The organism is Pedobacter sp. N36a (assembly GCF_014472395.1).
Classification (GTDB): Bacteria; Bacteroidota; Bacteroidia; order Sphingobacteriales; family Sphingobacteriaceae; genus Pedobacter.
Genome location: NZ_JACSZW010000001.1, coordinates 115,119 through 172,789 on the forward strand (window position 1 = coordinate 115,119; position 57,671 = coordinate 172,789).

59 protein-coding genes, 1 other RNA gene and 1 pseudogene (2 of these 61 cut by a window edge) are annotated in these 57,671 nt (G+C 41.1%); 15 read left to right on the top strand and 46 right to left on the bottom strand.

Annotated features, from left to right (window positions below; genetic code table 11):
- The 5 genes in view from H9X96_RS00570 to H9X96_RS00590 are tightly spaced (at most 16 nt apart) and all read right to left on the bottom strand, a layout consistent with a single transcriptional unit that may run on beyond the window.
- On the bottom strand, positions 1-1,303 hold the beginning of the coding sequence (locus tag H9X96_RS00570) for a BamA/TamA family outer membrane protein (protein ID WP_187664410.1). Its footprint begins 1,313 nt before the window's first position; the window shows 1,303 of its 2,616 coding nt (coding positions 1-1,303); the start codon lies at positions 1,301-1,303; its stop codon lies off the left edge, out of view.
- Between the two features lie 7 nt (positions 1,304-1,310).
- Positions 1,311-3,671, bottom strand: a complete 2,361-nt coding sequence (locus H9X96_RS00575) for a GAF domain-containing protein (protein ID WP_187664411.1) — start codon at positions 3,669-3,671, stop codon at positions 1,311-1,313.
- A 13-nt stretch (positions 3,672-3,684) separates the two neighbouring features.
- Positions 3,685-4,554, bottom strand: coding sequence for an SdiA-regulated domain-containing protein (locus H9X96_RS00580; protein ID WP_187664412.1), 870 nt, complete (start codon positions 4,552-4,554; stop codon positions 3,685-3,687).
- 16 nt (positions 4,555-4,570) lie between these two features.
- Positions 4,571-6,565, bottom strand: coding sequence for a polyphosphate kinase 1 (gene ppk1 / locus H9X96_RS00585; protein WP_187664413.1), 1,995 nt, complete (start codon positions 6,563-6,565; stop codon positions 4,571-4,573).
- A gap of 6 nt (positions 6,566-6,571) precedes the next feature.
- Positions 6,572-7,810: a Pycsar system effector family protein gene (locus tag H9X96_RS00590; RefSeq protein WP_187664414.1), complete on the bottom strand. Its 1,239-nt coding sequence runs from the start codon at positions 7,808-7,810 to the stop codon at positions 6,572-6,574.
- 209 nt (positions 7,811-8,019) lie between these two features.
- On the opposite strand from H9X96_RS00590, the gene H9X96_RS00595 reads away from it, so the two are divergent.
- The 9 genes from H9X96_RS00595 (at position 8,020) to H9X96_RS00635 (ending at position 16,720) form a co-directional block, all read left to right on the top strand.
- Entirely contained in the window at positions 8,020-10,419 is a 2,400-nt protein-coding gene (locus tag H9X96_RS00595) for a heavy metal translocating P-type ATPase metal-binding domain-containing protein (protein ID WP_187664415.1), read from the top strand.
- Complete coding sequence (ccoS, locus tag H9X96_RS00600) at positions 10,416-10,601, top strand: cbb3-type cytochrome oxidase assembly protein CcoS (RefSeq protein WP_187664416.1); 186 nt, start codon at positions 10,416-10,418, stop codon at positions 10,599-10,601. Before H9X96_RS00595 ends, ccoS begins: the two co-directional genes overlap by 4 nt.
- Positions 10,602-10,677: 76 nt before the next feature.
- Complete coding sequence (ccoN, locus tag H9X96_RS00605; protein WP_187664417.1) at positions 10,678-12,789, top strand: cytochrome-c oxidase, cbb3-type subunit I; 2,112 nt, start codon at positions 10,678-10,680, stop codon at positions 12,787-12,789.
- Positions 12,790-12,805: 16 nt separating this feature from the next.
- The gene (locus H9X96_RS00610; protein ID WP_182959486.1) at positions 12,806-12,973 is read left to right on the top strand and encodes a hypothetical protein; all 168 of its coding nucleotides are present in this window, start codon (positions 12,806-12,808) and stop codon (positions 12,971-12,973) included.
- Entirely contained in the window at positions 12,970-13,764 is a 795-nt protein-coding gene (locus H9X96_RS00615) for a cbb3-type cytochrome c oxidase N-terminal domain-containing protein (RefSeq protein WP_187664418.1), read from the top strand. Before H9X96_RS00610 ends, H9X96_RS00615 begins: the two co-directional genes overlap by 4 nt.
- 1 nt (position 13,765) lies before the next feature.
- The gene (gene ccoG, locus H9X96_RS00620; RefSeq protein WP_187664419.1) at positions 13,766-15,166 is read left to right on the top strand and encodes a cytochrome c oxidase accessory protein CcoG; all 1,401 of its coding nucleotides are present in this window, start codon (positions 13,766-13,768) and stop codon (positions 15,164-15,166) included.
- Between the two features lie 4 nt (positions 15,167-15,170).
- Positions 15,171-15,602, top strand: a complete 432-nt coding sequence (locus tag H9X96_RS00625; RefSeq protein ID WP_187664420.1) for a FixH family protein — start codon at positions 15,171-15,173, stop codon at positions 15,600-15,602.
- Between the two features lie 20 nt (positions 15,603-15,622).
- Complete coding sequence (locus H9X96_RS00630) at positions 15,623-16,285, top strand: sulfite exporter TauE/SafE family protein (protein ID WP_255430939.1); 663 nt, start codon at positions 15,623-15,625, stop codon at positions 16,283-16,285.
- A gap of 30 nt (positions 16,286-16,315) precedes the next feature.
- Complete coding sequence (locus H9X96_RS00635; protein WP_222943807.1) at positions 16,316-16,720, top strand: group III truncated hemoglobin; 405 nt, start codon at positions 16,316-16,318, stop codon at positions 16,718-16,720.
- A 66-nt stretch (positions 16,721-16,786) separates the two neighbouring features.
- Here H9X96_RS00635 and hemN read toward each other — a convergent pair whose 3' ends face one another.
- The 4 genes from hemN to H9X96_RS00655 all read right to left on the bottom strand — a co-directional run bounded on the left by hemN (position 16,787) and on the right by H9X96_RS00655 (position 20,952).
- A complete protein-coding gene (gene hemN, locus H9X96_RS00640) occupies positions 16,787-18,145 on the bottom strand; it encodes an oxygen-independent coproporphyrinogen III oxidase (RefSeq protein ID WP_187664422.1) in 1,359 nt (452 codons plus the stop codon).
- A 1-nt stretch (position 18,146) separates the two neighbouring features.
- On the bottom strand, positions 18,147-18,617 hold the full coding sequence (locus H9X96_RS00645) for a lactate dehydrogenase (RefSeq protein ID WP_187664423.1): 471 nt from the start codon (positions 18,615-18,617) through the stop codon (positions 18,147-18,149).
- Positions 18,618-18,701: 84 nt separating this feature from the next.
- Positions 18,702-19,760 carry a response regulator gene (locus H9X96_RS00650; protein WP_187664424.1) on the bottom strand — a complete coding sequence of 353 codons (1,059 nt, stop codon included), beginning with the start codon at positions 19,758-19,760 and terminating at the stop codon, positions 18,702-18,704.
- A gap of 7 nt (positions 19,761-19,767) precedes the next feature.
- Positions 19,768-20,952, bottom strand: a complete 1,185-nt coding sequence (locus H9X96_RS00655; protein ID WP_187664425.1) for a PAS domain-containing sensor histidine kinase — start codon at positions 20,950-20,952, stop codon at positions 19,768-19,770.
- Between the two features lie 136 nt (positions 20,953-21,088).
- Here H9X96_RS00655 and H9X96_RS00660 point away from each other — a divergent pair, with 136 nt between their 5' ends.
- Both H9X96_RS00660 and H9X96_RS00665 read left to right on the top strand, forming a co-directional pair.
- The gene (locus H9X96_RS00660; RefSeq protein WP_187664426.1) at positions 21,089-22,858 is read left to right on the top strand and encodes a hypothetical protein; all 1,770 of its coding nucleotides are present in this window, start codon (positions 21,089-21,091) and stop codon (positions 22,856-22,858) included.
- Positions 22,859-23,006: 148 nt separating this feature from the next.
- Entirely contained in the window at positions 23,007-23,201 is a 195-nt protein-coding gene (locus H9X96_RS00665; protein WP_062549506.1) for a hypothetical protein, read from the top strand.
- A gap of 185 nt (positions 23,202-23,386) precedes the next feature.
- Here H9X96_RS00665 and H9X96_RS00670 read toward each other — a convergent pair whose 3' ends face one another.
- The 35 genes and pseudogenes from H9X96_RS00670 to H9X96_RS00830 form a co-directional block, all read right to left on the bottom strand.
- Positions 23,387-24,688, bottom strand: coding sequence for a family 20 glycosylhydrolase (locus tag H9X96_RS00670; protein WP_187664427.1), 1,302 nt, complete (start codon positions 24,686-24,688; stop codon positions 23,387-23,389).
- Positions 24,675-25,901: a family 20 glycosylhydrolase gene (locus H9X96_RS00675; protein WP_187664428.1), complete on the bottom strand. Its 1,227-nt coding sequence runs from the start codon at positions 25,899-25,901 to the stop codon at positions 24,675-24,677. Before H9X96_RS00675 ends, H9X96_RS00670 begins: the two co-directional genes overlap by 14 nt.
- 93 nt (positions 25,902-25,994) lie before the next feature.
- Complete coding sequence (locus H9X96_RS00680) at positions 25,995-27,056, bottom strand: acyltransferase family protein (RefSeq protein ID WP_255430940.1); 1,062 nt, start codon at positions 27,054-27,056, stop codon at positions 25,995-25,997.
- 276 nt (positions 27,057-27,332) lie between these two features.
- Positions 27,333-27,506: a hypothetical protein gene (locus H9X96_RS00685; protein ID WP_187664430.1), complete on the bottom strand. Its 174-nt coding sequence runs from the start codon at positions 27,504-27,506 to the stop codon at positions 27,333-27,335.
- A gap of 6 nt (positions 27,507-27,512) precedes the next feature.
- Entirely contained in the window at positions 27,513-27,803 is a 291-nt protein-coding gene (locus H9X96_RS00690; protein WP_187664431.1) for a hypothetical protein, read from the bottom strand.
- Positions 27,804-27,814: 11 nt separating this feature from the next.
- Positions 27,815-28,270 (bottom strand): hypothetical protein, encoded by a 456-nt coding sequence (locus tag H9X96_RS00695; protein ID WP_370576688.1) that lies wholly within the window; start codon positions 28,268-28,270, stop codon positions 27,815-27,817.
- A gap of 100 nt (positions 28,271-28,370) precedes the next feature.
- The gene (locus tag H9X96_RS00700) at positions 28,371-28,724 is read right to left on the bottom strand and encodes a hypothetical protein (RefSeq protein ID WP_187664432.1); all 354 of its coding nucleotides are present in this window, start codon (positions 28,722-28,724) and stop codon (positions 28,371-28,373) included.
- A 96-nt stretch (positions 28,725-28,820) separates the two neighbouring features.
- Entirely contained in the window at positions 28,821-30,365 is a 1,545-nt protein-coding gene (locus H9X96_RS00705) for a TonB-dependent receptor plug domain-containing protein (RefSeq protein WP_187664433.1), read from the bottom strand.
- A gap of 171 nt (positions 30,366-30,536) precedes the next feature.
- Positions 30,537-30,794, bottom strand: a complete 258-nt coding sequence (locus tag H9X96_RS22775; protein ID WP_255430976.1) for a FecR domain-containing protein — start codon at positions 30,792-30,794, stop codon at positions 30,537-30,539.
- A gap of 165 nt (positions 30,795-30,959) precedes the next feature.
- Positions 30,960-31,094, bottom strand: a pseudogene (locus H9X96_RS22780) (anti-sigma factor); the annotation flags it as partial.
- Positions 31,095-31,126: 32 nt separating this feature from the next.
- Entirely contained in the window at positions 31,127-31,582 is a 456-nt protein-coding gene (locus H9X96_RS00715; RefSeq protein WP_187664435.1) for an anti-sigma factor, read from the bottom strand.
- Positions 31,583-31,649: 67 nt separating this feature from the next.
- Positions 31,650-31,853: a sigma factor-like helix-turn-helix DNA-binding protein gene (locus H9X96_RS00720; protein ID WP_187664436.1), complete on the bottom strand. Its 204-nt coding sequence runs from the start codon at positions 31,851-31,853 to the stop codon at positions 31,650-31,652.
- Complete coding sequence (locus H9X96_RS00725) at positions 31,828-32,226, bottom strand: RNA polymerase sigma factor (RefSeq protein WP_187664437.1); 399 nt, start codon at positions 32,224-32,226, stop codon at positions 31,828-31,830. Before H9X96_RS00725 ends, H9X96_RS00720 begins: the two co-directional genes overlap by 26 nt.
- 128 nt (positions 32,227-32,354) lie before the next feature.
- The gene (locus tag H9X96_RS00730; protein WP_187664438.1) at positions 32,355-33,281 is read right to left on the bottom strand and encodes a transporter; all 927 of its coding nucleotides are present in this window, start codon (positions 33,279-33,281) and stop codon (positions 32,355-32,357) included.
- Positions 33,282-33,294: 13 nt separating this feature from the next.
- Positions 33,295-34,338 carry a cytochrome-c peroxidase gene (locus tag H9X96_RS00735; protein WP_187664439.1) on the bottom strand — a complete coding sequence of 348 codons (1,044 nt, stop codon included), beginning with the start codon at positions 34,336-34,338 and terminating at the stop codon, positions 33,295-33,297.
- Positions 34,339-34,344: 6 nt separating this feature from the next.
- The gene (locus H9X96_RS00740; protein ID WP_187664440.1) at positions 34,345-35,196 is read right to left on the bottom strand and encodes an MbnP family protein; all 852 of its coding nucleotides are present in this window, start codon (positions 35,194-35,196) and stop codon (positions 34,345-34,347) included.
- Between the two features lie 9 nt (positions 35,197-35,205).
- Positions 35,206-36,309: a cytochrome-c peroxidase gene (locus H9X96_RS00745; RefSeq protein WP_187664441.1), complete on the bottom strand. Its 1,104-nt coding sequence runs from the start codon at positions 36,307-36,309 to the stop codon at positions 35,206-35,208.
- A 6-nt stretch (positions 36,310-36,315) separates the two neighbouring features.
- Complete coding sequence (locus tag H9X96_RS00750) at positions 36,316-37,116, bottom strand: MbnP family protein (protein WP_187664442.1); 801 nt, start codon at positions 37,114-37,116, stop codon at positions 36,316-36,318.
- A gap of 126 nt (positions 37,117-37,242) precedes the next feature.
- The gene (locus H9X96_RS00755) at positions 37,243-37,632 is read right to left on the bottom strand and encodes a hypothetical protein (protein ID WP_187664443.1); all 390 of its coding nucleotides are present in this window, start codon (positions 37,630-37,632) and stop codon (positions 37,243-37,245) included.
- 4 nt (positions 37,633-37,636) lie between these two features.
- Positions 37,637-38,275, bottom strand: a complete 639-nt coding sequence (locus H9X96_RS00760; RefSeq protein ID WP_187664444.1) for an SCO family protein — start codon at positions 38,273-38,275, stop codon at positions 37,637-37,639.
- Complete coding sequence (locus H9X96_RS00765) at positions 38,275-38,709, bottom strand: hypothetical protein (protein WP_187664445.1); 435 nt, start codon at positions 38,707-38,709, stop codon at positions 38,275-38,277. The genes H9X96_RS00760 and H9X96_RS00765 overlap by 1 nt, the downstream gene beginning before the upstream one ends.
- A 127-nt stretch (positions 38,710-38,836) precedes the next feature.
- Entirely contained in the window at positions 38,837-39,211 is a 375-nt protein-coding gene (locus H9X96_RS00770; RefSeq protein ID WP_187664446.1) for a hypothetical protein, read from the bottom strand.
- A gap of 82 nt (positions 39,212-39,293) precedes the next feature.
- Positions 39,294-39,716 (bottom strand): acyl-CoA thioesterase, encoded by a 423-nt coding sequence (locus tag H9X96_RS00775; RefSeq protein ID WP_222943808.1) that lies wholly within the window; start codon positions 39,714-39,716, stop codon positions 39,294-39,296.
- Positions 39,717-39,752: 36 nt separating this feature from the next.
- A complete protein-coding gene (locus tag H9X96_RS00780; protein ID WP_187664447.1) occupies positions 39,753-40,757 on the bottom strand; it encodes a beta-ketoacyl-ACP synthase III in 1,005 nt (334 codons plus the stop codon).
- Positions 40,758-41,204: 447 nt separating this feature from the next.
- On the bottom strand, positions 41,205-42,959 hold the full coding sequence (locus H9X96_RS00785) for an ATP-binding protein (protein WP_187664448.1): 1,755 nt from the start codon (positions 42,957-42,959) through the stop codon (positions 41,205-41,207).
- A 94-nt stretch (positions 42,960-43,053) separates the two neighbouring features.
- Complete coding sequence (locus tag H9X96_RS00790; protein ID WP_187664449.1) at positions 43,054-44,181, bottom strand: sensor protein KdpD; 1,128 nt, start codon at positions 44,179-44,181, stop codon at positions 43,054-43,056.
- Positions 44,182-44,187: 6 nt separating this feature from the next.
- Entirely contained in the window at positions 44,188-44,310 is a 123-nt protein-coding gene (locus H9X96_RS22785) for a hypothetical protein (protein WP_255430941.1), read from the bottom strand.
- Between the two features lie 124 nt (positions 44,311-44,434).
- On the bottom strand, positions 44,435-45,505 hold the full coding sequence (locus H9X96_RS00795; RefSeq protein WP_187664450.1) for a porin: 1,071 nt from the start codon (positions 45,503-45,505) through the stop codon (positions 44,435-44,437).
- A gap of 175 nt (positions 45,506-45,680) precedes the next feature.
- Complete coding sequence (locus H9X96_RS00800) at positions 45,681-46,247, bottom strand: K(+)-transporting ATPase subunit C (protein ID WP_187664451.1); 567 nt, start codon at positions 46,245-46,247, stop codon at positions 45,681-45,683.
- Between the two features lie 46 nt (positions 46,248-46,293).
- Positions 46,294-48,327: a potassium-transporting ATPase subunit KdpB gene (kdpB, locus tag H9X96_RS00805; protein WP_187664452.1), complete on the bottom strand. Its 2,034-nt coding sequence runs from the start codon at positions 48,325-48,327 to the stop codon at positions 46,294-46,296.
- A gap of 92 nt (positions 48,328-48,419) precedes the next feature.
- Positions 48,420-50,138 carry a potassium-transporting ATPase subunit KdpA gene (gene kdpA, locus H9X96_RS00810; protein WP_187664453.1) on the bottom strand — a complete coding sequence of 573 codons (1,719 nt, stop codon included), beginning with the start codon at positions 50,136-50,138 and terminating at the stop codon, positions 48,420-48,422.
- 9 nt (positions 50,139-50,147) lie between these two features.
- The gene (gene kdpF / locus H9X96_RS00815) at positions 50,148-50,225 is read right to left on the bottom strand and encodes a K(+)-transporting ATPase subunit F (protein WP_082461871.1); all 78 of its coding nucleotides are present in this window, start codon (positions 50,223-50,225) and stop codon (positions 50,148-50,150) included.
- 269 nt (positions 50,226-50,494) lie between these two features.
- Complete coding sequence (locus tag H9X96_RS00820; RefSeq protein ID WP_187664454.1) at positions 50,495-51,826, bottom strand: sigma-54 dependent transcriptional regulator; 1,332 nt, start codon at positions 51,824-51,826, stop codon at positions 50,495-50,497.
- A gap of 10 nt (positions 51,827-51,836) precedes the next feature.
- A complete protein-coding gene (locus H9X96_RS00825) occupies positions 51,837-52,991 on the bottom strand; it encodes a M20/M25/M40 family metallo-hydrolase (RefSeq protein ID WP_370576690.1) in 1,155 nt (384 codons plus the stop codon).
- An 8-nt stretch (positions 52,992-52,999) separates the two neighbouring features.
- The gene (locus H9X96_RS00830; protein ID WP_187664455.1) at positions 53,000-53,617 is read right to left on the bottom strand and encodes a GNAT family N-acetyltransferase; all 618 of its coding nucleotides are present in this window, start codon (positions 53,615-53,617) and stop codon (positions 53,000-53,002) included.
- Between the two features lie 195 nt (positions 53,618-53,812).
- On the opposite strand from H9X96_RS00830, the gene H9X96_RS00835 reads away from it, so the two are divergent.
- Both H9X96_RS00835 and H9X96_RS00840 read left to right on the top strand, forming a co-directional pair.
- Entirely contained in the window at positions 53,813-54,466 is a 654-nt protein-coding gene (locus H9X96_RS00835) for an SCO family protein (RefSeq protein WP_187664456.1), read from the top strand.
- A 2-nt stretch (positions 54,467-54,468) separates the two neighbouring features.
- The gene (locus tag H9X96_RS00840; RefSeq protein ID WP_062549530.1) at positions 54,469-54,891 is read left to right on the top strand and encodes a cytochrome c; all 423 of its coding nucleotides are present in this window, start codon (positions 54,469-54,471) and stop codon (positions 54,889-54,891) included.
- Between the two features lie 123 nt (positions 54,892-55,014).
- Here the strand turns inward: H9X96_RS00840 and H9X96_RS00845 are convergent, their stop codons facing one another.
- Together H9X96_RS00845 and H9X96_RS00850 are read right to left on the bottom strand one after the other, a co-directional pair.
- Positions 55,015-55,104 carry an SHOCT domain-containing protein gene (locus tag H9X96_RS00845; RefSeq protein ID WP_187664457.1) on the bottom strand — a complete coding sequence of 30 codons (90 nt, stop codon included), beginning with the start codon at positions 55,102-55,104 and terminating at the stop codon, positions 55,015-55,017.
- Positions 55,076-55,489 (bottom strand): hypothetical protein, encoded by a 414-nt coding sequence (locus H9X96_RS00850; protein ID WP_187664458.1) that lies wholly within the window; start codon positions 55,487-55,489, stop codon positions 55,076-55,078. The genes H9X96_RS00845 and H9X96_RS00850 overlap by 29 nt, the downstream gene beginning before the upstream one ends.
- Positions 55,490-55,919: 430 nt before the next feature.
- On the opposite strand from H9X96_RS00850, the gene rnpB reads away from it, so the two are divergent.
- Together rnpB and H9X96_RS00860 are read left to right on the top strand one after the other, a co-directional pair.
- An RNA gene (gene rnpB / locus H9X96_RS00855) (RNase P RNA component class A) lies at positions 55,920-56,295 on the top strand.
- Positions 56,296-56,467: 172 nt separating this feature from the next.
- Positions 56,468-57,671 carry the 5' portion of a sigma-54 dependent transcriptional regulator gene (locus H9X96_RS00860; protein WP_187664459.1) on the top strand. 203 nt of this gene lie beyond the right edge of the window, so only the first 1,204 of its 1,407 coding nucleotides appear in the window; its start codon is at positions 56,468-56,470; its stop codon lies beyond the right edge, outside the window.

The following is a 57,671-nucleotide window of genomic DNA, read 5'->3' on the forward strand; positions in this document are numbered from 1 at the left end:
CTTTTCCACCTAGTCCGAATAACCGGATTTCTTTCGTCACCAGCGGATCGAAAGTACGGTTAAAAAAACGGCGGCCTTTAGTTCCATCTTTCTTGGTATTGAAGATATGAACACGAACTTTCCCATCTTCCTGTTGCTTTACATCGAAATACTCTGTCTTATCGGAAGCAGCAATATCTACATTAATCGATAGAAAACGGTAGTAACGTAATGCTAGTTCTTCCAGTTGATTCCTTCTGGAGGTAAAGTTGGTAATCAGCTCCTCACCGCATTGTTTGAAAATAGGATCGGGCATTTCCCTGAAAGCTTTCGTGATCAAATCATCTGTCATTTTCTGCTGTACCAGCTTTGCAGCTTCCTTCCAATCGGCTTCGTTCAGTTCATTTAAAAAATACCGATCGAAATACCTTTCATTAAAGTTCCAGTATTCCACTTCTCTGATGGTCGGAGAATAAGGCTGTAAATGTGTTTTAAGCCATTGGTGATTCAAGATCCATGGGAAAACACCGGATGTTTTATAGAACACCTTGTCACGATCGCGAGGTACTGGCGTGTAAGTTGTTCCGTCTGGGGTTTTATCACCAGCCCAGCGCCAATTGTCTTCATGCCTATCCCAATCGCCCAGCAGGAAGTCCAGCAAACGTGCTCTTAGCGTCAGTTTCTGGTCTGCTTTGGTATCATTATCTTTTTGGATTTTCTTTTGCACCTTCTCTGTATTGTCGGTTTTCTCCTCTGAAGGGGATCTTTCTTCGAATATATAGGCTGCATTGGCAAATTCTTTACGATACTCACCCAGTCCTGGATCATCCCCAACATAGACCATCTCCGGTTTTGCATGCGGTAATTCCAGTGCAGCGGCCAATGGCGGCACAATTAAAGCTGCAAAAGGATGGTTAGTAGAGACTTGATCCTGAGTAATGTCTTTGGCGATGGTCGCCCTTAGATTTTCTGGCAAACTCCGGTCTGCATACTTTTGTACCGTCCTCAGCACCCATTCTTTTCCCGTAGGATCAACCAAACGCAAGGAACGGGTTTGCATACCGCCACCAAGTTTTATAATTTTTAGCCCACCTTTTTCTTTTTGAAGATCCATGATCCTTAAGGTAACCGGTGTTGCCCATAACTTTCGGTAGCTCTCTCCAAGCCAGAAGCGGTGAAACCTACTTACTTTATCGTATTCAGGGGCGATGGCCACTGTAATAGCGTCTGTTTTAAATGTTTGTTGTGCGAACCCCACAACAGGGATGGCTCCAAGCGCCATATTCATAATTAGTGCCGCTTGCAGCTCTTTTTTAAAACGCATATTGAATTTATTTAAGCGTTACTCCTATTCTGAGGGCTTTTAACCCTTCCACTCCTTGCAATTCTTCAATTTCCAGGTATTCCAGGTCATCATTCAAGATACCAATACCCTGAAGCGTTTTGATATATCCTACATATTCTTTGGATTCCCAGCTGTTAAAATACACAATTGCGATCTTTCCTGGCTGGGTAATCCGCTCTGAGGTGTCCTTTACATGGGCTTTATCAATGCGTTTTTTCACCATCTGATAGCGAATATTATAGCTACCTTCGACATCAAAACGCTGCTCATCAATCCTGAAACTAATATCGATCACCTTCTCATAGACAAAAATCAACTGGGTAGTCTCTAATGGTAAAGAAAAATAAGGCGCTAAACTATAACTAGTTTGTGCCACTTCTGCCAGAACTTTCAACTGTTTCAGGCGAAATTCATGAAGAATTTCTTCTGTAAAGTCAGTGTTTGGTGCGATAGATCGGCCCAGGTAGATGTCAAATTCAACCCCATCTGTACGGAACTTTTCGAAATAACAAGGGTAAATTTCCTGTATCTCTTTATTAAATACATCTAAATGCCTGGTGACTGCCAGATTAATCATTTGAAGGCTCTTTTCATACCTATCGCGATGTTCATAGCTCTTTCCATCCACTGCCGTCCACTCAAAATACTCATCTACAATCGGTTTTAGCTCCGGATGAGTTTCTTTTAAATGTACCAAAGCCGAAGGAATCTGCCTTTGCAGGTAGTCTTCAGTTTTGAGGATTTCACGATCTGTCAGATCTTCAAACCGGGATTTACTCCAGATTTCATACTTTTTAGGGAGCTCATCATCCAGCGATTCACAGACTTTCTTTCTAATGGTATCCAGGGTTTTCTGCAGCATTTCAAAATGCACATATAAATCCTTTCGGACTGCCATATTTCGCAGGATGCTGGAATTCCTGATGTCTACTGCACCATAAAAAGGATGTACATTCTTAAAGTATACCTGTTCTACTGGTAGATTTCGTCTTTTTCCGCCAGATTGCAGGTAATGATAAGCTGCTTCATTGAAACGCCATTGTACGGAAGGCTGTAAGGCCGTGAATTTATCAGTCACGATTTCCGCGATTTCCTGATTGAAATCGGTGATGATATTTTGATATAATTGTGCCAATAAAGGAAACGCAAGGTCTATTTTAGTGAGCGCATTGCCATTAAAATGACTGGCTTCCTTAGTATAAAGTTCCAGACAGCCCACCAATCTTGCGTTGTAGTACAATGGAAATAGTCCGTAAGACTTGATTCCCTTTTCCCATAACAAGCTAAGCATCGGATATTTTTCTTGTTCTTCCAGTGTAATTTCAGGAAAAATCAGTGTTCTTGGCTGTTTCAGATAGTCCTGGATCAGATCAAACTCGTCTTCATCTTTCCATCCTGCATCTTCAGCCAGTTTGATCAGGATACTCTGAAAGCCAGACTTTTCATTGATCAACAGCTTATTATTTAACTTCAAATACGGCAGCATCCCAAATTCCAGGTGATCAGAACCAGCCAATGCTTTTAAAGCCTTACCAATCTCCTGACCATAATTTACATTTTTAGATTCGTGATGATCTATCATGACATTCTTGATAGATTCCAGGGCATATTCCCCTGTTACATCCGTTAAGGTGACAATAGAAATCCCTTCAATGGTAAAAATATCCGGCGGAATCAGTTTGGTTAGAATATCAAGGGTATTATTTTCATCCTGAATATAATCCTTTACGATATTCAGGTCGTACTCCGGCAACTCCGTGTTTGCAGTGATGTTCAGAAACCTCGTATCTACATTTAAGCGGTAATATTTAGTCAGCTTTGTTTTCGGATCTACAATAGAATTCACCGTAAACTCCGTTGCTGTTAAGGAGAAATTATAAAAACGATGCAGTACCATATTATAAAAGGCAGACAGTACACTTTTCTGCATTTCCATAGAAGAAGGCAGCGACAGGTCGGCTTTCAAGGTACAGGTAGTGGGTTCCAGCAGCACATTATAAAACGCATTTGTCCCATAATGGAAACAAGGCGTCATTGGGGTACTAATCGCCCAAAAATGTTCTTTCTCTTCATTAATGATGGGCGACAAAGCGGTATAGATCAATTCAAACAAGGTATTGTACTTCCGGACATTCTCCATTGGGATCGGGTCTTTCAGTTCTGGATATTGTTTAAATTGTTCAAGTATGTAGCGGTAGAAGTTAATTTTCGCGGTTTTTTCGGTATTTGCTTTCTCTTCCACGAAAGATATAAAAGGCTGCAAAGACAGTCTAATTTCAGCACCCAATGGAGGCCGTTCTCTTAAGCCAGTAATACTATTATTCAAATCCAGCGTGATAGCTTGCATTTTTCGTATTTTATTATTTTACTTTTTTAAACTTAAGGATATTCCCATTGGTCAGTTCATCCCCTTCATTAGAGATGTACAAGTTCATATCATTATCAAAAGCTATGCCTTCCGGCTGATTATAGATCGAAGAATTCAAACGGTGTACCTGTTTTACTTTCCAGTTTTCATCTGCAATAACTAATAACTTGTTGGCAGAAGCCAATATATACCATTCCTTAGTTTTCGGATTTTTGGTCAGTGCCGAAGGACTTAGACTTGCTTTTAACTTTGGATTGAGCTTTTTTAGCTGCTCCAGATCAATACTGAAAGTACTTTCTGGAATTAGGCTATCTAGTTTAAAATCATAGTTTAAGACATAACCAGTTGATGTTTTCTTTTTCTTATCCACCGGACATGATTTACATAAAACGTATACTTTATTAGTCTCTGGATCTGCATACAAACTTTCGTACTCCCCTTTAGGAACTAATTTCTTACTTACTTTCACCTGTTCTGCCTTTTCTTTTACCCTTTCCGAGAAAGGAAAGGAATAAAGGTGTCCATTACTCTTTAAGACGAATACTTTTTCATTGAAAATGGCAACATCCTCATAGTCTCCTTTACTGCCGAAACTCACATTTTTCTGTTGTTTTACCCCCCATTTTTGTCGGAAGACACTGCCTTCTTCATCTTGAATAGAATATACGGTATCTGGTTGCCCTTTATAAAATGCAATACCTGAGATCTCCAGCAAGCTTTCGGGCATGTTAAATTTCTCTGGATGCTCCAGGTCATAACCAGCAGGACTGCTAAACTTTGAAGACACAGGCTTACAGGCATAAAACGCCACTAATGCCACAACGGGCATCATATATAATAATTTAGTATAGATTTTCTTCATAAAACAGGTCCATTTGTTAGTTATTCAACACTTGTAACAATTGATAAATAGCTTCCTGAGAGCGTATTGCAGGCGAACCATTGATTTCTTCATTTTCCAATTCAGGCGTAATATTTACTGCCTGAACATTATCTTGAAGCTGCAAGGTAATAATTTCTTGGATGAGACGTTTCAAATCAAGGTCAAATAAAGGAAAGCAAACCTCAATTCTACTATAGATATTGCGGTTCATCCAGTCTGCAGAGCCCAAATACACCTCTTGCTGGCCATTATTTTCAAAGATAAAAATCCGCCCGTGTTCCAGAAAACGGTCTACGATCCTTCTTACGCTAATATTTTCACTGAGTCCTTTTTTGCCTGGCACCAGACAGCAGATTCCCCGGATGATGAGCTGTATTTTCACCCCTGCCTGTGAGGCTTCATATAATTTAGCAATCAGCACCTGTTCTTCCAGGTTGTTCAATTTGAGGATAATACCAGCAGGTAAACCTTGCTGAGCATGCTCGATTTCCCGTTGAATCAATCCCAAAAAGGCTTGATGCAAGTTAAACTGTGCGACTAGCAAATGCTTAAATTCCACTGGTTCTTCCAATACTGCTGTCTTGTCTTTCCTGCTTAAAAAGTCGAATAAAGATTCTAATTCCCGCAGCATTGGCTGATGGGCAGTCAGTAAAATATGGTCGGTGTAAAACTTAGCAGTACTTTCATTCAGATTTCCTGTGGCCAGTAGCCCCAGATATTGATTTTCTCCATTGATCGTTCTTTTTACCAGTGCCACTTTCGCATGGACTTTAAGATCGATGCTGCTATAGATAATTTTCACCCCTGCTGCTTTCATTTGCTTAGCCCATTTGATGTTATTTGCTTCATCAAATCTCGCTTTCAGCTCTACCAGCACCACTACTTTTTTACCGTTTTTCGCGGCAGTCATCAAGGCGTTTACAATTCTTGAATTTCGCGCCACCCTATATAAGGTAACATAAATTTCTGTGACATTGACATCATTTGAAGCTTCGTTGAAGAAACGCAATACGGCATCATAGTTCTGATAAGGTACATTTACCAGGATATCTTTGCGAAAAACATGGTCAAATAACGTTTCTTTCTGTGCAATTTTCACTGCTGTTGAAGCTGGCCATTTTGGATATCCAAAAAGCTTTTCATCTAAAGGGAAAGCACTAAGGTCTTTCAGGTTATGATAGGCACCTCCCAGCACTACTGCTGCTTTTTGCAGATTTAGTGCATAAATCATCCGGTACAGGTTTCTTAATGGAAGTCCAGGCTCAAAAAGAAAGCGGGTAGCAAAGCCAAAGTCGCGGGTTTCGAGTTGTTTTTCTAAAGCAATAGTGATGTCTTCAGAATAGTCCTGTCCTATTTTTAAAGCTGCATTACGGGTAATTTTCAGGTTAAAAGCGCCATGAATTTGATCATTAGGGAATAAATAGGCTAAGTTATATTTAATGATGTCTTCCAAAAAGACGATATACTGTGCGCCCTCTACTGGAATGGCATATAAACGCTGTAAGTCTTCTGAAGGAATGCTGATCAGTTCCATACGCTCCTCAGCATCAGCATTCCTCAAAATCACCACCTGGTAAAGCTTGTTATTTTCGGCAAAGAAATCTGCCAATCCATGGTCAATACATTCAGAATGAATATAAGCAAGGACTTCATTAAAAAAAAGCTCGGTTACCTTTTCAGAAATAGCTGCTGGAATTGGCTTATTATACAACCAATACACCTTTTGGGCTTCCAATGCCGGTAAAATCTGCGCTGCGATAATTTCACCATAGCGCTGCTGCTGCTGGTCTATCTTTGCCTTAGCCAGCTCATAATCCCACATCATGACTGGCATCCTCACCCTATAAAACTCATCAAGATTAGAGGAATATATGGATAGAAAGCGGATTCTTTCCAATATAGGGACCGCTGCCCTGCCTGCTTCCACGAGCACGCGTTCATTGAAACTTAGCCAGCTTAAATCCCGGTTAAAATAAATAGCAGACTCCATAACAGGTTATAAGGTCACTAAAACTGAAGCCGTAATAAAGGCCAGTACAGCTGCGATAATTCCAAACATAAACACATTGTAGGCAATTCGCAGCAGGCGGTATTTACGGCCTAAAACTACTCCCTGAGCATATAAATCCCGGATTAAGCTACCATACAGAAATTCACGGTCGTCCATCATTTTTAGCATTCCACCTTCATAATCCGGCAGCGACATTCTATAGAAGTTACCAAAAAACAACAGGTTCACACGTTTCTGCGCAATATCTTCAGGAGTGAAAACTCCTTTAGGGATAGATGGGCGTGTTGCCAAAATTGAGAATACCATGGTCACCACACAAATGATCAGCAGAATCAATGTAGGAATAATTAAATGAGGATTATCTTCCAGTTTCCTGAGCAGGATACTCAGTATAACTGATAAAATAATAGAATTGGTAGAAATCATGATGTGCGCCTTGTTATCGGCCATATCACTCAACCTCTGGTGGTTTCCAGAAGTGATCCTGAACATGGTTTCAATCCCTTTATCGGGGCGATCACTCTTTTTCTTCTTTTCTTTTTTTATCTCCAATGGGTTGTTTTTTTCTGTTATCAGCGGGGCATTTCCAGTGTTTAACACCATAGAGCTATCCGTTGTTTTATGATCTGCTGCTTCTGCTTTGTTTTCGAGCTCTTCCAGGTTTTCCGCCTTTTTCGCATTCAGCAGGTGCTGACAATACGTAGTATGGTAATGGTGATTTTTAAACAGCTGTATTGTTTTTATTCTCCATTCATCTTTATCCAATGCTCTGTCACAGAATGCTTCTGCTTCCTTACGCATCAATTTATTTCTTTCTTTAAAAGAGTTACTTCCCAAATGGTACAAATCGGCATCACAAACAATCTGTTCCAGCAGTCCATTGGGCTGCTGAGGCATTTTGGTGGCCATAATACAATTCACAATCTTTATACTGATCTCCTCACTAAGTCCTTTTTCTTTTAGAAATTCAGCGGCAAGACCTGCTCCACTAGCCTCATGATGCGCACAATCAAAGAAATATCCAATATCATGAAACCAACTGGCAGCAGTGACAATAAAGAAATCCTGATCTGAAAGCTGATAATGATTGGCAATTTTGATGGCATTTTCTACTACTTGTTCAGTATGATTTAAGTTGTGGTAGATCAATCTGGAGTCGGTTTTTGCCTGAAATATGCTGGCAACATGCAATCTTAACTGATCTAATATTTCCCTATAATTCATGAAGTATACTTTTGTTTTTCAATAATAAAACAATTTGTCCTATTTGTGGTTGAAGATATAAATATGAGAGTTTTAATTCTCATATTTAATAGAAAGTTTAAAAGATGTCATTGCGCAGGTTTTTCTGATTTATATCAGGGCCGAAAGTGATGAGCGTCATATTTATACTTGGTGGGAAGGTTGAACTTTGAAAACATCAATTTGCCCCTATGATCATACAAAAAAACATAGCCGAGGACACCCAGTGTTATCATTGCGGTGATGATCTTCCAAAAACGCCTTATCTCATGGATAGCAAATCTTTCTGCTGTCTGGGTTGTAAAGGTGTCTATCAATTGCTTTCTAATCATAACCTGGGTAACTACTACGCGTACAACGATGTACCTGGACAAACACAAAAAAACAAACAAGCTCATTTTGAATACCTGGACGAAGCAGCGATTGCTGCAAAATTGGTAGACTATACGGATGAGAAGACCAGCGTAATCACGCTTTACATCCCAGCCATTCATTGCAGTTCCTGTATCTGGCTCCTCGAACATTTGCATCAGATCAATACTGCTATCATTCAATCGAGGATTGATTTCTTAAAGAAACAGGTGGTCATCAGCTTCAAAAATCAGGAATTATCTTTGCGTAAGCTGATAGAAATCCTAGCTTCCATAGGTTATGAGCCGCTCATCAGCTTACAGGATGTGGTCAAGAAACAACAGTCAGACCATTCCGAGGGGCAGCTGATCCGAAAAATTGCGGTAGCTGGTTTCTGCTTTGGCAATGTGATGCTATTGAGTTTTCCGGATTATTTCGGATTGAGTGACCTGGAGCAGGAATTCAAAACGTTTTTCGGCTGGTTAAACCTGGCATTTGCCATTCCTGTAGTATTCTATAGTGGCAGGGATTATTTTACCTCTGCCTGGACCAACCTTAGAAATGGAATTCTAAACCTTGACTTTCCACTGGCTTTAGGAATTGCAGTGATGTTTATACGCTCTATAGTAGAGATTGTGGGCAATACAGGAGCTGGTTTTGTGGACACCCTATGCGGGCTCGTTTTCTTCCTGCTGATCGGAAAGTGGATGCAGCACCATACCTATCACCACCTTTCCTTTGAAAGAGATTACCGTTCTTATTTTCCGGTTGCAGTTACCCTGATCGACGAGGAGAAAGAAAGACCAATCCCTTTGAATGAATTAAAAGTAGGCAATAGGATCCTGATCCGCAGCAATGAAATTATTCCCGCAGATGCCATCCTGTTAAAAGGGGAAGCAGAAATGGACTTTAGCTTTGTGACCGGCGAATCTTTACCGGTAAACAAAGTACTGGGAGAAGTCGTTTATGCAGGTGGAAGACAATTAAAAGGTGCCATAGAATTGGAAGTCGTTAAACCGGTTTCACAAAGTTACTTGACTCAATTGTGGAACAACGAGGCCTTTTTTGGAGAGAAAACCATGATCAGGACCTTTGCCGACCGCGCCAGCAAGTACTTTAGCATTGTATTGCTGAGTATCGCCATCGGCGCTGCAGCTTACTGGATGTTACACGATGATCCCACGAAAGCAGTCGCTTCTTTTACTGCGGTGCTGATTATCGCCTGCCCTTGTGCCTTGGCCCTAAGCTCTCCTTTTACCCTCTCTGCGGTCTTAAGCATATTCGATAAGAATAAGTTCTACCTTAAAAATACAGCGGTTGTTGAAGAATTGGCGCGCATTAATACGTTTGTGTTCGACAAGACCGGCACCATCACCAATCCTGAAAACACTGGTTTCACCTTTGAAGGAGACATTGCCGAAGAAGAAAAGCAATGGGTAAATGACCTCGCCAGGAACTCTGGTCACCCTTTGAGCAGGGAACTGGTGAAGTGGTTGAACAGGCCTTATAAATATACTGCGGTTAAATACATGGAAAAGGTAGGCCGTGGAATTTCAGGCATGGTCAATGGCCAGGAGTTGAAACTGGGCAGTGCTTCTTTCCTTGGTTTGAACAACAATACGCCCTCACAAGGTGCCGTCGTTCATATTATTATCAACAACAGGTACCTTGGCTTCTTCTGTTCTACGCAGCAATGGCGGAATGGATTTAAAGACCTGATCTTCAAGCTGGGTAAAGACGCGGATCTACACTTATTGTCTGGTGATCAGGATCAGGACAAGCAAACGCTGATTCCTTTCTTCCCAAGGGCACAGCAGATGCGTTTCGCTCAAAGCCCTCAGAACAAGCTGGATTACATTCGAAACCTGCAATATTCAGGAAGAAAAGTGCTCATGTTTGGTGATGGACTGAATGATGCAGGTGCTTTGAAACAAAGTGACCTGGGTATTGCGGTGACTGATAACATCAATAATTTCTCACCAGGCTGTGATGCCATTCTGGATGGTGCGAGTTTTCAAAAGATACCTATGTTTATCAAACAGGCTAAAGATGCGGTAAAGGTGATCCATATCAGCTTTGCCATTTCTTTAACTTATAACGCAATAGGCCTGTACTTTGCGGTTCAAGGCATGCTCTCACCACTTATTGCAGCGGTATTGATGCCCATTAGCACCATCACTATTATTCTGTTCACCAGCATTGCAGTCCGACTGTATGCTAAAAAAAATCAGCTATTATGAACATCCTCTACCTCCTGATCGGCTTTAGTATTTTATTGGCACTGATCTTCCTTGCCGCTTTTTTCTGGGCGAGCAAGACCGGCCAGAATGACGATACCTATACCCCTGCCGTCAGAATTCTCTTTGATGATGATGTTCAACAGAAAAATGAGGAGATAAAAAGTGATGAAGATCACGCATAGCCACAATTGATGTCATTCTATACCTAAACATCCCGACCTAATTTTACACCCATAAACAAGCAATCCAAATTTTAACATGACTGAAAAATTTTACTACGACAACAAGATCGTCAGGAACTTCGCAGTAGCCACCATTATATGGGGCATCATCGGAATGACGGTCGGATTGCTCATTGCCATGCAGCTCTTCAAACCTGCATTAAATATGGGCTCCCAGTACACGACTTTCGGCCGTATCAGGCCATTACACACCAATGCAGTAATCTTTGCCTTCGTAGGGAATGCGATCTTTATGGGTGTTTATTACTCTTTGCAGAGACTCCTCAAAGCGAGGATGTTCAGCGATGTCCTCAGTAAAATACATTTCTGGGGCTGGCAGCTGATCATCATTTCGGCGGTCATCACCCTTCCTTTGGGATTCACCTCCTCCCATGAATATGCAGAGTTGGAATGGCCGATAGATATTGCCATTACCTTGATCTGGGTTGTTTTTGGGGTCAATATGTTTGGAACCATTATCAAAAGAAGAGAGAAACACATGTATGTAGCCATTTGGTTTTACATTGCTACTTTCGTAACCGTTGCGGTATTACACATCGTTAACTCCTTCCAGCTTCCGATATCAGCGTTTAAAAGTTATTATTTATACGCAGGTGTACAGGATGCGCTGGTACAGTGGTGGTATGGGCATAATGCGGTGGCTTTCTTTTTAACCACTCCTTACCTGGGAATGATGTATTATTTCCTACCTAAGATGGCAAATCGTCCAGTTTATTCTTATAAGCTGAGTATTCTCCATTTCTGGTCATTAATTTTCATTTACATCTGGGCTGGACCTCACCATTTATTATATACATCTTTACCGAGCTGGGCACAATCATTAGGGGTTGCCTTCTCAATTATGCTGATTGCCCCAAGCTGGGGAGGGATGATCAATGGATTGCTCACCCTTCGCGGCGCATGGGATAAAGTAAGGGAAGATTCCAGACTGAAGTTCATGGTAGTTGGGATTACCGCTTATGGTATGGCCACCTTTGAAGGACCAATGCTTGCTTTAAAACAGATCAACGCCATTGCCCACTATACCGACTGGATAGTAGCACACGTACACGTTGGCGCGCTTGGCTGGAATGGTTTCTTAACCTTCGGTATTTTATATTGGTTGATTCCAAGAATCTACAGAACAGAATTATACTCTAAAAAACTGGTTTCCTTCCACTTCTGGATCGGAACATTAGGGATCCTTTTCTATGCGGTTCCATTATATTTTGCCGGTTTCACACAGGGATTGATGTGGAAAGAGTTTACAGAAGATGGCCTATTGCGTTATCCAAATTTCTTGGAAACTGTGATCCAAATCCTTCCAATGTATGTACTTAGGGCTATCGGTGGTGCCTTATACCTAATTGGTGTAATCGTGATGACTTATAACTTAATCAGAACGGTTCGTTTAGGTAAATTATTGGCAGATGAGCCTGCAGAGGCAATGCCATTACCAAAAGATTATGTTCCTCAGGGATCTGAAAAGAAACTCCACAGGGTACTGGAGCGCAAGCCAATGGTTTTCATGGTACTTTCATTAATTGTTATCCTGATTGGTGGTATGATTGAGATGATGCCTACGTTTACGATCAAGTCGAACATTCCGACGATCACCAGTGTGCAGCCCTATAGTCCGCTGGAATTGCAGGGACGTGATTTATACATCCGTGAAGGTTGTGTGAGCTGTCACTCTCAAATGATTCGTCCATTCCGCTCTGAAACAGAAAGATATGGTGAATACAGTAAAGCTGGGGAATTTGTGTATGACCATCCGCATTTATGGGGATCAAAACGTACCGGTCCCGATTTACAGCGTGAAGGTGGTAAATATGGCAATGCATGGCATTTTAACCACATGCTGGATCCACAAACGATGTCCCCTGGTAGTATTATGCCTCCTTACGAATGGCTGATTACTCAGACACTGGACACCACTACCACCATCAGCAAGATCAATGCGATGCGCACTTTAGGTGTTCCTTATGAGGAAGGTTATGAGCACAAAGCCAACCGCGACCTGGACAAACAGGCCAAAGCGATTGCTGCGGACCTGAAACAGAACAACATCAAAGTGAAAGATGACAAAGAAATCATTGCGCTGATCGCCTATCTGCAACGTCTGGGAATGGACATTAAAGCACAATAACCTAAACAACAACACTATGTTTAAGCAATTTTTAGATCAAGTAGATGGAAGCCAGGTGTATTTAATCACCTCCCTTGGCATATTCCTGCTCTTTTTTATCCTGGTCGGCATACTCTTGCTAACCATGAAAAAAGAAGAAATAAAATATATGAGTGAGTTACCTTTAAAAGACGATGTACAATGACAAATTTACTAATTTGGGCCCTATTAATCACTGCAGTAATCATACTCGTGGTTTCCATACTGGTTTTGAAGGTCATCAAAGTCTATGTAAAGGAAACCCTGCATCCTACCCGATTCGCTTCTGAAGAAGAAAGGAAAAAATACTGGCTGGAAGAAGAGCGACGTGCTGCAGCAGCAGCCGACAAACCTTCCTTCTGGACTAAGTTAATGGGCTTGAGGCCGATCTCTGAGGAGAAAGACATCATGATGGAGCATAAATTTGATGGCATTGCGGAATTGGATAACCCTACTCCTGCCTGGTTTATGGTCTTGTTTTATGGAACGATCATTTTTGCCATCGGATATATGCTCAACTACCATGTATTTGGCTGGGGTAAATTACAGGAAGAAGAATATGCGATAGAACTCCGTCAGGCGGAAGCAGATCGCATCGCATTCCTGCAAAAACCTGGATCCGGCGGGCCGAAAATCAACGAGAACAACATGGAGAAAAGTGACGATCCTGCAGTCATCCAAAAAGGGGCTGCATTGTTTAAAACCGTTTGTACCCCTTGTCATGGAGAACATGGAGAAGGTGGTGTTGGCCCCAATTTAACGGATGAATACTGGCTGCATGGCGGTACACCAAAGAATATTTTCAAGACCATCAAATATGGTGTTCCTGAAAAAGGAATGGTAGCCTGGGAGAAGTCAATGAATGCCCAGCAGATTTCAGACATCACCAATTATATCCTTTCCATACAAGGAAGCAATCCTGCTGGCGCGAAAGCTCCACAGGGCAAAAAAGATTAACATGTCATCACAAAGCCCAAGTCATTTCAGAGATCAGATCTCCACTTTAACCGACGACGGACAGCGCCGTAAATGGCTCTATCCGAAAGTAATTAAAGGTAAGTTATATCAGTACCGCTCAGTAGTCAGCTATTTTTTCCTGATCTTACTATTTGCCGCCCCATTTATTAAATTAAATGGGGAGCAATTGGTGTTACTTAATGTTTTAGAGCGGAAATTTGTATTCTTTGGGGTGATTTTCTGGCCTCAGGACTTCTACCTATTTGTTTTGGCTTTACTCACCTTTATGGTGTTTATCGTCTTATTTACGGTAGTTTTTGGCCGTGTATTCTGCGGCTGGGCCTGCCCTCAGACCATTTTCCTGGAGATGGTCTTCAGGAAAATAGAAATCTGGATAGAAGGCGATTCAAACAAGCGGAAAAAGCTGGATGATGGCCCGCTAACCAGCGAAAAGTTTTTCAAAAAGGGACTAAAGCATTTCATTTATCTGTTGATTTCCTTTTTTATTGCCAACATCTTTCTCTCCTATTTGATCAGCTCAGATAGTCTGATCAAAATCATGACAGAGCCGGTATCCCTGCATTGGAGCGGATTCATCTCGATCTGTGTATTTACCTTTGTTTTTTACCTGGTATTCTCTAGAATGAGAGAGTTGGTTTGCACGGTAGTTTGTCCTTATGGACGCCTACAAGGGGTATTACTAGACAACCAGAGCATCATTGTGGCTTATGATTATGAGCGTGGAGAGCCTCGTGAAAAACGTGTAAAAGGAGTGGAAAACACTGGTGGAGACTGCATCGACTGTAAGCTTTGCGTACAGGTTTGTCCGACGGGAATTGACATCAGGAACGGGACACAAATGGAATGTGTCAACTGCACGGCCTGTATCGATGCCTGTGATATGGTGATGGAAAAGATTGAACGTCCAACACGCTTAATTGGCTTCAAATCAGAGGATGAGATCAAAACGAAGCAGCCTTTTAAACTGAACAAAAGGGTATATGGCTACGCTGCTGTTTTAGCCTTGCTGATTGGGGTGCTCTCCTACCTGCTGATCACGAGAACAGCGGTTAAAACGACCATCCTGCGTGCCAGTGGAACTTTGTATCAAATGAGAGATAAAGAAAACGCGGTGAGTAATTTATTCAATGCGGAGCTGATCAATAAAACCAGCAAATCACTGAAATTTAAAATCGTACCGGATGACCCTGAGGTGAAAATTCAGTACATTCAAAAACAAGACACCATTGCTTATGGTGGTGTGGCAAAATTGACGTTTTTTGTCATTATGCCGCAAAGAAAATTAAAAACGTACAAATCAGATATTGGTTTCAAACTGGTGTCAGATGGTAAGGTGGTCGATACTTTTGAAACGACCTTCATCGCACCACTTAATGATTAAAGAAATGAAATGGAACTGGGGAACGAAATTGGTGATTGGCATGGCTTGCTTTATGAGCTTTATCATCATCCTTGCGGTAAAGATGTTTAACAGCTCACCGGATGCGCTGGTAGACAATGATTACTACGAGAAGGGACTGGCTTATGACAAAGAATACCACCTGAAAGAACAGGTAAAAACCGACCATGCCAAACCCGAGATCCAGGTAGGTACGGAAGGGATTATCCTGACCTTTAAAGCCCCTGCTGAAGGAAAAGTAAACCTGGTCCGCACGTCGGATAAAAGGATGGATAAAATAATTCAAATCAGTACAGATGAGCAGTACCGCGCCGCGATTCCTTTAACAGGGATTGCAAAAGGCCGCTGGAAACTGATCATCAACTGGAATAGTGCAGGTAAATCCTATTTGGATGAACAGGAGGTCATGGTAGAATGAGCAACGAAAAACTTGCCTTCATGATTGGATTGTTAGGGAGCGTGCATTGCATTGGCATGTGCGGTCCCCTTGCCTTTGCTGTCCCCTCCTTAAAACAAGGATGGGCTTTTCTGGTATTGGACAAATTACTTTACCAGTTAGGGAGAATTATTTCTTATTGTTTCTTAGGGCTGGTTATTGGTTTAATCGGACAGCAATTATGGATGGCAGGCCTGCAGCAGGTCATCAGTATTTTTAGCGGAATTCTGATTGTGATGGCTGCCTGTTCCAGGTTATTTAAGATTCAAATGCTTAAAAATACCCCTTCAGTGTTCCTAAAACCCTTCCACCAATTATTTGGCTATGCACTAAAGCATAAAGCCAATCATTTGATCATTGGCATTATCAATGGTTTTCTACCCTGCGGCTTCGTTTACCTGGCCATGGCAGGGGCTTTAAATACGGGTAGCCTTACTGGCTCCGCTATCTATATGTTCTGGTTCGGACTAGGCACTTTACCCCTCATGTTTATCGCCACACTGAGTATTGGTTTTACCGGCACATTGGTTCGTAAAAAAATCAACCGTGTGATTCCTTATTTTATGCTGTGTTTGGGAGTCTGGTTTATATTGAGAGGAATGGAGTTAAACATTCCCTATCTAAGTCCGGCACCTACTGAACAAGGGGCTCCTGAATGCAGGTAATCCCCTCAAATCACGTAAATTAGTAACATCATGACACTTACTGCTATAAAAAGAGATATTAAAGATCAGGAAGACATTCGTTTTCTGGTGATTGAATTTTACAATAAAGCCCTGAGGGATGAAGTGATTGGCCCCGTATTTAAGGCAGCAAACTTCTCTTTAGAAAGACATATCCCAGTGATGGTTACCTTTTGGGAAACGATCTTATTGGATGTGGTGAGTTATAAAGGTAATCCAATGCTCAAACACATTGCTTTGAATAAAGAGGTGCCTTTACATGGAGCACATTTTGACCGCTGGATGAAAATCTGGGAGGAGACCATCAGGGTTAATTTTGAAGGGCCTGTTGCGGATCAGGCGATCTCCAGAGCCGCTTCCATCGGACACTTGATGCAACATAAGATCAAACAGGCGACTGCTCCAAATGGCCTATAAACAAGAAATTGGCGACCGTTCAGCACGGTCACCAATTCAGACATTTGAGACGTAAAACTAATATTTTTATCCGGTAAGACTAAACAGTTCTGTTTTGGGCTGATCTGCCCAGTACCTATAATCCAGTGCCATGCAGATGTTTCTTAAAAACCTTTTTCCTAATGGCGTCACGTGTAGATGGTCTGCTGACAAAAACACCAATCCATCCAGCGCTAACCAGCGCATGCGCTGCAAACCTCCGGAAAATTCCGGAGACTTCGCTTCGTCCTCTGTCCAGGAAGTATGTCCTTTACACATGATATTCAAAATATGCTGACGGGTCGCCATATCCTCTGCATTTAGCAAATGGCCTTTAACCACGGGTAATCTGCCTTCATTTACGATGCTTAAATATTCCTCCACGGTTTTTACATTTTGTGCAAACGCCGTCCAGGTATCACTAATTGAAGATACGCCCAAACCAATCATCAATTTACTGTACTGGTGAGTGTATCCCATGAAGTTCCGGTGTAGTTTTCCTTTGACCTCTGCCTCGTACAAACTGTCTGTGACCAATGTAAAATGGTCCATACCAACATCTAGATATCCTCCTTCTTTTAGTTTTTTGCAACCCAACTCATACAGTTCCTGCTTTAATTTTCGAGAAGGAAGATCCTGTTCTGTATACCTTCTTTGTCCGGGTTTAACCCATGGAACATGGGCATAACTGTAAAAAGCAATGCGGTCTGGTTTTAATTGCAGCACGGATTCCAGGGTATCAGAAAGCCCCTGAATCTGCTGGTGAGGAAGGCCATAAATCAGGTCGTAATTGATCGAAGTGTAGCCTAAGTCCCTTGCTTTTATGGTCACTTGCTCCAATTCTTCATAGGTTTGAACCCTATTGATCACCAGCTGCACATGCGGATCAAAATCCTGAATTCCTAAACTCAATCTTTTGAAGCCTAAGCTGTTTAAAGTCATCAAATGTTCGTCGGTGGTATTTCCAGGATGTGCTTCAAAGCTAAATTCGGCCTCCTCATGAAGATCAGCATATTTTAGGATGGCTTCCATCAGCCGTTTTAAATTCTCTGCACTGAAAAAAGTAGGTGTACCACCGCCTAAATGCAGTTCCTTAATTAATGGACGGGTTACAAATAGATTCAGATACAATTGCCATTCCTTCAATAAGGCTTCGATATAAGGCGATTCAACTTTATGGTTTTTGGTGATCCTGGTATTACAGCCACAATAGGTACATAAACTTTCACAAAAAGGAAGGTGGATGTAAATGCTGATACCTTCTTTGTCATTGCTTTCTCTAAACGATTGAGCAACGGATTTTTCCCAATCGTTTACCGTAAAATCTGTTGTTTTCCAATAAGGAACAGTAGGATAACTGGTATAACGGGGGGCAGCAACATGATATTTCGAGATCAGATGATTCATACTAATGGTGATGAGGTTTGCTACCTGGACTTAATAACGAATGTGCCTGATCGCAGGATCTGGAACAAACACAGGCATTCCCTAAACACTTCTTTTGCTGCCATTTATCTAGATTAATAATAGTTTCTACGGCCAATGCCATAGGCAATTCCTTTTCTGTGAGGGCTATTAGGGCATCTAAAGGAACATTGGCAATCTTTATATTTCTAAGTGCAGCGGCTTCCTGATCGATATGATTGGTAGCGGTAGAGCGTGTTGCAATGAATTTCACCCCAAGATCAGCTAACCTGTTGATCACCTGTGCAGAAACATCATCTTCATTGAATACAATTACAGCTTCTTTGCCGGCGGCATAAGAAGCCGTCTCAGAACACAAAGAGTTGGATATCAATGTAATATCATGTTTTTTATTATTGGCAATAGCCAATGGTTCTTTTTCAAAAGACTTTATACTATATGCGACAACTCTCATGCTGGTTCGGTTTATTAATAATCAAAGTTAGCATGTAGCAGCAGCGGGGAGAATGAGTTTAATCAATTGAAAATATGATTCTCATCAGTTTTTCATCTGCTGCAGTCTAAGCTGATCGAGCACAATGATCTGACTGCCTTTCCTTTCTATAATCCCTTCATCTTTAAAATCACTCAAGATCCTACTCACCGTCTCAGTAGCCATTCCAGCCATTGCAGCGAGGTTATCCCTGGAAACCCTCAAGATCATTTCCGCATCCTGCACTTCCTGTTTACATAATCTGGCCAGTACTTCTGCCATACGTTTTCTCACAGAATGATAGGCCAATTGCAGCAACTGTTCCTCCTTATCCTGAAGGTTATTGGAGATCAATTGAATGAATTGTCTGGCTACATCAGGATAGCGATTGAGTAAATCATCCATTAAATCCTTTGGCAGCATACAAACCGTACTGTCTTCCACTGCTTCAGCTGTTTCCGAATAGGGAGCATTGAGCAGTAAAGAAGTAATGCCAAAATAATCTTCCTGGCCATACATTCCAGTGAGCAATTCCCTTCCATCTTCACTTAACTTAAAGGTTTTCACCTTTCCGTTCATCACCAGGTAAAGTCCAGAAACATTGTCTCCTTCATAATACACCACCTGTTTTTTCTTAACAGAACGCACTTTTCTGGCAGCAATGATTTTTTCCAGCTCCTGCAAACCAGAGCTATTGCTAAACAAAACGCTCAGTTTTTCAAGCGATTGGCTATAAAAAACCTGCTGTTTATCTCTTTTACTAAGTCTGCTTTCTATGGCATTTAACAATTCCACATCATCGAAAGGCTTTGTCAGGTAATCATCGGCTCCCATTTCCATCCCTTTACGCATGTCAATACGCTCGGCTTTGGCAGTCAGGAAAATAAAAGGGATGGTTGATGTTTGTTCATTTTTATGGAGTAAATACAATACGCCATAGCCATCCAGCTCTGGCATCATGATGTCACATAAGATCACATCCGGCACTTCAGAAATTGCCAGATCTACCCCTACCCGCCCGTTAGCGGCCTGTAATACGTCATAATTTGCCAGTTCCAATATCTCAGCAGTACTTTCCCGGATATCATCGTTATCTTCTATAATGAGTATCAGTGTCTTCTTCATTCGTATTTTATTTATTAAAGGACAAAACAAACTTAGTCCCGGTATGGAGTGTACTTTCAAAATGCAGCTCACCTTTCATCAGCGTTGCATAACGCAGTACGATATTTAATCCTAGTCCTGTTCCAGGAATATTCCCTGTATTGTTTGCACGGAAAAATGGCTGAAACAGGTGCTTATGGTCTGATTGAGGAATCCCAATTCCATTGTCCTTTATCGTGACCATGCATTGGGAATCTGTAATTTCCGTATTAAATTCTATAAAGGTGTTTTCTCCAGAATATTTGATGGCATTGGAGATCAGATTGATCATGCAGTTTTTTAACAGGTTAAGATCTAAGAGCACCGTACTTTCCAGTCCAGTATGCTGGTAAATGATGTTCTGATCCTGCTTGGCCATCATTTGCATTTCTTCAGTGATCTCTTCAGAGAGTTTAACCAGGTCAAAAGGTGTAAAAGTAGGCTCTACTTTTCCTGCTTCCAGTCGTTCCAGCGACAAGAAATCATTTAATATCGTGGTGAGATTGCTGACTGCATTTTTGATCTTACTGACATGTTTTGTGATATTTTTATTGTCGTAAGGCTCAGCATATTTATCAATCAGGGAAGCTGAAAGCTGTACTGAACTTAGCGGGGTTCTGAATTCATGCGAAGCCATGGAAACGAACCTGCTTTTCAATTGATTGAGTTCTTTTTCTTTTTCAAGAGAAAGACTAACCTCTTCTTTCGCTTCACTTAAAGCCATCACTGTTTTTTTGAGTGATTTTGTACGCTCCTCAACCAGCTCTTCCAATTCCGCCGCATATTCTCTCAGACGCTCTTCCGCTTCTTTTTCTTTAGAAAGATCATGGATAAATCCAGTGTAAATGATACGGTTCTCATATTGCACCTCACTCACTGCCAAGCGAAAAGGAAAAGTACTCCGATCTTTCCTCAAGCCTTTTACTTCTCTGCCTTTTCCAATGATTCTCTTTTCACCGGTCGATTGATAGCGATGAATGTAACCATCGTGTCCGCTTCTATCCGGTTCAGGCATTAAGAATGAAATATTCTTTCCTTCAACTTCATCGATACTATAGCCAAACAATCTTAATGCTGCTGGATTAAGACTTTCTATGTTGCCCCTGTCATCTATGGTAATAATCCCATCAATTGCAGTTTCAATAATGGCTTTTAATAACCTCGCCTCTTCCATGTATTCTTTTTTACAAATATAATGATAACGATTGCACTGAGCTAATAACCTCAATCATACAAAAGCGTGACTAATATCATGTTTTTAAATTTAAATAGTCTGTTCTTTTGCGATGCAAGTAAATTTTTCTCAGCAAATGAACCATACTTTTCACATTCCAGTTTTAGGCTTAGGCTATTCAATTGATACTCCTTTAAAGGTGGCCAGATATGGCATCTCCTCTGTTGTTTCCATCGTAGATGATGAATTGACAGAGCGCATGAGGAAATACCATGAGGAAAAAACCGCAGGTACATTTACGTTCATCGACAAGAAACAAGCTGATAGCCGTGCCAAGAGGATTACGGCCTATCTGAACTTATTGGATTTACAGGTGAAGAGGCAATTTGCTGCTTTAAAGGCACAGTCTTACGAAGAAGGAACAGACCTGAATCTTTATTTCGAACTGCTGCCAGCGCAATCTGCATGGAAAAAAAGGTACCAGGAAATGAAAAATTTACCAGAAGGCCCGCAAAAAACTGCCTTGCAATCTGAATTAATTGAAGTCATCACACCTGGGGCGATTGATGTGAATATTATGTCTAAAGTGGATAAGGCAAATTACAATGCGAACCACGAAACTGACGGTGATGATTTTACAGATGCATTAGCAGCGATGCGCGGTTTTACAAATAGTACTTTAAATTCTTCGGTGATTATATCCGCAGGACTCAACCCAAGATTGTATGCCTATATGGAAAAATGCAGTTCCTTTTATCCGGATGCAAATGGCGCATTTTCAAAGAAAATCATTCTTAAAGTCAGCGATTTCCGTTCGGCATTGATCCAGGCCAAGATGCTGGCAAAAAAAGGGTTATGGGTGTCCGAATTTCGTGTAGAATCAGGATTAAACTGCGGAGGACATGCCTTTGCAACAGAAGGTTTTTTATTAGGCCCTATTCTGGAAGAATTCAAACAAAAACGTGGAGAGCTGGCAGCAGAGCTTTACCAGATGTATATTAATGCCCTAAAAAGCAAGGAAATCCTTGAAATAGCCTTGCCTGAACAGCGCATTACAGCACAAGGTGGAATTGGTACCGCCGAAGAACATGAATTCCTGCTCAATTATTATCAGCTGGATGCTGCTGGATGGGGAAGCCCATTTCTCCTTGTACCTGAGGCGACAAATGTGGACGATGAAACCTTAAACCAATTGGCCAGCGCGGTGGCGGAAGACTATTACTTGAGCAATTCTTCTCCGTTAGGTGTACTTTTCAATAATTTCAAAAAGAGCAGTGCTGAAGAACAGCGCTTGCAACGGATAGAAAAAGGCAGACCAGGCAGCCCATGCACTAAGAAATTCTTATGTACCAATACCGAATTTACTGCAGAACCCATCTGTACCGCATCCAGAGAATATCAAAATCTGAAAATAAAGCAGTTAAAGGAACAGGAGCTTTCCGAAACTGATTACCAGCGACAATTCCAATCTATTACGGAAAAGGTGTGTCTGTGTGAAGGTCTTTGTGCCTCTACGTATTTGAAAGTTGGCATTATGAAACCAAGAGAAAACAGGGCGGTCAGTATTTGTCCCGGTCCAAATCTTGCCTTCTTTCAAGGTAAATACTCCCTGAAAGAAATGATCAATCATATTTACGGCCGTGAAAATCTACTGGCCAATGTCAGTCGTCCAAACCTATTTATTAATGAACTTCATTTATATGTAGACTACCTGAAGAAAGACATTGCCAACCAGATGGAAGAATTAACGACAAAAAAAGACAAATACTTCAGCAAGTTTAAACTGCAATTACTAGATGGTATCGCTTATTATCGTGCCCTCATTCCAGAACTAAAATTCCAGGATAACTTATCCCTGGAAGAAATGCTGAAGCAACTGTTATTGGCTGAAAAAAGTTTAAGTTAAACCCATTCAGACGCTCAAAACATAAGGCCACGTGTCAGAAAAGAACTTTGGTGTATAGTTCTCCCCCCCTTCTTTCCGTGGCTTTTATGGAACCTAATTTTTTACTATATTAGTTAAAAGGAATTTCGATACTATAACCAAAAATAACATGGAAAAAGAAGCTATGAAATCATTACTGGGCATCATTGACCAGCAAGTTAGTTCTTCGATTTTAGGAGGAATGGAAGAGCAGTATGAAGAATTGGAAAATTTAGGGTATATCCATATCAATAGGGATCGTGTTCAGCACGCCGCTTCTATCACTCCTGAAGGCATGGAATTTTTATATCACGATAAAGAATAAGGGCATATTGTCATTAAATTGTTTTTATTTTTCATACTTAAAACTTTTTATTAACAAACTCCGTTATATCATCAGTTTGTTTGGTTTAGGTTGATCTGTGGTGGGTCAGCCATTATTAAAACAGGGATAGATCTCTCCGATTCATCCCTGTTTTTTTGTTTAAACACCAGTCTTTAAAGTTCAGATCAATTGATCACCATACTTCTTCCTCCTCTATTCGTGACATCAAAAACACGGAACTTCACACCTTTCTGAAAAGGAATAGGCTGAGTATATATTTTACTGCTGGCCATTGGTTCCTTTCCATCCGTAGTATAACGGATGATCAAACCTGGCAATTGTACATTTGCAGCGATCTGGCCATTACTCAGATTTATTCCTGGAGTCGGTATTCGGTATTTAAACCCTCCAGCGTAATAGTTCAGTCTTGGCAATTCTTTTTTGCCCAGCACATTTACAAATTCAGACCAAGCCTGATCATACGATACTTTTCCTTTTTCGAGGTCTTCTTCCAGTGCCCATTCCGGATCTTTCGCCCAGGCGCGTTCTGCCAACCCCAATAATTTCGGCAGCAGCATATATTCAAATTGTTCAGGCGTTTTAATGTTTTCGCTCCATAATGGTGCTTGCAGTCCCGCAATATTTGATTTCCCAGCTTCTGTTAATCCAACCTTGTTTTTATAGCGCGCTGGATTTGCAGGATTTCCTTCCTCATCTTCTTTCATATTCTTATAATAATCGAAAGGAATGAAATAGAAGAGCTTGTCTACATCTACATAACCACCCCAATTCTGCCCGTTTTCTAGAAAGCTTTTGTTCGAAGCCAGGTCTATATAAAAATTGGTGACTGGTGTTAACACTACTTTATATCCCTCATTGGCCATTTTATAAGCTAAATCTTCATTACCGTGTAAGTTATTCCAAACATCTACATGAAAATTCTCCTTGAAGAATCGCGGTTCAGGTACCATTTTCATTTCGCCATTTGATTCTTTTTTATGCAATCCGATTTCTTCCCATCCAGATAAATAAAGCGATTTGGATTGCAGCATTTTGTTTAATTTACTAAAGAAATAGAACCACAATTCGTCTGTCCCCGGCACTGGTGGATCTTTGATGGCCAGTTGAGCAGCTGCTGGTGATTTCTCCCATACGCCGACAGGTACCTCATCACCACCAAAATGGATAGTAGTTAAAGGTGCATTTGCTGCTCCATGCATGGCGATCAGCTCATTCGTTACCTTTTCCAGAAAGTGATAGCTCGAAGGTAAAGCTGGGTTGATCACATTGTCATCAAAACCCTGTACAGATCGATATTTACTCTCATCCTTTAAATCACTTAACAAATAATACTCTGCAGCTGTTTTGTCTCCAGCCTTCATCAAACGGTGGTAGCGGGCCTCCATTGCTTTTATGGCTGCTCTGGCATGACCAGGGGTCTCAATTTCTGGGATCACCCGGATATGTCTTGCTCTAGCATACCTCAAGATTTCTATATACTCTGCTTTGGTATAAAAAACCTGTTCCAGAGTTCAGACCTGTTATTGGTCCAGAACCATAAGCAGGCAAAATCTGAGCGCGTTCTGTTACAGAATGACCTCGTGCTGCCCCTACGGTAGTTAACTCTGGCAGGCCTGGAATTTCCAAACGCCAGCCTTCATCTTCTGTCAGGTGAAAATGAAAAACATTGAGTTTATACAAAGCCATCAGGTCCAGGGCCTTCAGTACTTCAGATTTAGGCTGAAAGTTCCTGCCTACGTCCATCATAAAACCTCTAAATCCAAACCTCGGATGGTCATTAATCACAGCTGCAGGTATAGCAATCGACTTTTCAATTTTCGACCAGGAACTTGCAGGAAACATACTTTTTAAAGATTGTATCGCATAAAAGGCACCTGCCGGATCCGATGCTGCTATAGTAATCTGATTAGGCGAAATGGTAAGCGCATACGCTTCCTCAGCCATTTTTTCGTCTTTCAAGAAAACAATTTTCCCAGCAACGGCACTTGGTCTGCCAGCTGTTTTTTCACCTAATACCCGCGTGATGTCCTGGGTAAGCAAAGACGCTTCATTTGCAAAAGCAGGTATTCCTACTACATTCACCTCTCTGGTTAAGCGGAAAGTGCCTTTACCCGGAGAATAATCCGCAGGAGTTGGAAAAACCAATGGCAATTGATTTACCGGAATATCTTTGATCTTTTTATTCTCTTCATAAACTTTCTTTGACAGCTCCTGCTCAAAAGTGAGCCGGGCTGCTAAGTGCTGAAATTCTACATTTTTAATCGCAGCACCCTGATCAGGTGTTTTGTCCCAAACCAGATAAAATCCCGAGGGGCGTTCTGAAACATTATAGATAGTCTCCGTTGCTATATGAAGTTTAACTGCTTCAGCAGGCGCAATTGCCTTAAAGGATGGCAATGGTGACAATTGGAATAAAGCCCCGTTAACGAGCGTAATCTTCGCCAGCAAGCTATCAACTCCAATAGTCTTCATCGCCCTGGAATTGAAGAAGATTTTCCAACCCGCAGCAGGTAAAGAAACTTTACCATTATTCTTGACGGTCAATACCATTTCATCTTTATCATTGGTTTGCATCCAGTTCAATTCTAAATCGGCAGCAGAAACAAGGGCAGCTTTCTGAGCGGTAGCCGATCCGCTGATACTAAATATAAAGAAAGTAGCAAATAAGTAAATTTTCATGGGCATATATTTTAATATGTTTTGAATTGATTTTTATCTAAATCTTCCAATCAAGACCTTTAAACACGCTATTGATGAAGGAATAAACACGAATTAAACCCTGATGTAGATCTTTTTCTTGTCTAAAATATAGCCAATCAGCCAGCAGACCAGCATGAAGCAGATGGCGAACAACAGTGAGCCGAAAGGTCCTGGAGCAATCGCCTGAAAAAACACCGTATTGATCCAGCCTGCAAAATCTGATTTTGGGAATATGGTATTGACAATAATTAGTAAAAGATCAGCCACAATATAAATGAACAAGGGATTCTTACCGAATACCGTAAAAAAGCCCGTCCATTTCACATAAGATTTCAGTTCGATGATATAAATTAATACAGCGATAATGATCAGGTCTAACCCACAAGTGATCAGGACGAAGGAACTCGTCCATAATTTCTTGTTAATCGGGAATGCAAAGTTCCAGCACCAGGCCAGGAACACCAGTGATACTCCTACGAGTAACAGCCTGGCAATACTTTCAAAGCCTTTTCCTTTTTCCTGAATAAACTTACCTGCAAAGTAACCGATCACCACATTTACACAAGACGGAATCGTACTTAAAATTCCTTCTGGATCAAAAGGAACGCCTTCACCATGATATAAATGAGCACTTCCAAGCAAAAATTGATCGAGATACTGACCTGCATTTCCAGTCATATTTAAGGGATCGCTGGAATCTCCAAAAATGAGCAGCAGCAGCCAATATCCAATTAGGAACAAAACACTCAGCACCATCACCCATCTCGTAGATAAATAATGGACCATTAAAGAAACGATCCCATAACACAAAGCGATCCTTTGTAACACCCCCATGATCCGGGTATTTCCAATGGGAGAAAAGCTAATTCCACCGGCCTCATTATAATGAAAAAATGGGAACCAGTACATCAGATAGCCGATTAAAAAGATGAGCAGCGTTCGTTTAAATATTTTACCGAGTACTTCCCTGTCACTCATCAGGGCAAACTTTCTCGCAGAAAAGCTCATGGCATTCCCTACGGCAAAAAGAAAGGAAGGAAAAACCAGATCGGTAGGTGTAAACCCATGCCATGCCGCATGTTCCAGCATAGAAAAAGGCTGTGCTCCGCTCCCCGGTGTGTTCACAATGATCATAAAACAGACTGTCATTCCCCGAAATACATCAAGGGATAAAAAACGTTGCGGTTGGTTCATTAGCTATAGTATAGGTTACAGGAAAATTTAATAGCGAGGAAGGAGCGACATCCGTCCCTCCTTCCTACAAAAGGTATCAATAGAAATGGTGATTTCCTAATTGTATCCTGGATTTTGTTTAAGGACTGCTCCTCCACCTGCATTGCTCAAATCAATTTGTCGCTATGGAATCGGATAAATGTCATTTTTCCCTTTATAAATTTTCCATTTCTAACATCAGAATTTTTTGGGACCGTAAGGACCACCATAACGCTGATCTCTGATCCAGGTTTCTCCCGGATAATTGCCCCAGTCTAAATATGGAATCCCACGTCTGCCTGCTGTCCAGTCCAATCGCGGATCTAAAGTTCCCTGATCGGGCTGAAAAGGTTCAGCCCCCTTGATTCCCATATCATTTCACACCGCATACTCTTTATAATCAGTCAAATATGGCAGACCAGTTTGCGCATCCGTTCTATAATGATTGACCAAATCAATAGAAGGTTGAAAAAATCCACAGCAACCAAAAGGGCTCTCGCCATAAGGAAAATTCAGCATATCGCCGTTATTTCCCAAAGAAGGACCATTAGCATCTACATTCGCCGACATCTGAATTGCAAAAACCACTTCAGAAGTGTCTTCTTTACTGGGTTTAAAATTATCTGCAAATTCATCATTCAGTTTGTATTTCTTGCCGCTGCTAGTCACTCCGGAAGCGATTACGATATCAAGTAGGTTTTGTGCCTCTTTAAATGATTAAATAGTAGATCAGTGATGTTTTTTCTATAATAATCTGCAGAAATCTCTAATTTCCCTTGGAATAAAGTGGCATCAATACCAGTTCTGTTTTTATAAAAACCAGATACGACATTATTTCCTCCACCGATGGCATAATAAGAAAGTGCGATATCACTGCTATAGGTATCAAATGAATTTCCTTCTGACACATTGAGCTGGTTGCCCATCACTCCCCACGCTCCCCGGATTTTCAGATCAGAGATCCATTTCACATCTTTCAGAAAAGATTCCTGAGAAAGACGCCATCCAGCGCTTAGTGCCGGAAACCAGCCATATACGTTTTCTAAAAACTTGGAAGAACCATCTCTTCTCAATGTTCCACCAAACAGGTATTTATCATTAAAACTATAATCTACACGTCCGATTAAGGAAAACATAGCACTGGCAATACGCTCGCTATTGGTATCTTTTGGTCCGCTGCCAGTGGTCGGGTTGGTATAGTCTGGATCAAAAAAAAATAACCTCTATTGCTGCCACTCATCGTGCTGTATCTGTTCCGCAAATCTTCTGTACCGACAACTGCTTATTGAAGGACAAAGTATTCGTCCAGGTATAATCAAAACTTGGATAAGAAGATTCAGAGTAAGAATTACTGATATTGTTCTCTGCATTTTCATATTGAGGATACACAAATGCCCGGCTATTTCCATTTGAATTAGCGCCACTAAATGAACTTCTCAAAATAAGTGAAGCGGGAAGATCAGCCTCTATAAATATATTACCAAACAACCTGTTGTCAGTGGCCTTATTGTTCTTCGTTCTGGCCAGCATCGCTACAGGATTAAACGCATCTCCAAGCGCCCCGCCGTAAGATCCACCATAATTACCCATGATGTCGTAGACAGGAATGATCGGCTGCTCTCTAAAAGCATGTCCAATGGCATTATCACCGGTTAATCCGCCAATTTTAGGATTAGTGCTGATGGACTAAGAAAAGTTTTCACCTACCCTCAGCTTTTTACTAATATTAAACTGTGTATTGGAACGTAGGGTATATCGTTCCAGATAGGTATTCATTAAAGTTCCCTTCTGGTTGAAATAATTGGCAGAAAGCAGGTAATTCCCCTGGTCTGAACCGCCGCTCACCGTCACATTATGACTGGTTATTGGTGCCGGGCTAAAGATTTCTTCATACCAGTTTGTCCCTTCTTTATTGGCACGTGTGATGCGGTAAAACTTTTTGTATTCGGCATCGGAAATAAAGAAAGGAATCACATTATAAAGGTTGGGATTTACTGAAGGATCGCCTTCTTTTGCTCCTTTTGGCAGGATATAATCCGGCAGTTCATAAGTAGGACCATTGCCATAAAGGTCATCCTTGAGGTTTGTTTCTCCGGAATTGATCAGCATCCGGCGTTTCAGAGTGGCCATTTCCGCCGGACTAAGGAGATCCCATACATTCCCGGTTTTTGGGCGCTGCGTACCGTAGTAGGCATCATAAATAACCTGTACTTTTCCCTTTCCTTTTTTTTTAGTAATCACAATCACCCCATTGGCGGCACGGGAACCATAGATAAAGGCCGAACCTGCATCTTTTAACACCTGAACAGATTCAATATCATTGGGATTAATATCTGCAAAACGTTCAGTTGGCACCCCATCCACTACAGACAAAGGACTATTGTTCCCGAAAGTATTGATTCCCCGAATCTTGATCTGGGGCTGTTCACCTGGTTGTCCGGAACCGAGTACGGTGACTCCAGAGGCCTGTCCTTTTAACAGATTAGCCACTGATGCCGTAGGCTGTTTCAGCATTTCTGAAACGTTGACCACCGATACCGCTCCTGTCAGGTCTTTCTTCTTTTGTGCAGCGTAGCCAACTACAACTACATCACCTAGAGAAGTGGGCGCTTCAGTTGACTCGACATTGACTATCGCTTTATCAGCAGCAAAAACCTCCTTGGTCATAAAACCGATATAGGTAAAAACCAGGGTAACATCAGCAGAAACTGTATTGATGGCATAATTACCATTTAAATCGGTCATAGCCCCAATAGAGGTCCCTTTTATTTTAACACTTACTTCAGGTAGGGTTTCCCCTTTAACTGAGGTCACCTGTCCCTTAATGATAACTACCGGCTTCTCTAGACCCGCTGCAACAGCGGCAAGACTACCTTTGTCATATAATAAAATATGCTGGTCTACTACCTTATAAGTAATATTTAGCGGGCCAAGCACCTCTACCAGAATATCCTTTAAACGTCTATTTACGACATTTAAAGAGGTCATCCTTTCAAATTTGATGGCCGAAGGACTATAAATAAACTTCACTTTAGTCAGGCTTTGTATTTCCTGTAAAAGCTGTCTGATTTTACCTTCATTCATGTTGATGGAGATTTCTTTGTTGAGTACTCCCTGAGCTTCTGCTTTTTTCGCAAAAGTACTGCAGGTAAATAAGATGACAAGAAATATTTGGCTTACAGATATTCGAATTGCTGTTATTATTAAAGCAACAAATCTCTTTTTATTCATACGTTTAGAAGTTTTTGTTCGTTAATGTGAAAAGTTTCGTTCAAAATCATTTTAACTGGCAATGTTCCGCAACATTGTCAGTTTTTTTGCCTTGGGCGGCTAGTAAAAGTCTCTCTTTTTCATACGCATTTGGTTTAGGTTTGGGTGAGGTTGGTTAACTAAACAGCCGGTTTAATGGCCACTATTTTTACTTTTAATGACGATTGTGGTGCCCGAAATCTCATACGATGCCTTGATAGCAGCACATAGAAAACCCAGTTTACTGTATAAATTCTGCTCGGTCAAATCACCGGTAAACGTGTCCTCCAGCAAAGTCTGATCAGCAATCAGAAATTTAATTCCATAGGTCCTTTCCAACATTGCAACCACCTCCGCAAGTGGTGCATCGTTAAAAGAGAACAGGTCGTTAACTTCCGTTTTAGTACTCATCTGCAAGGGTTCCGGGTTAGCAACAAGGCTTTGTTCAAAGGTTTGGTCATTCACTTTAAACACTGTTTTTTGATTTGGGGTTAAGATCACTTCATTGCGACGACCAAGGATACTTTCTACCACATCCAATCTGCCGCAAACCGGAGAAACAGCTACCTTTCCGGTTTTCACAGCAACTTCCGTCCGGTTAATGCTTCCATTAGTACTCATCAGAAAGCTGGTTCCTAATACTTTAGTGACCACATCTTTACTGTATACCATAAATGGCCTAGAGGCATCCGGATTAATTTCGAAAAAACCGGTCCCTTCTAATACGACTTAGCGCTTGTCTTTCAAAAAATGAACAGGATATTGAATACTTGCATTTGATTCCAACAAGACGAAACTCCGTCCTCAAAGATGACCTTTTGTGCCTGCTGGCCAAGATTCTGCTGCTTTTTGATCTCATTGGATAAAGCGGCAGTCATAAATTGCGGACTGGCCACCTGCTCTTTAAAAAACAGATGTCCCGTGATTAAGCAGAAACCTATGATGGCCGCTGCAACTCCAGACCACAGCCATGTCCTTGAGCGCGGTATTTTAGGGAATGGTTCATCGACTTCAGAAATATCCGTATGAATCCGGTCCCAAAGTTTCTGCTCCAGCGTAGTAATTTCTCTGGGATTGATTTCTTCCAAATCCTCCTTATCCAAAATCCCATACCATTCTTCAACGACACGTTTTTCTTCCGCTGTACATTTTCCTTCCAGATACCGATCCAATAAAAGATGAAATGCTTCTCTACTCATTGTTATAGCTTTTAAACTATATGTCAGTTAAAGCACTGCGATCCCTAAAGAAAATTAAAATATATTTTTATGCCAACAGCGCAATTAAAGGAGGTAAGAGGTAATCTTTTAAATGAAACCGCATGGATTTAAGCGATCGCGTGATGTGGTATTCTACGGCTTTCTCAGAGATATTGAGCTCCCGGGAGATGTCTTTCACAGAATAATGCTCCATTCTGCTCAGCTTAAACACCTCACCGGTTTTTTTAGGTAATCGGGCGATTCCCCTCATTCAGCGCTTCCGACAATTCATTGAGCATCAACAAATAGTTGGTATTGGCTACAAAATCATTATTGCAGACCTTCAGGTGATCCTCATATTTCGTGCGCACCAGCTGTGCCTTATAATGATTGATAATGTTATATTTAAGACTCCCAAAAAGATAATTGCTGATCGAGATAATATTGACGCTTTCTCTCTTCCTCCAAAGCTCTACAAAAAGATTTTGTGTGAGCTTTTCGGCGAGTTCCTTATGATGAACCTTCTTAAAAGCAACCTGGAATACCCCTTTCCAATAGCGACTATATATTTCCTGAAATGCACGCTCGCTTCCGTGCTTAAAAAGCACGATCAACTCATCATCGGTTAGAATTGAGAGATTCATACGGTCGTTAAGATAGGTTAGTTAGGGTCTGGTTATAACAAATTAAATCGAAGGTTTACCACAAATTCTTTAAAATAAATGAGCAAATGACTCAGCAGAATTCACTGCACCTGCTGAGTCGTTTTAAACTAAAAAGGAAGAGAAACGTGGAGCATCATACGGTTTCCAGCCTTCGCTCTACCGTCTGCAAGATTCTGAGAACGCACATTCTGATAATTTGCACCCAGTGTTATGCCCTTCAATGCCAGCTCCAGGCCTGCCACTGCGGATAAAGAATAACCTCCAGAAACCGGTACGTCATACTTGTTGTTTTCGACATCTTTTTGCGCGGTTTCATACAATACACCAGCATTCGGTGCTACCGTAATTTTTTCTGCAACTCTGAATTTATAATAAGCCAGTAAATTAGCCGTCAGCTTGTTCCCATAGCGATAATCATACTTATTTTCTGTGTTCATTTTATAATTGACATTGGCATTTAACCCCAGATCATTGTAACGGATATCATAAGCCGCATTCAGGGTGAAATCGGTACTGGCCGTTCCCAATTGAAAGTTATTAGGTGATTCGCTGACCGCTAAACGTTCCGTCGGCTCATATTTTCCGGTAGGTACTTTGATACCACCGCCAATCCAGATGGACTGCACTAATAAACGATCTCCAAGCGTTCCAGTCTGGTCCAGTAATTTGTAATAGCCCATCAATGCGATGTCGCCAAGCCCGGTTTTAGTGCCGTTTCCTGCCTGACTAACCCGTTCATTAAAATTATAAGGAAGAAAAGCCAGTACTCTGAATTTAGAACCGAAATTCCATCCAGCCCAAACTTCCATACTCTGATAAGTTTCATCCGCAGTAATTGGGGTTCTTTCTTCCAATGGCCCCAAGTGTGTCTGTAACGTTTTATGCTGATACCTTAAACCTATAAAACGCTTATTATATTCCGGCAAAATCCCCAGATAATAACTTCCTACACCGCAGCCACAAATGTCGCATGCCTTGCTTGCAGCGATGATGAACAGCATAAATATGGTCAGCACTATTGTTTTATTTCTCATTTCTATCTAAATATTATTGTTCTGAAAAGCGTTTATCATTGATAAATGCTTCATCGTTAAGCGTTCCAAGGAACGCAGTTAATTTCAATTTGTCTGTTGCCGATAACTCAATCCCTAGCCTGCCGTTTTTACGAAGCTGGGGATCAAGATTCGGTGTATCTCTCACTTCAGAATTATAATGTTCCAACATCCCATCCAGGGACAAAAAACGACCATCATGGGTAAAAGGAGCTGTATACTTCAGGTTTCTCAAAGAAGGAACTTTAAACTTATAGCGATCAGTTTCGATCAGCGTAACCGCATATAATCCCTGGTCATTTACTGCACTCGTCCCTAAGCCATTGTTACGGAAAGAGCCATCTGTAAATAAGGGTTCCGAATGACAAGAAGCACATTTCTCCTTGAAAAGCACGTACCCCTCCTGTTCATCAGCCGTAAAAACAGTGCCTTCTTTTCGCATTACCTGATCATACTTTGAATTGCTGCTCACGCACATCAGCATAAATTGCGACAGAGCTTTCATGAACCTGGCCGTAGTTACCTCTTCCGTCCCAAAAGCCTGTTTAAACATGGCGGTATATTTAGGTACGGCCCTGATTTTGTTCAATACATTTTCCAGGCTTTCATCCATTTCTTCATGTGTAGTAATTGGGGTAATCGGCTGAAGATCCAGGTCATACACTCCTCCACCCCACATAAAAGCCTTGCTCCAGGCCAGGTTCATGATCGGTGGAGAATTCCTGGTACCCAAACGGTCGTCGATTCCATGGCTCACATCATGTCCATGCTGTGTAAATGCAGCAGATTGAATGTGACAGGAACCACAGGTGATCGTGTTATTTCTGGAAAGCCTTGGCTCGTAAAACAAAGCCCTACCCAACTCAAACCCTTCCTTTGTTACCTTATTATTCGCGAAATTGTACACTGGCTCTGGAAAATTTGATGGCTTTTGAAAACCTAAAAACCTTTCTATTTCTTCTTTAACGGGATGGTCCTTCTTACAGGCCAGAATAAACAAGCCGAATACCAGTAAAACCATCCAATGTTTCTTTCTCATCTTCGCTTAATTTTCAGTGTGATCGTGTTTAAACATGTCCACATAATTCCCGGCTACTGTACTACTAAAATCATTAAACATCACGTTTGGATGTGCGACAATGCTGAAAGGAGTCTTCCCATTAAACACCTTCATCAGGTCCACAAAAAGATGCACATTGCTCTGTCTGTCTTTTCTTACTTTAGCAATCCCCGCAGCATTTAAGTCCATAGTAATCACTTTGATGTTGTTGATGGTAGGCACAGAATAACCGCCAAAAAATCCGATATGATATTTAAACTGCTTTTTACCGGTCGGATCTCCACTAGCATCATCAGAAATTACGTTAGAATTCCCTTCGTATTTAAAGAAAATATATCCGTTATTCCAGCCCCAATACATGCCACCATTCTCATGATCGCCACCAGCAGCAGGATCCAAAACACCGGTACGCTTATCTATAGGCATAGTGCTGCGCAGGCTATCTACTCCTAACGTAAAGGTAACTTTTGTATAATCTCCTTCCGGCACATGTACCTTCGCAAAACGGGAGGCTTTATCTGCTCCTTTAATCAAGAAATAACTGCTATCCGGATTCACGGCATAGCTATTACCAGCTGCGGTTTCTACTTTAATATTGCTGATAAAGTACTGTAAAAAGGAAATCGTAAATTGCTCTCCCGCAGCATTTTTATAAGGACTTCCGGTGTTGTTTAGCGTGAAAGTTCTGGCGCCAACTATATTATCGAACTCTATAGATAATGGCGCCAGATTGGCTTCCTGAAACTCAGGCGTTGGACTGTCTTTTTTAGAACATCCGGCAAAGCCGATGCTTAAAACGGACAGTAGGCTTGCTATTTTGAAGTATGTGTTTTTCATTTTTTTATTTTAATTAGTTTGACCTTGTGCTTTATTATTTATAAAGTCATGATCCGTAAGTATGTTTAAAAAGGCTAGAATCGCCTTTCTTTCTATTGCTGACATTGGGATCCCTGGTTTTCCCTGATTCTGGAATAAGCTGACATCAGTAGTTAAGGATATCTTTATAGCAGACTGATAATGATCCAGCACTTCCTCCAGTGTCTTAAACCTGCCATCATGCATATAAGGAGCTGTTAATGCCACATTTCTTAGCGAAGGTGTTTTAAACTTCCCCATATCCTCAGGATCAAAACTCACCCTGAAATGTCCCTGATAAATCCCTTCGTAGGCCTCAAAAAAATGATCATCGAGGCCATTGTTATGGAAAATCTGGTCGGTAAACAGCGCTCCAGCATGACAGTTGCCGCATTTTTCCTTTACCAGGTTCATGCCCAGCAATTCCTCAGCGTCTAGTAAAGCTGATTTTTCCTGACGGATGTATTGATCATAACGGGAATTACCGGAAATTAAGGTCCGCTGAAATTGCGCTAAGGCCTTCACCACATCCGCAGATTTGATTTCTGAATTAAAAACCTGCTTAAACCGGCTTACATAATCTGGTATTGCCTTCAACTCAGCCTCCAGCTCATATAAATCCTGATGCATTTCATCTGCACTGGTTAAAGGACCAAAAGCCTGGGATTCCAGGTTTTTGGCACCTCCATCCCAGAATAACCCCTGATTTGCCCAGGCCAGATTGAACAAAACCGGGGCATGGCGATCCAGCGTTTTTCCGGAAATCCCCTGATTGCTTAAGGCCAGTCCATCTGAAAACGCGAGCCCCTGATGGTGACAGGAAGCACAGGAAATCCGGTTATTACCAGACAATCGAGCGTCGTAAAACAACCTCCTGCCCAATTCAACCCCTTGCACTGTTAACCGGTTATCAGGCTGTTTCATTACTGCTGGGAAATTTGCAGGACGCGCTAATTCTAGGTCATGCAGGCCATCTTCATTCAACACTTCCGGCACTACTTCTTTTTTACAAGAAACCAGCAGCAGTATTGCACTAAAAAAGAAAGCTTTAAACCCTGGAAAATCGAAAAGCAGAAAAGTTGAATGACGACGCATGATTTACTAATTCACTGCTTTTACGCTGAACACTTTTGTACTGTAATTGGTCGCTACTGCCGCCATGACTGAGGCTTTTGCTGCACCTACAACCGGAGTAGTCATCACATCAACCCCATCAAAAATTTTGGCCAAATCGACATTTAAACTAACTCCAGAGGCCTTTCCGCCACTGACTTTCAAAGTCTGCGGCAAATCCAGGACTACTGTTTTGTAGTTGGCATTCAAACCCGTTTCAATTTTTAAGGTTTTAGAATTTGTAGCCTCTGTGACCTTTCCTGTTGCCGAGGTAAAAATATAGCTGGTCAGCCACATCCATGAAACATTGGTCATCCCATTTAATGGAGAAAGCTCTCCGGCCAATAAACTCAGGTTATCATTGTATTTTGGATCCACACCAACCGAGAATTTCAGTGTTTTATATTCTCCTGCTTTCAGGTCTTTCAATACCACTTCTTCTCTCTTCGTAGCTGGGTAAACCGTAGTAGGCAGGTCGTTATTAACCCCAGTCAGCGTAATCATTCCAGTTTCTTCGAGTAAAAAGTAGGAACCTGGCACTTTGAATTCTTCACCATTAGTATTCACCAATACGACATTACTGATCCAATACCTGAATTTATTAAAGTTGAAAGTTTTGCCATCCATGTTAAAATCAGTATTCAATGCAAAATCGTCATTTCCAAACCTTGCGTCGAAGGTAAGGGTTGTTTTTCCGTCAGTTTCAACGGCATTAATTGGATCTTTATCTTTTGAGCAAGCGCTGAACAGCAAGGCTGATACCGCCATTAGGGTAAGTATTTTTTTCATTTTATTTGAAATATTGATGCCATAGTCCTCCCCTTAAGTCGGAAAAATGGACTTTTTATTAAAAAAAACGATAATTGTAAGGAAGCAGCAAAAACTTAATTTGATCAAAGAAGCGGCCTGCTATAATTAAGAATAAATGAAAAAGATGCTAGGGGGCGGGTGAGGAATCTCGTTATTGCTTTCAGGGAGATCAAAAGAAAACTCGCCAGGGAATTCAGTCGTTTTTAAACACAATGGAAGCACCGGCAAATCAATCGCCTGCACAAAGAAAACATCCTGCGCGTTTTTCTTTTGCGCATCTCTTTCCTGTTTCTTCTCTTTTTCCTCTGCCTGTTTCAGCTTTTTGGCGAGGTAACATTTACCATTGCAATGCAGCTGCGGTTTGTCTTTATTTTCACAAAGTACTGTCGCAATGTATTGCTCATTGAGCTCAAAACCCGCATATACGAAAACCCTGCTGAACTGTGCCAGCAATAAGGTGATCAATAAAATAAAGCAGGTAAAGCGTTTAAACATGAACTTATTTTTTATACTCTTTTAACAGAATGTCCATATCGGCCATCAAATGCTGAACGTCCTTGTCCAGTGTACCATCATAAGCGCCTCTGATGCGTTTTTCTTTATCTACCAGCACCAGATATCCCTGGTGTATAAAACCACCAGGTGCATTCTTGTCTTCCTGTGCAGAAACCAGATAATTACGTTCAGCAAGGGCATAAATCTCATCCCTGCTGCCCCATAAATATTCCCATTGCGTACCCTCTACTCCTAGCTTTTTCGCGTAATCTTTCATTTTAGAAGGGGTATCATATTTCACATCAATGGTATGGGAAGCCAATTTTACTTCGGAATTACCTTTATACTTTTCATACACTTTCATTAAATTACGGTGCATGGTGGGGCATATCGTCGGACAGGAGGTAAAAAAGAAATCGGCTACATAGATCGCTCCATTGAAGTCTTTCTCTGTCACCACTATACTATCCTGATTGAAGAGTTTAAAGGCAGGAATCGTTCTAAAAACGCTATCTATTACCGTTTTGCCATCAACGACCCGTTCTGTTTGTTCCAATTGCAGGAAAGGCAGCCTTTTCGGTTGATCTTTACAGCTAAAAAGAAACGAGACAGAGAGGGTCAGGCCAGCTAAAATTCCCCTCATTATTTTTTGAATTTACTGAAGTAAGCCTCCGATGATTTAATCTCCTTTTTATAAAGGCTGTCAACTGCCACAATCTTTGCTTTTTCCGACTGGAAATACTGAATCGCTTCTTCAGTTGATTTACCGGTAATATCCGGCTCAAATTTATGCATCCAATCATTCATACTGTCCTCAGCAACAGTCAGCTCTTTCAAAAGCATACTGATGTTTTCCTTTTCTTTCAGCGTATCAATTTCAGGAAATTTGGTCTTCAAATCCGCCATATTCCGCTGTAACGTATCTAGTTTCATTTGATAGTTTACAATCGTACTATGATCGCCCATCACCAGGTCATGAAATTTCATCACTTCATCACGTTCTTTCTTATAATCAACAGGGGTTGTACAAGCCACAGCAGTAATTGCCAGTAGCAGTGCGCCAACTAATTTCTTCATTTTTACTCTTTTAAAATCACAAAACATTAAGCGCATCAAAAAAACAGCGCATTCTTAAAAAGGCATAAAAAAGCGGTATCCGGATCTTAATAGACCAGTATTCGTAATTTATCCTATAAGTTGTAAATTATCCAAGAATTTGAGGAGGATGGAAAATGGCGTTTAGCAGCGATTGCGGCATTCCGGTAGAAACGGGAACATGTAAGGTAATTTCCGCAAAAGCATATTGTTTGAACAGAAATGGGTTTACCACAACTGCATCTTGAATTTGTGTTTTCTGTGTTTGTCTCTCCTGCTTTTGTTCTTTGTCTTGTGCTTGTTTTAACTTTTTCATTAAATAGCACTTCCCATTACATTGCAGCTGGGGTTTATCCTTATTCACACAGAGCTCAGCAGCAATATAGCGCTGATTCATCTCAAAACCAGCAAATACAAAAGCATTGGCAAAGTTTACAGTAAGTAAACTGAACAAAAGCAATATGGCTGTTGGTTTGATTAACATCTGCCGCAAAGATAAGGAACAAATCCGTGGATTTACCCATGAAAACATAAAAAAAGCAGACCAGAGCCTGCTTTTCATTTGATTACTTTAATATTTTAATCGGTTTCTTGTGTTCATCGATGGCTACAAATGAAAATTCTCCGGTTACCGCTTTTTCACGATCTTCGGAGTACATCTGCTCCACATATATTTCGACTCTCACTTTCAAACTCGTGTTTCCGATATGTGTAACGGTGCCGATCAGCTCAACAATGGTTCCGGCAGGAATAGGCTTTTTAAAGTCAATCCTGTCGCTGCTTACCGTCACCATAATCTGCCTGCTGAAACGCGTAGCGGTGATAAAAGCCACCTCGTCCATCATGTGCATGGCTGTTCCGCCAAATAAGGTGTCGTAGTGGTTGGTTGTATTAGGAAATACAGCTTTAAAAATGCGTGTCTCAGAAGCCTTAATTCGATCTTCTACGCTAATGCTATTTTCTGTGGTAATATTATCTTGTACTGTCATTTGATTTTCTTTAATCATTTCTCTTGTAGGGAGATCCTATTTTCCTCTCAGTTTGCCCCATTTTAAATAGGTAGCACCCCATGAGAATCCAGCGCCAAATGCAGTTAACAATAGCTTGTCACCATATTTGAAATCATCTTTAAAATCCCATAAAACTAATGGAATGGTAGCGGCAGTGGTATTTCCGTAACGCTCAATATTCACTTTCACCTGTGATTCTGTCAAGTTCAGCTGCTCTCCTACGGCCTGGATGATCCTTAAGTTTGCCTGGTGAGGAATCAAGTAGTTGATTTGTTTGATGTCCAGATCATTTGCTCTTAAGATTTCTCTGCAAGTATCTGTCATGCCCTGGATGGCCGCTTTAAATACCACACGTCCATCCTGGCGCACATAATGCAATTTCTGATCTAGGGTTTCCTGCGATGCGGGGTGTTTAGATCCGCCGGCAGTCACAATAAGATTTTCCTTACCGCTGCCATCAGTCCTGAAATAACTATCTATTAACCCTACTTCTTCTTCTGTTTGTTCTAATAAAACCGCTCCGGCACCATCACCAAAAAGAATGCAGGTATTGCGGTCTTTATAGTTGACGATCGAACTGTTTTTATCGGCACCAATTACAACTACACGTTTACATCGGCCACTTTCAATCATACTTGCGCCTAATGTGAGGGCATAAAGGAAACCACTGCAGGCGGCATTAGTATCGATACCCCAGGCATTTTTCAATCCTGCTTTTTCACACACCATACTCCCCGTAGAAACCATCACATAATCTGGAGTAGATGTAGATACAATCACACAGTCTATATCATCCGGATTCACATTCCCATCTTCCATTAACCTCAACAAGGCTCTGGTAGCCATATCCGAAGTGGCTATACTCGCATCATTTACTATTCTCCGCTCCTTGATCCCGGTTCTGGACACGATCCATTCTTCGTTGGTATCCACCATTGTCTCCAGATCATGGTTGCTCAAAACAGTTTCCGGAACATAACCACCAACTCCGGTTATCACCGCATTTTTACGTATTCTCATTCTGTGTGCTGTATGTATTGAAACAGGCAAGTATACCGATGCCTGTTATATTTTTTTTTGCAAAGTTACGGCTTCTCCAACATATTCCCGCAGTACTTTTGCGGCTGCGGCCATTTCTATTCATGCTTTTTTTGTTTCCTTCCTAGGTCAGGTCTTCAAACCGCAATCCGAATTTAGGCAAAGTTGCACTTCTGGGATCACTGCGCATGCTTTTCTAAACAGCAAAACCTACGCTTCTTTCAACGAAGTTCCAGCTAAACGAATGACATAAAACACTGATAATAATCAATATAAAAAAATAAAGCTTTGGAATCACCCAGCAAATCCATCTATAAACAGCACCATGTTATAGTCATCATATCGGCATTCCTATCGACAATATTCTAGTTAACGTTATTAAATCAAGAATAACCTATATTGATGTGAATTTTTCTCTCATTTAATACCTTAAAGGGCAACCGGTAAGGAGAAACAAAACCTACTGCCTTCTCCTAAGGCACTTTCCACCCAAATCTTACCCCCTTCTGCGGCTATAAAATCTTTGGAAATCGCTAATCCTAATCCTGATCCTGATTTATTATTGCCGTCTGTAGGCACCTGAAAGTACTTATCAAACAATTTTTTTTGATACACCTCCTCAATTCCTTTTCCAAAATCCCGTACAGAAAACTCAATATTTTCCCCGTTTTCAATCACCTGAATCACCACCTTAGACTTTTCTGGGCTATAACGTAGTGCATTAGAAAGAAAGTTGACCAATACCCAGGCTGTTTTTTCAACATCTACATAGATTTTTGGCAGGTTATTCCGACTGATCAGCTCCAGCTCAATAGATTTTTGTTCCGCCTGGAAACGCACTGAATCCATGGCATAAATTGCAATCTTACGGGGATCAGATTTCACAAAATTCAGCTGCAGATTACCAGTTTCTACCTGCGCCAGGTCTAAAAGTTCAGAAGTGATTTTCAATAGCCTTCCGCAATCTTCCCTGATGTGCTGCACCAGCTCTTTCTGCTCTGTGTTCATTAAACCTACCCGTTCATCGTCCATCAATTTTAAGCTCATTTTTATAGAAGATATGGGTGTTTTCAGCTCATGGGAAACTGTAGCGATGAAATTAGTTTTTGCCTCATCCAGTTCTTTAAACTGCGTAATGTTCTTCAAAATATACACCTCTCCTGCTGTTTTTCCCGTTTGCGACATCGCCACATCTGCCTCTGCCTCATAGCTAGGAACAGTAATTTCTCTTTTCTCCAGCTGGAAATACGACTCTTTCTGATCTGCATAAATCTTCATGGTTTTCTCCGTTGGTTTGTCCTGAAGAATCCGGTGGAGCAGGTCATTCTTTTTCATCAATTCCTGTGCATTTTTACCGATCACCTCTGGCCCATTCAGGTTCAAAAGTTCACCGGCCACCTTATTGAAAAAAAGGATTTCTTTTTTCTCATTTAAGCCGATAATGGCATCCTGCATTTGTTCAATAATCGCTTCAATCCTTAGTTTTTCAGACTGGATTTTGGAAAGGTTGCTATTTTCCCATTTGTTCAGCTCCTGAGCCATCGTATTAAAAGATACTGCCAGTTCAGAAAACTCATCTGAACCATTAAATTCCAGCCTTTGTTTATAATTTTTGCGAGAAATCTCCCGAATGGCTTCAGAGAATTCCCGTAAGGGATTGGCCACAAAACCAGGGAAATTCACAATAAAAGAAAATAAGATCAGGAAACAGATAGAAGCGGTAAAGATCACATATAGTGCTGCTTTTTCCACGGCTTTTTGGGCCGCATCATTTTTACGCACAATCGCCGCCATGTTCAATTGATCAATCTTTCTCAATTCCGCTCTTAACGCAGTAACAGCTTGCTGAACCTGCGCCTGAGCAGCACCTGGTAGCATCATCGCCTGATAGGCCTGCGCTAATGCAGAAACTGCTGCCCCCTCCCCTTTCTCCGTTATATTTTTACCCTCCATTGCTAGGTAACGCTCAAACTCCTCTTTGGTAGCGCCCGAAAGAGGCAAAGGATGCTCATCCAGAACCGCTCGCATTTTACTGGTATAACTCAAGGTTTCATAGTTATCCTTCAGTATCACCTTGGAACTCAATGAAATCTGATTCATGTAAAACAAAGAAATTGCGCCAAAAAAGAGTACCACAATGAATAGGAATCCGAATCCAAGGCGGAGTTTGGTTTTTATTTTCATGATTGTATATTGTTATAAAGAATTTTATCCTGGTTAAATTGTCCTTGTATTTTAATTGCGCCGGCGACCTGTTTTAGAATGGGGATTTAATCCATTAAGACAAAATTACCAGATCAGTTTCTGTGGTAGAGAGATGTTTTAAAAGCTGGTTAAAAATAGTTGTTCTCCAGACCACCTGAAAAATATTTAAATGCGGTTTTCCAATGCAAATCGTAGTCACTTCTTTTTCATCGGCAATCCGCATGATCGTTTGCGTCACTTCATCACTTTTCACTTTGATGACCACTGCCCCAAGTTCTGTCGCCAGCTTAAAATTATTGATCAAATGCCGCTGCAAATCTAACTTAATTCTATTACCGCCCTCACTGCTATTCTGTACATAAAGCACAATCCAGGGCGAATTATAATAAGACGCCAGTCTTGCGGTTTTGCGGATCACAGTTTTCGCCGTTTCATGGTTACTGGATATACAGGCTAGAAAACGCTCTGGCCTTAATTTAATTTGCTTAGGTATTTCCAGACTAATCTTCCTTTCCAAACGATGTGCAACCTCTTTCAATGCCATTTCACGAAGCTGCAGGATCTTTTCCGACTGAAAAAAGTTCCCCAATGCCCTGGAAATCTTACTCTCATCATATATTTTGCCCGCTTTTAAACGGTCAATCAGTTCATCTGCAGTCAAATCAATGTTGACCACCTCATCTGCAAATTCTAATATTTTATCTGGAATTCTTTCGGTAATGGCAATGCCGGTAATTTTTTCAATTTCCGAGTTCATACTTTCAAGATGCTGGATATTTACGGCAGAGATCACACTGATTCCTGCTTCTAAAATATCAACTACATCCTGCCAGCGCTTCGAGTTCTTGCTTCCCTCCACATTGGTATGTGCCAGTTCATCCACAATCACCACTTCCGGATGAATATTCAAGATCGACTGCAGGTCCATCTCTTCGAGTTCCTTTCCTCTGTAAAAGATCTTACGTCTCGGAATAATGGGAATACCCTCCAGCAAGGCATGTGTTTCTGCGCGATTGTGCGTTTCTACATAACCAATCTGCAGGTCTATTCCGTTTTTTAACAATGCCTGAGATTCCTGCAGCATCCGATAGGTTTTTCCTACGCCGGCACTCATACCGATATAGACCTTAAACTTTCCCCTTCGGGAACGCTTTACGAGTTCTATAAAATCTTTTACTGCATTGGATTTATGCTCTTCCATCTGGGCTTACCATTTAATAATCACGTAGGCTTGATCTATCAAATACCACAACAACATCGCCAATAGTAAAGCAACACTCAGCAAAGGAATTAGTTTAACAGATGTGGCACTATAATTTCTTTTTCTCATGAATAGTTGTATTTATATTTTCAATAAACACGTTCATCATTTTGAAATCTCGAAAGGGACAGGATGGGGAATTCCGACACTTTTGGGAAACAAAATGATGAACATGTTCTGATCAACTATGAATTTAAAAAGCGACAGCAATACTAGCAGTCACTGCAGCGTTGTAATTTACGGCAGATGCGCGACGTGTAAAAATCTTGTCTTTGCTATCATACAGTTTTCCTTCCAATCTAACCACTGCATTGCTAACCGGTGAATAGTCTAAATTTAGAGAATAACCAGTCGTTTTAAAACCCTCAGTCGTTCCGGTTGCAATCAGCACTCCGTTTCTATCTTCATAATATTCTACTCTTCCTGCTACTGCCCAATTCGGGTTAATACGATACTGAGCAATGGCTACCGGCGAAAGCACTTCATTTTTCGCAGCTTTGCCCTTCTCTTTTTGCTGCGTACCATAATCGAAGCCAAGTGTTAAACCCAAATGATCCGTTACTTGAAAAATCCCGTACACATTGTGGTAAAAACGTTGTACGCGGACCGAATCCGCACCTTCAGAACCTAAGTAATTGCTATAGTTGACCGTGATTTTATCCGTAGGTTTCCAGGTCAACTGCAGACCACCGGCAGGTTTTGAATTTTCATTTTGACGAGTAATGCGTTGCCAGCCGTTTAAATAAAGTAGGGTTGCACCGAACTTTCCATCCAAAGTTCCGTAACTGATTTTGGCGCCAGTCTCAAAATATGGCGTGTTTTCAGAAGAAATATTTCGGGTCAGTACCCAGCAATCTTTTGATACGGCACTTTCAAAACCAATGTGCGAAGAGAATATTCCCGCATCAATCCATAAGTTTTGAGTTTTTGACAGTTTAATCCCTGCATTCGCCTCATAGATGTTTTTCAATACCCCTGGTTCAGCCGCAAGATTTGCATTGGCATAAGATCCAGCCATGATCGCCATATTTGCACGTACAGCACCATTGTCGTAAGCCGCTTTAATAAATCCTAAATTCAGGTTTACTTCGTTGCTGCGGTTATGGGAATAAATAAATCCCGGTCTGTTGTTGTCTGAAGGCCTGTTGAAATCATAACCATAAGACGTCTCTACATAACCCGAGACTTTTATTTTAGATTCTTCCTGACCATAAGAACAAAGGGCAGTGCCTAATACAGCTGATAGTACTATTAATTTTTTCATTGATATATAAATTTCTTATCTGTTACGTTGAAGGGATTTACACAGGCTCCTTTACGCCTTTTTTTATTTTTTTGTTGATGAGGATAAATTCTTAAGCATATTTTCCCTTTCGGGCTGCCAAACCTTGTGATTTGGCAAACGCGTTAAGTTTAGGCAGCACAATCGGGAGGGATACTTATTTTTTTAACTCATCGAGGGCAACATTTAATTTGAGTACATTCACTTTTGATGGACCGAAAAGACCGAACAATGGTCCTTCTGTATTTTTCACCACTAATTCTGCTACTGTCCTATCGCTTAGTTTGCGATATGCTGCTACTCTTTTGATCTGCATAATGGCCCCTGTTTCAGAAATATTGGGATCCAACCCACTTCCTGAAGCCGTCACCATATCCGCAGGGATATCTGCTTTTTTCAGGTAAAGATGGTATTTTAATAGCGTATCCACTCTATCGGATACTTGTTTTAGATATTCCTCGTTTGTTGCTCCTTTATTCGATCCTCCAGAACCTGCCGCATTGTATCCTACAGCAGAAGGTCTGCCCCAAAAATATTCAGGTTTTGTAAAGGACTGGCCGATTAAAGCATACCCCACTACTTTGCCGTTTTTGGTGATTTTCTCTCCAGCACCTTCTCCAGGCGTAAATTTCCCGATGTAGGCAATAGTTAATGGGTAAATGATGCAAAGCAGTACCATCAGTACTCCGGTTAATCTAAGTGATTGTATGATGTATTTTTTCATGACAATTTGTATTTTAATATTCTTTTGTGATCTTTTTTAAATGCGATTAGGCCATCAGGGAAATCACCATATCAATTAATTTTATACCGATAAATGGGGCGATGATTCCTCCTATTCCATAAATCAGTAAGTTGCGGCGCAACAATGCACTTGCGCCAATCGGTTTATAAGAAACTCCCCGCAAAGCTACCGGAATCAATAATGGAATCACGATCGCATTAAATATGACAGCAGATAAGATGGCCGTTTCCGGGCTGTGCAGGTTCATAATGTTCAGACTGCGTAAAGCAGGGATTGACACGATGAATAAAGCGGGTACGATGGCAAAATATTTTGCCACATCATTGGCAATAGAAAAAGTAGTCAGTGTTCCTCTGGTGATCAATAACTGCTTTCCAATTTCAACGATCTCAATCAGTTTGGTTGGGTCATTGTCCAGATCCACCATGTTACCTGCTTCTTTTGCAGCCTGCGTACCACTATTCATGGCCACACCTACATCTGCTTGTGCCAATGCTGGCGCATCATTAGTACCATCACCCATCATGGCCACTAATTTGCCCAATGCCTGTTCTTCTTTGATATAGTTCATTTTATCCTCGGGTTTTGCCTCCGCAATAAAATCATCTACACCTGCTTTCTGCGCAATAAACTTAGCCGTTAATGGATTATCACCAGTCACCATGACTGTTTTCACCCCCATCTTGCGCAGACGCTCGAAACGCTCAGAGATGCCTGGTTTAATGATGTCCTGCAGTTCAATTACACCTAAAGCATGTTCATTTTCTGAAACTACAAGTGGTGTACCACCATTGCTAGCAATTCTTTTCACCTGCTCTTCGATGTCCATAGGGAAAGGGTTTCCTGCGGAAATCACAATGTTTCTGATCGAATCAAAAGCACCTTTTCTAATGCGTCTGCCATCCTGAGTATCTAATCCACTCGACCTGGTTTCTGCGGTAAATTTGATAAACTTCGAACCTTCAGGGGCAGTAGTGATCAATTTAGGATCCTGCGCTGCTGCCAGCTCAACGATTGACTTTCCTTCCGGAGTTTCATCTGCCAAAGAACTCAGTACACAAGCATCAGTAAAGCTTTTTATGATGATGCCTGCCGTTGGATAAAAGTTCGTGGCTTTACGGTTTCCAATGGTAATCGTTCCGGTTTTATCTAATAATAACACGTCAATATCACCCGCAGTCTCTACAGCCTTACCTGATTTAGTGATCACATTAGCTCTTAAAGCCCTGTCCATTCCCGCAATACCAATCGCGGATAACAAACCGCCAATTGTTGTTGGAATCAGACATACAAAAAGCGCGATGAAAGAAGCGATAGTAATCGGCGTATTAGAATAATCAGCAAATGGTTTTAAAGTGATACATACAATGATAAACACCAAGGTAAAACCGGCTAGTAAAATTGTCAATGCAATCTCGTTTGGTGTTTTCTGGCGAGAAGCACCTTCCACTAAAGCGATCATTTTATCCAGAAAACTTTCTCCAGGAGCAGTACTTACCTGCACTTTAATCTGATCCGACAATACTTTGGTACCACCGGTGACCGATGATTTATCACCGCCAGACTCGCGGATTACCGGAGCAGACTCCCCTGTTATTGCTGACTCATCGATGGTGGCAATCCCCGAAATAATCTCTCCATCTGTTGGGATGGTATCTCCGGTTTCACAGAAAAACACATCTCCTTTTTTCAATTGATTAGAGGAGCGAACTACAATTGTACCATCGCTCATCACCACTTTTGCAGGTGTTTCTTCTCTGGTTTTACGTAAACTATCTGCTTGTGCTTTACCCCTTGCTTCGGCAATAGCCTCTGCAAAATTGGCGAACAAAACAGTTAATAATAGTACCAGGAACACTACAAAGTTATATCCGAAAGAACCCTGACTGGAATTACTGATGGAATAAATGGTGACAAACAGCATCACAAATGTTCCAATCTCTACGGTAAACATTACCGGATTCCGGATCATCAAACGCGGATCAAGTTTGATAAATGATTGCTTTAATGCAGTATTCACTAAAGCAGGTTCAAATAATATGTTGGATTTATTTTTCATTACAATCTTTTGTTTTTCAATGGTGATGAGGTCATCAAAGGATCAGTTCATCACCATGTGTTTGTTTTTTATAGTTGACCTAATCTGGTTGCTTACTTGATCATGCTGAAATGTTCCGCTAAAGGACCAAGTGTGAGCGCAGGGAAAAAGGCAAGTGCAGCGATGATCACAATGACCACAAACGTCATCACACCAAACGTTAACGTATCCGTTCTTAAAGTACCCGCAGATTCAGGAATGTATTTCTTCGAGGCCAATAATCCGGCAATAGCTACCGGACCAATGATCGGAAGGAAACGTCCAAGGATCAGCACAAAACCAGTCAGCACGTTCCAGAAGACGTTATTATCACCCAAACCTTCAAAGCCAGATCCATTATTTGCAGCGGCTGAAGTGTTTTCATATAACATCTCTGAGAATCCATGGAAACCAGGATTATTTAACCAGCTTGCCGGTTTTACCAGCCAATCCGCATCCGGAAAATTAGTCACCGTATAAGCGGCAAGTGCCGTACCTACCAGGATAATAAAAGGGTGCAAAAGCGCAATGATGGAAGCAATTTTAACTTCTCTGGCCTCTACTTTATGTCCGAGGAATTCCGGTGTTCTACCCACCATCAATCCCGAAATGAATACGGCAATAATGATAAAAATGAAGTAGTTCAAGATCCCCACACCGCAGCCACCGTAAAAGCAGTTCATCATCATGGCAATCAATTGAAACATCCCGGTTAAAGGCATGGCACTGTCGTGCATCGAATTGACCGAACCGGTCGAAATAATAGTCGTTACTGTACTCCAGTAGGCAGTTGCTGTAGGTCCGAACCGGACTTCCTTCCCTTCCATTGCTCCTGTGAGCTGACTTACGCCCATTTTTGCAATATTAGGACTGCCCCCGGTCTCAGAAATGACCGTTGGAACGAGCAATAACATCATCCCTAAAGTCATGATCCCGAAGATTACCCAAGCCATTTTCTTTCTACGGATAAAGTATCCAAAAGCGAACACCATAGCAATTGGAATGATCACCTGTGAAATCACTTCCACCATATTGGTGAGATAGTTTGGATTTTCCAATGGATGCGCGCCATTGACACCAAACCAACCTCCACCATTTGTTCCTAGATGTTTAATGGCTACAAAACCTGCTGCCGGACCACGGGAAACATGTACCGTATCCCCTTGCAGCGAAATAAACTGGTCTTTACCTTCATAACTGGTAGTGGTACCGTTAAAAGCAAGGATAATTGCGACAACTACAGAAAGCGGCAACAATAAACGGGTAATTGAGCGGGTAAAGAATACCCAGAAGTTACCAAGATTAGTAGTGGTTTTATCTCTGAATGCTTTAAATAAGACTACTGCAGCAGCAATACCTGTAGCAGCACTCACAAATTGTAAGAACATAAATACAAAATGCTGTGTGAAATAGGTGGCTCCGCTTTCCCCTGAATAATGCTGCAGGTTACAATTCACCACGAAACTAATGATGCTGTTAAAGGCAAGATCCGGTGACTGGCCAAGATTGCCGTCTGGATTTAATGGCAATTTATCCTGATAGATCAGTGCAAAAAAACCATAAACCAACCAGACCATGTTGATCATCAACAGCGCTTTCATGTGCTGTTTCCAATTCATTGATTCATCCGGATTAATTCCGGATAATTTATAGATTCCTTTTTCAAGGGGCTTTAGAAAGTCAGTCCAGACTTTCTCACCTGCAAACATCTTTGCCAGATAAATACCCAAAGGTATTCCGATCAGCAAGGTTAGGGCGTAGGTGGCAATAATACCTAGTAATTCAGTGTTCATAACAGTTAATTAAAATTTTTCAGGTTTAATCAGCACGTATACCATGTAGATAAATACTGCGATTGCGATAATGAATAATGCGATCATAATTTTAGATTTTTTCGAACCAGTCGATTGATTTGTAAAATACCCAGACCATCAGAAGCAGGGCGAGAAGCAGTACGATTGTTAACATAATTTTATTTATTTAAATGCCTATAGCCAATTGGCATACCAAAAAACAACAAAGACCCATAACAAACTGAAAATCAATAGTTAATATACTTATTACATTTAACATTAATGAATGAACATAAAAAAACCCTTCCATTTTGGAAGGGTTTTTTATCATAATGAATGGCTGGTAATAGATCAGTTTAGCTGATTTTGTACTCTTCCATTTTACGGTAAAGGGTGGTCAAACCAATCCCCAATAGCCTGGCAGCTTCCGTTTTATTACCTCTGGTATGTTTTAATACTTTATTGATGTGCTGTTTTTCCATCACCTGCATTTTCATAGAATCTTCTTCCTGAACTTCCGCATGAAACTCATAAGGCAGCAAATTGGCAGTCGCAACATTCCCATCGGCGAGAATCACTACCCTTTCCATCACATTTTTTAATTCCCTGATGTTGCCTTTCCAGACATGCTTCATCAACAGCTCAGAAAATTGTTCATCCATCGTAAAATCTTGTTTGTTCACTTTTGCGGCAAACTCCTTTAAATAATGTCTGGCGATCATCATGATGTCGGTTTTCCTTTGCGAGAGATTGGGCAGCTCTATAGAAAACACAGAAAGCCGGTAATAGAGGTCCAATCTAAACCTTCCTGCATCGGCTTCTTCTTTCAATCCCCTGTTCGTGGCCGCAATGATCCTCACATTGACTTTACTCGTTTGCGTATCCCCCAACTTAATGAAGGTCTGGTTTTCCAATACCCTCAAAAGCTTAGCTTGTAAATCCAGGTTCATCTCTCCGATTTCATCTAAGAATAAGGTTCCTTCATGGGCTTCTTCCAGTAAACCTCTTTTATCCTTATTGGCCCCCGAAAATGCACCTTGCTTATATCCAAACAGCTCGCTTTCTAAGAGCTCCGGATTAAATCCGCTGCAATTCAGCGCCACAAAAGGTTTATTTTTCCTGGGGCTTTCATAATGAATCGCCTGTGCAAAAACCTCCTTACCAGTACCCGTTTCACCCAGTAAAAGTACTGTAGTATCTGTACTGGCAACTTTCTGCGCTAGGTCTAATGCCTCTTTCATGGCTTTCGACTGCCCCAGAATGCTGCTAAAGCTATATTTTTTGCTGATTTTATGCTCCAGCTCGTACACTCTCCGCTGAAGTTTCACTTTGTCCATTGCCTTATAAACCAATGGAATGATCTTATCGTTATCATCACCTTTGGTGATGTAATCAAAAGCTCCGTTCCTCATCGCCATGACCCCATCGGAAATGGTTCCAAAAGCGGTAAGGTTAATGACTTCTACATAAGGTTTGATCTTTTTGATTTCTTTTACCAGCTCTACGCCATTGAAATCAGGCAGCTTCACATCGCTGATCACGACATTCACATCTTGCATGGCGAGGGTTTTCAATCCTTCCTTTCCGGTGTTTGCCTGAAATACCTTAAATCCCTCCAGCTCAATAATTCTGGCCAGAAGGCTGCAGATTTTTTTCTCGTCATCGATGATTAGGACGGTGTCTTGCATATCATTAATTTCAACAATTATAATAATTATCTGACACAACTAGGTTTTTCTTGCGGTCATGATGGCTAAATAAATTTTCCAGCATCCAAATATACGTCACAATTCCAGACCTGATTTCTTCTACATAGATAAACTCATCAGCAGTATGTGACCTGGCAGAGTTGCCGGGCCCCATTTTCAAAGAAGGAACTTCCAGCCAGCCCTGATCGGAACTGGTTGGAGAGCAATACGTTGTTTTTCCAATCTCTTTCCCGGCCATCACTAAAGGATGGTAACCATCAATGAAAGATGGCTGCATTACATTTGGCCTCACTTTTATCTGACAGTTCGTATGATTCTGAATCGTGGTTAAAATTTCCTTTGGCGTCCAGCTGTGGGTAAAACGGATGTCTACTGTAAAATCGCATTCTCCAGGCACAATGTTATGCTGTAAACCGGCATGTACTGCAGTTACGGTCATTTTAACCGGGCTTTGCAAGTCCCCTTCAATAGGAAAAACAAAGTCCGAAAACCACTGGATGTCCTGCAGTGCTTTATAAATGGCATTGTCGCCTTCCTCCCTTGCCGCGTGTCCTGGTTTTCCTAAACTGGTGCAATCTAATACCATAGATCCTTTCTCGGCGACGGCCATTTCCATTTGTGTAGGTTCTCCTACGATGGCAAAAGCGATGTTGTGGAGTTCCGGAAGAATAGATTTTAATCCATATTCTCCAGAAGTCTCCTCTTCTGCTGTTGTCGCCAGACAAATGTTGTAAGGCAGGTTTTCAAATTCATGGAAATGAAGGAAAGCTGCGATCAGGGACACCAGACAGCCTCCGGCATCATTACTTCCCAAGCCATATAATTTCCCTTCCTCAATAAAAGGAAGAAAAGGATTGAGATGGTAGGCTTTTGTTGGGCGAACCGTATCATGGTGTGAATTGAGCAGCAAAGTAGGCTTTGCCGGATCAAAATTCTTATTGTAACACCAGATGTTATTGCGCTTTCGAAAAGTAAAAACATGGTGTTTGTGCAGGAAAGCCTCAATCAGGTCGGCAGTATCCTGTTCTTCGCCACTAAAAGAAGGGGTGGCAATCATTTTTTTTAATAGCTCCAGTGGGTCTTCACTTAAAGTATAAAGATCGGGCAATTGACCTGCGCTATTTTCTGTATGGGTGTTCATCATTGATTTCATTAAGAAGGAAGATTAGTTTTGGAAAAATATCGTTGATAGGATTCGGTAGAGAATTCCTGTTCTTGTACCTGTTTTATTTTTTCAGGATCGAATAACATAGCTGTACACAAACAATTAGATTTTTTCTTGCCTTGCAATACATCGTAATTGACGCAGCTTTTACAACCTTCCCAGAAATTGGGATCGTGTGTAATCTCCGCAAAGGTGACCGGTTCAAAGCCAAGCTGAGTATTCATCTTCATAATGGCCATCCCAGAGGTGATGCTAAATACCTTTGCCCGAGGATACCTTCTCCTGGAGATCCTGAAAATCCGGTCTTTTATAGCCCTAGCTACACCAGATTTCCTGAATTGAGGGGCAACAATTAATCCGGAATTGGAAATAAATTGATCATTCTCCCAGGTTTCAAAGTAGGCAAAGCCTACCCATTCCCCACTGCTGGTAACCGCTATAACGGCTTTTTCATCCCTCATTTTCTGTGCGAGCGATTCTGGCGTTCTTTTTGAAATACCCGATCCGCGGGCAATAGCAGAGGACGCGGTTTCCTCAATTATTTCATCTACGTATTTTATATCATTTATGGTAGCAATACGCACAAAGATCATTGGATTTTCCATTAGTATTCTAATTTTACCAAAGCCCTGTTCAAAGTCGGTGCCTAAGCAGGAAAAATCAACGAAACTGCGTTTTAACGTTGATTAAGGCAGGAATATTAATTTCATGACTTTATCATGTCAATAGTAAACCGTACCAGAATGAAAGGGTTAATTTCATTTTAGTTACCTTTACCGAAATTCTATAATCAAAAAATTATGAAGCTAAACTTTTCCATTCCCACTTCGTTTCTATTTGCGCTCGCTCTCTTTGTTTCTTCCTGTCAGGATACTAAAAAACTGCCTATTCTCGGGCCTAGAGAAGCGGTCACTGTAAAAAATGCAGATGGTTCAATGGGCGTGGATACGGTTTATAAAACCATTCCCGCATTTAGTTTCTTAAATCAGGATAGCGTTTTAATCAACAATGACACTTTCAAAGACAAAATCTATATCGCTGATTTCTTCTTTACCTCCTGCACCACGATTTGTCCGACGATGCACAGAAATATGAAAACTATTTTTGAAGAGTATAAAGAGAATCCAGAGGTGATGTTCCTGTCTCATACCATCGACTTTAAATACGATAAGCCTTCAGTATTAAAAAAATATGCAGAGAAGCTTGGTGTTGACGGCCCGAAATGGCAGTTTGTATACGGTTCAAAAGATAGCATTTATAAAATTGCAGAAAAAGATTATTTGGTAGCGGTAATCGAAGACAGCACCAATAAAGATGGTTACATCCACCAGGGATGGCTGATGCTGATCGACAAGAACAAACGTATTCGTGGTGCCTATGATGGCACTGACGACAAACAAGTTGCACAGCTTAAAAAAGATGTGGCCATTTTACTTGCTGAAGATAAAAAATAACCATGCGCAAATTACTGATTTCGATCCCTGTACTTTTCACGTTCATCATGATGATTTACTCCTGCCAAAGTGCGGATCAAGTTACTCAGGACTTGTATTATGTGAGCGGAAGAGACTATTACATCAAATATTGTCAAAACTGCCATGGTGCTAAAGGCGAAGGCCTAGGTGCACTTGCTCCACCACTTACGGATACTGTTTTTCTAAAAGAAAATAGAAATAAGCTGGCTTGTTTTATTAAAAATGGAATGTCTGAACCCATTACAATTCATGGCAAGAAGTATGAAGAGAAAATGCCCGATTTCCAAACGCTGGGCAATATAGACATTGCGAAGATTGTGGTGTATATCACCAACTCTTTTGGAAATAAGCAAGGAATGTATCCTCTTGAACAGGCCAATGAAGACCTAAAAAAATGTAAATAGGTTTTAATTTTATAGCGCCGATTTTTAAAGGCTGAATTTTCTAATATTTAAAAAATTCAGCCTTTTTGCTTAACCGTTCTTCCATACGATTGGCCGATTTGAATTTAGCCCAGGTACTGCTAATTATAGATGTTTCAAATATTCCTTTTTCTTTTGATCGAACTCCTCCTGCGTAATGATTTGCTCATCCAACAGCAGCTTTAACCTCTTCAACTATGATCTTAAACAGTAGTATTGGATCTGGCGAATCTTTGATACTGTACGCTATAAAAGAATCGAAACGCTCGTGGTATTCCTTGGCTTTGCTGGTTCCTGTACGCGATTTTGATTTTCCATCGAAAAAAACACCGAGAAACGTTTGCAAAACAATGACTAAAATGACTGCCCCTAACACGCTAAAAATGATTTTCCTTGCTTTTGGATTTAAAGCAGTCGATCCATTATCAGTAAAGCTGTGCCGAATATTAACATTAATATCATCGTTATCCAGAAAATATTCGGTACCACAATTATTGCAGATATAATGGTCTTCCTTAACCTCCTGTTTTTTAACGCTGCCACATTGTGGACATTTTAATGCTTTGATTTGTTTCGACATATATATTAATCAATTCCGGTCTCTTTTAATAAAGATTATTTATCAAACAATAATGACCGTTTGTTTTTTTTAAATTTAACAATATCTTTTTCTTTTCCTCAGTCACAATGCAGCTTTAAAATTAATGCTCCATTCCACTATATTTATTAGAGACTGAAATTAACTCGTAATTACCCCCCAATAAAGACCATATTCTTTTTATAGATTTTCAGTACATACACTTGCTGCTGTTTTGTTTTCGTTCTGCCCGAACAATACCGGTGCAAAAGTAAAGCAAAACAGCTAGCGAACCCAACACGATCTGTATTACAGTCAGTGAAACCAAAAATTTTCATCATGAGCGCAGAAGATGACGAAGTTAACCTGGAACGTAAAAGAGCCTATTTTATATCAAATAAACCCCATTTTTTTATATCTTTGTCGCACAAAAAATGCAAGCTGTTCTATCGCTGCGATTTATCGGAGAGGAAAGTCCGGGCAACGCAGAGCATCCCGCTTCCTAACGGGAAGAGGCTTAGGAATGAATACCTGAGTTATGGAAAGTGCCGCAGAAAATACACCGCCAATGGCTTTTTAAGCACAGGTAAGGTTGAAAACGTGAGGTAAGAGCTCACGAGTATTCCGGGCAACCGGATCGCTGGTAAACCCCGGGAGTTGAAAGACCAAATAGGCTAACGTATGTAGGGCTGCTCGTCCGATGTTAGTGGGTAGGTCGTTAGAGATAAGTGGTGACATTTATACTGGATTAATGGTAGAAAGGCTGAGCAATCAGCTTACAGAACCCGGCTTATAGGCTTGCATTTTTTTGTTTAATCTCAATACGCTAAAAAGCGGGCAAATGCGTTTTACCCCTGATTACAAAAAAGTTTTATCCCATTGAAATAATAACTGGATCACTGCATCATCAGTGTTAAAAGCAATTATATTCAAATGAAAATAATATATTCGTATTCCTAATAAAAATGATGAGCAATACCTATGGCAAAATTATTAATAATTGATGATGAACGCGCAATAAGGAGCACACTTCGTGAAATCCTAGAGTATGAAAATTACGATGTAGAAGATATTGATAATGGTGTTGACGGATTAGATCTGATCAAAAAAAAGAAATTTGATCTGGTATTGTGTGACATTAAAATGAATAAAATGGACGGTATGGAAGTGCTGGAACAAGCACAGGCCTATAGTCCGGACCTTCCTTTTATCATGATTTCTGGTCACGGAACCGTAGAAACAGCAATTGAAGCCAGTAAAAAAGGAGCCTTTGACTTTATCTCTAAACCACCAGATTTAAACAGGTTATTAATTACCGTAAGAAATGCGCTGGACAGAGGTACTTTAGTCACTGAAACTAAGGTCCTGAAAAGAAAAGCCAGCAAGACCAGAGACATACTGGGTAGCTCTGAGAGCATTGGAAAAATCAAAGAAACCATTGAGCGTGTTGCCCCTACTGATGCCCGCGTGTTGATTACCGGTGCTAACGGAAGTGGCAAAGAGCTAGTTGCGAGATGGTTGCATGAAAAATCCAATCGTGCAGATAGCCCTTTAATTGAAGTAAACTGTGCGGCTATTCCTTCGGAACTGATCGAGAGTGAACTATTTGGGCATGAGAAAGGATCCTTTACTTCGGCTGTAAAACAGCGTATTGGTAAATTCGAACTGGCCAACGGTGGAACTTTATTCCTGGATGAGATTGGTGACATGAGTCTTTCTGCTCAGGCGAAAGTTTTACGTGCCTTACAAGAGCATAAAATCAGCCGTGTTGGTGGAGAAAAAGAGCTGGAAGTAAACGTAAGAGTACTTGCCGCAACCAATAAAGATCTTTTGAAAGAAATTGAAGATGGCAATTTCCGTATGGATTTATACCACCGTCTAAACGTCATCAACATTCACGTACCACATTTAACAGAGCGTATTGAAGATATTCCGGAGATCGCACTGCACTTTCTGGAAGAAATTTGTAAAGAGTATGGCATGCCGGTTAAAAAGATCGGTGATGCAGCTATGGCGGCCCTACAGGCTTTACCATGGACTGGAAACGTACGTGAGCTGCACAATATGATCGAACGCTTAATCATACTTTCTGATAAAGCAATTACAGAACAAGATGTGGCTGCTTTTGCAAACCCTGGCGGCGGTACCAACATTGGTGCGGCACATGCTGCTGCTGCAGGTCAGC

What these genes read in the sequence shown, in the direction of transcription:
- H9X96_RS00575 (WP_187664411.1), bottom strand. Translation starts at nt 3,671, where the DNA reads ATGCAAGCTATCACGCTGGATTTGAATAATAGTATTACTGGCTTAAGA.
- H9X96_RS00580 (WP_187664412.1), bottom strand. Translation starts at nt 4,554, where the DNA reads ATGAAGAAAATCTATACTAAATTATTATATATGATGCCCGTTGTGGCA.
- ppk1 (WP_187664413.1), bottom strand. Translation starts at nt 6,565, where the DNA reads ATGGAGTCTGCTATTTATTTTAACCGGGATTTAAGCTGGCTAAGTTTC.
- H9X96_RS00590 (WP_187664414.1), bottom strand. Translation starts at nt 7,810, where the DNA reads ATGAATTATAGGGAAATATTAGATCAGTTAAGATTGCATGTTGCCAGC.
- H9X96_RS00595 (WP_187664415.1), top strand. Translation starts at nt 8,020, where the DNA reads ATGATCATACAAAAAAACATAGCCGAGGACACCCAGTGTTATCATTGC.
- ccoS (WP_187664416.1), top strand. Translation starts at nt 10,416, where the DNA reads ATGAACATCCTCTACCTCCTGATCGGCTTTAGTATTTTATTGGCACTG.
- ccoN (WP_187664417.1), top strand. Translation starts at nt 10,678, where the DNA reads ATGACTGAAAAATTTTACTACGACAACAAGATCGTCAGGAACTTCGCA.
- H9X96_RS00610 (WP_182959486.1), top strand. Translation starts at nt 12,806, where the DNA reads ATGTTTAAGCAATTTTTAGATCAAGTAGATGGAAGCCAGGTGTATTTA.
- H9X96_RS00615 (WP_187664418.1), top strand. Translation starts at nt 12,970, where the DNA reads ATGACAAATTTACTAATTTGGGCCCTATTAATCACTGCAGTAATCATA.
- ccoG (WP_187664419.1), top strand. Translation starts at nt 13,766, where the DNA reads ATGTCATCACAAAGCCCAAGTCATTTCAGAGATCAGATCTCCACTTTA.
- H9X96_RS00625 (WP_187664420.1), top strand. Translation starts at nt 15,171, where the DNA reads ATGAAATGGAACTGGGGAACGAAATTGGTGATTGGCATGGCTTGCTTT.
- H9X96_RS00630 (WP_255430939.1), top strand. Translation starts at nt 15,623, where the DNA reads ATGATTGGATTGTTAGGGAGCGTGCATTGCATTGGCATGTGCGGTCCC.
- H9X96_RS00635 (WP_222943807.1), top strand. Translation starts at nt 16,316, where the DNA reads ATGACACTTACTGCTATAAAAAGAGATATTAAAGATCAGGAAGACATT.
- hemN (WP_187664422.1), bottom strand. Translation starts at nt 18,145, where the DNA reads ATGAATCATCTGATCTCGAAATATCATGTTGCTGCCCCCCGTTATACC.
- H9X96_RS00645 (WP_187664423.1), bottom strand. Translation starts at nt 18,617, where the DNA reads ATGAGAGTTGTCGCATATAGTATAAAGTCTTTTGAAAAAGAACCATTG.
- H9X96_RS00650 (WP_187664424.1), bottom strand. Translation starts at nt 19,760, where the DNA reads ATGAAGAAGACACTGATACTCATTATAGAAGATAACGATGATATCCGG.
- H9X96_RS00655 (WP_187664425.1), bottom strand. Translation starts at nt 20,952, where the DNA reads ATGGAAGAGGCGAGGTTATTAAAAGCCATTATTGAAACTGCAATTGAT.
- H9X96_RS00660 (WP_187664426.1), top strand. Translation starts at nt 21,089, where the DNA reads ATGAACCATACTTTTCACATTCCAGTTTTAGGCTTAGGCTATTCAATT.
- H9X96_RS00665 (WP_062549506.1), top strand. Translation starts at nt 23,007, where the DNA reads ATGGAAAAAGAAGCTATGAAATCATTACTGGGCATCATTGACCAGCAA.
- H9X96_RS00675 (WP_187664428.1), bottom strand. Translation starts at nt 25,901, where the DNA reads ATGAAAATTTACTTATTTGCTACTTTCTTTATATTTAGTATCAGCGGA.
- H9X96_RS00680 (WP_255430940.1), bottom strand. Translation starts at nt 27,056, where the DNA reads ATGATCATTGTGAACACACCGGGGAGCGGAGCACAGCCTTTTTCTATG.
- H9X96_RS00685 (WP_187664430.1), bottom strand. Translation starts at nt 27,506, where the DNA reads ATGGGAATCAAGGGGGCTGAACCTTTTCAGCCCGATCAGGGAACTTTA.
- H9X96_RS00695 (WP_370576688.1), bottom strand. Translation starts at nt 28,270, where the DNA reads ATGTTTTCCTTAATCGGACGTGTAGATTATAGTTTTAATGATAAATAC.
- H9X96_RS00700 (WP_187664432.1), bottom strand. Translation starts at nt 28,724, where the DNA reads ATGGGTAATTATGGTGGATCTTACGGCGGGGCGCTTGGAGATGCGTTT.
- H9X96_RS00705 (WP_187664433.1), bottom strand. Translation starts at nt 30,365, where the DNA reads ATGAATAAAAAGAGATTTGTTGCTTTAATAATAACAGCAATTCGAATA.
- H9X96_RS22775 (WP_255430976.1), bottom strand. Translation starts at nt 30,794, where the DNA reads ATGAGTACTAAAACGGAAGTTAACGACCTGTTCTCTTTTAACGATGCA.
- H9X96_RS00715 (WP_187664435.1), bottom strand. Translation starts at nt 31,582, where the DNA reads ATGAGTAGAGAAGCATTTCATCTTTTATTGGATCGGTATCTGGAAGGA.
- H9X96_RS00720 (WP_187664436.1), bottom strand. Translation starts at nt 31,853, where the DNA reads ATGAGGGGAATCGCCCGATTACCTAAAAAAACCGGTGAGGTGTTTAAG.
- H9X96_RS00725 (WP_187664437.1), bottom strand. Translation starts at nt 32,226, where the DNA reads ATGAATCTCTCAATTCTAACCGATGATGAGTTGATCGTGCTTTTTAAG.
- H9X96_RS00730 (WP_187664438.1), bottom strand. Translation starts at nt 33,281, where the DNA reads ATGAGAAATAAAACAATAGTGCTGACCATATTTATGCTGTTCATCATC.
- H9X96_RS00735 (WP_187664439.1), bottom strand. Translation starts at nt 34,338, where the DNA reads ATGAGAAAGAAACATTGGATGGTTTTACTGGTATTCGGCTTGTTTATT.
- H9X96_RS00740 (WP_187664440.1), bottom strand. Translation starts at nt 35,196, where the DNA reads ATGAAAAACACATACTTCAAAATAGCAAGCCTACTGTCCGTTTTAAGC.
- H9X96_RS00745 (WP_187664441.1), bottom strand. Translation starts at nt 36,309, where the DNA reads ATGCGTCGTCATTCAACTTTTCTGCTTTTCGATTTTCCAGGGTTTAAA.
- H9X96_RS00750 (WP_187664442.1), bottom strand. Translation starts at nt 37,116, where the DNA reads ATGAAAAAAATACTTACCCTAATGGCGGTATCAGCCTTGCTGTTCAGC.
- H9X96_RS00755 (WP_187664443.1), bottom strand. Translation starts at nt 37,632, where the DNA reads ATGTTTAAACGCTTTACCTGCTTTATTTTATTGATCACCTTATTGCTG.
- H9X96_RS00760 (WP_187664444.1), bottom strand. Translation starts at nt 38,275, where the DNA reads ATGAGGGGAATTTTAGCTGGCCTGACCCTCTCTGTCTCGTTTCTTTTT.
- H9X96_RS00765 (WP_187664445.1), bottom strand. Translation starts at nt 38,709, where the DNA reads ATGAAGAAATTAGTTGGCGCACTGCTACTGGCAATTACTGCTGTGGCT.
- H9X96_RS00770 (WP_187664446.1), bottom strand. Translation starts at nt 39,211, where the DNA reads ATGTTAATCAAACCAACAGCCATATTGCTTTTGTTCAGTTTACTTACT.
- H9X96_RS00775 (WP_222943808.1), bottom strand. Translation starts at nt 39,716, where the DNA reads ATGACAGTACAAGATAATATTACCACAGAAAATAGCATTAGCGTAGAA.
- H9X96_RS00780 (WP_187664447.1), bottom strand. Translation starts at nt 40,757, where the DNA reads ATGAGAATACGTAAAAATGCGGTGATAACCGGAGTTGGTGGTTATGTT.
- H9X96_RS00785 (WP_187664448.1), bottom strand. Translation starts at nt 42,959, where the DNA reads ATGAAAATAAAAACCAAACTCCGCCTTGGATTCGGATTCCTATTCATT.
- H9X96_RS00790 (WP_187664449.1), bottom strand. Translation starts at nt 44,181, where the DNA reads ATGGAAGAGCATAAATCCAATGCAGTAAAAGATTTTATAGAACTCGTA.
- H9X96_RS22785 (WP_255430941.1), bottom strand. Translation starts at nt 44,310, where the DNA reads ATGAGAAAAAGAAATTATAGTGCCACATCTGTTAAACTAATTCCTTTG.
- H9X96_RS00795 (WP_187664450.1), bottom strand. Translation starts at nt 45,505, where the DNA reads ATGAAAAAATTAATAGTACTATCAGCTGTATTAGGCACTGCCCTTTGT.
- H9X96_RS00800 (WP_187664451.1), bottom strand. Translation starts at nt 46,247, where the DNA reads ATGAAAAAATACATCATACAATCACTTAGATTAACCGGAGTACTGATG.
- kdpB (WP_187664452.1), bottom strand. Translation starts at nt 48,327, where the DNA reads ATGAAAAATAAATCCAACATATTATTTGAACCTGCTTTAGTGAATACT.
- kdpA (WP_187664453.1), bottom strand. Translation starts at nt 50,138, where the DNA reads ATGAACACTGAATTACTAGGTATTATTGCCACCTACGCCCTAACCTTG.
- kdpF (WP_082461871.1), bottom strand. Translation starts at nt 50,225, where the DNA reads ATGATCGCATTATTCATTATCGCAATCGCAGTATTTATCTACATGGTA.
- H9X96_RS00820 (WP_187664454.1), bottom strand. Translation starts at nt 51,826, where the DNA reads ATGCAAGACACCGTCCTAATCATCGATGACGAGAAAAAAATCTGCAGC.
- H9X96_RS00825 (WP_370576690.1), bottom strand. Translation starts at nt 52,991, where the DNA reads ATGATGAACACCCATACAGAAAATAGCGCAGGTCAATTGCCCGATCTT.
- H9X96_RS00830 (WP_187664455.1), bottom strand. Translation starts at nt 53,617, where the DNA reads ATGGAAAATCCAATGATCTTTGTGCGTATTGCTACCATAAATGATATA.
- H9X96_RS00835 (WP_187664456.1), top strand. Translation starts at nt 53,813, where the DNA reads ATGAAGCTAAACTTTTCCATTCCCACTTCGTTTCTATTTGCGCTCGCT.
- H9X96_RS00840 (WP_062549530.1), top strand. Translation starts at nt 54,469, where the DNA reads ATGCGCAAATTACTGATTTCGATCCCTGTACTTTTCACGTTCATCATG.
- H9X96_RS00850 (WP_187664458.1), bottom strand. Translation starts at nt 55,489, where the DNA reads ATGTCGAAACAAATCAAAGCATTAAAATGTCCACAATGTGGCAGCGTT.